We start from the raw sequence: 45,600 nt of genomic DNA on the forward strand, positions 1-45,600 counted from the left end.
TTTTTAGGTTTTATCCAGTTTCTTTCTTTTCCCCAGGAAAACAATTCCAAACTAATATATCCGTTGGGATTTTGTGTGACTGAACCACTCCAGACAATCCAGTGTGTAGGTAAAGTTGTTTTATTTGTACTATTTACAAGAAGCCCATCGTTTATTAATGTCACAACTTTATAGCCTTGCTCTACATACTTATTTAAATCTCTGATCCCCTGGACACCTGCCTGAGTGATCCCTACATTACTGAACACTTTTTCGTAACCGGCCTTTTCAAACCATTCAGTCAGTGTTTGCCACATCGTTATACCAGCCACTGGCGAATCAAGAGCATCAAAGTTCAGTACGGTATTCTCTGAGTCCCTCAGCCCAGCCAGTGTCATCCAGTCAGTACCCCGGCTATCTTCGGCCTGCCGTCATCAAAGTAAAATGTACCTGTTGGGTGTAGGCAACCTTCACTAGGTGAGATGATTAAGTCACCTATTTTAGTTTTCCCGTCCCGCCAAAGTTCACGGACAGCTTGCGCATACACATCAGGGCGATCCTTTTGCAGACAGTAAAAAAATGCAGCAGGTCCACATACACTTGCTGCTATTTGATTAGGGAAATCAAATCCGTTAAATCTTTCATCTATCTGACGTTCTATTAAATTTTTATCAAAAGGGTCTCTGGGATTGCCAATGGGGTATTCTTTTGCAATAAATGGACGTTCCGGGATGGTGATTTTAATCTGCTTTGTTTCGCCACCCTGACTCTCAGGTTTCATTGTCCCTTTTGACTCAAAATAACAGGGGTTCTCCCGCTTCACCGGAGACCAGGCTTTGCCTGACGCAAATTCTTCCAGCGTGTACATCTTAGTGAACGGAGCAGGCGTTACACAGTGCGTATGCAACATGGTTTTTCGATAAAGTTTTATTTCCATAATATAAATTGTCGGGAGTGACTCGTTTATATTCCCGGTCATGTGACTCTGTGTTTCATAATTCCCCTGAAGCGGCTGTTGCTTCACATCCACCAGGGGGGATTTATTCCTGCTGGAGTCCATGCGATAAATACACAGGTCATACAGCAAAGAATCAGCCGGGACATTAGAGTTAATACGGGTACTGAGATGGTAAACAGCCATAATTAATCCATTAATATATGCAGGTTAATATTTTCAGCGGATTCAGCATGATGCCACACTGTCATCCCTTGGTTATCCGTATTCCCCATTTCCGTATGCCCGTCCGGGAACATCAGAACATACCGGCAATCCACCATCAGCCGGCCATCATCATCGGCACACTGGAAGCGAATACAGTTCCGGGCACCGGAATCCTGTGTCTGCTGCACCGGGACAGGCGACTGACTGGTATTGCGGGAGGTCAGAGAGCCGGTGCCTGTGCTGGTAGACTGCGTGGCTGAACCGTACACATAGTGATCGGGGCAACGGCACAGCACTCTGTCACCTGTGGCCGCATACGCTTTGCCTTCTTCTGCCCAGTCCTGCGCGGAGGCAAGGATTTCAAAGTACCCGTTGCATTTGCTGCATGATGCCTTGTCGCCTGTCCGGGCTATTGCTTTACTTCCTTCGAACCAGGACGCGGTGGCAGAAATAATCTCACCGTAACTCGTTTTGTCGCCAAGGCAGGCCAGTGCTCTTGCCATCATTAATCCCTCAATATATAAGCGGTTATACTCACCGGCATCATACAATAATCACAACTTAACCAAAATCACTCGCTTCTGATTGCCGGTACAGCGCCTGGATGCGGCATATCTGGGAGGGGCTGTATCCTGTTGCATCCGCTGTTTCCCTGATACTCAGTTTCTTGACCTGCCGGTAGTAAAGGACTTTCTGATGCCGTTCCTGATCGGCCTGTTTTCCCCGGTATTTACCCAGCGAATGGGCCCGTTCAATTCCCTGCTTCTGGCGCTGGCGGCGGCTCAGCCAGTCTTTATGTGACATCGCGGCCATCAGATCGATAAGCATATTATTGATGGCGGTTATCACGGCGCGGGTGATTGGGTCAGCCTGCGAAGTGTCTTTATCTGACAACGCCTGCTTGGCCTGACCAAAATGGCAGAAGCCTGCCCCGGGAGCACCAAATCATCACTCGAAGATATTCAGGCATGGTCCGTGATGTAACTTATTCAGCCGCCCTTGCAGAGCTGGTAAACGCACAGGGGAAAAGGCCGCTGGTGGCATTCTGGAGAGACGGGACAACATCATCATCAGATGGACAGAATTTCAGAACAGGCAGCGCAGGCCGCTACGCAGGTCAGGTTAACCCGAAATACGGGCAGGAGCCCGAACGTCAGTTTTATACCCATATTTCGGACCAATACAGCCCGTTTTACACCTGCATAATCAGTCGGGTCAGGGATTCAACACATGTGCTCGATGGCTTGCTGTACCACGAAAGCGACCTGGAAATCAGGGAGCATTACACCGATACAGCGGGTTTCACCGATCATGTCTTTGCCCTGATGCATCTGCTGGGATTTGCGTTCTGTCCACGAATTCGGGATCTCCACGACAAGAAGCTATTTATCAAAGGGAAAGCGGACCAATATCCGGCGCTTCAGTCACTGATATCAACAACCAGCCTGAATCTGAAAGAAATTGAAATTCACTGGCGTGAAGTGCTACGTCTGGCGACCTCTATAAAGCAGGGAACCGTGACGGCATCCCTGATGCTGAAAAAGCTTGCCAGCTACCCTAAGCAAAACGGACTTGCCAAAGCACTGAGAGAAATTGGCCGTATTGAACGAACTCTGTTTATGCTCGACTGGTTCCGCGATCCGGCACTTCGTCGGCGGGTACAGGCGGGACTGAATAAAGGAGAAGCCCGTAACGCGCTGGCGCGTGCGGTATTCCTACACCGGCTGGGTGAAATCAGGGACCGAAAACCGGAAAATCAGAGCTACCGCGCCAGTGGACTGACGCTGCTGACGGCAGCTATCTCGCTGTGGAATATCGTCTATATGGAAAGAGCTGTCGAGGCCTTGAAGCGTAAGGGGCTGAAGATCAACGAGCAACTGCTATCACATTTGTCCCCGCCAGGCTGGGAACACATCAATCTGACAGGCGATTATATCTGGAAGAGTAACCGGATACCGGCTTCCGGTAAGTTTCGTCGGCTGAGGCCAGCTAAAGTAGAAAGGTCGAAAAATAACCTTAACGTACAATAATTTTCGATATCCAAACTGACCCCGATAAGGTGTGAACACCGCCATCCGGCACGGAAATATCAAAGAATAGAGCCGCCTTTGGTCAACTGCTCACGACGCGCTTCCATATCTTCTTTATGCTGCCGCCCATGATGTGCGATTGCTGTACGCAAACGTTGTTGCTGGGTGTAACGATCTTCCCGGCTCAGCGCAACATCATCGCTCAGTTCAATCAGCAATTCATTCATATGCGTAATGACGCTCTCTTCAATGGCGGCATCAACACGTGCGCTGACCTCATCCAGATGCGACATACTCCCTCCTTAACGTATTAATTTAATTTCGCTTTTGAAAAATCACTGCCCATCAGGCTAACGCTGTATCCGCTGACGTTACTGCGTGTGGCATAGAAAGTTTTGCCATTCGCCAGCGCAATCCACGGAGCCTGCTGATAGAAAATTTCCTGCGACTGCTGGTAAAGCGCGGCGCGCTCTTGCGGTTTGCTCACCAGTTTCGCCTTTTGAACCAGCGAATTATACTCTTTATCACACCAGCGCGCGGCGTTTGATCCGGTTTTAATGCTGTCGCAACCCAGCAGAACATCAGCAAAGTTATCCGGGTCACCGTTATCTGACATCCAGCCAAACAACGCAGTATCGTGCTCGCCTTTACGCATCCCGGAGAGATATTCCCCCCATTCCCAGGAGACGATTTTCGCTTTCACACCGACTTTTGCCCAGTCGCTTTGAATCATCTCAGCAATACGACGAGAGTTCGGGTTATAGGGGCGCTGTACTGGCATAGACCACAAGGTCGCTTCAAAACCGTTTTCCAGCCCCGCTTTCTTCAGCAGTTCTTTCGCTTTCTGTGGGTCGTAATCATAATCTTTCAGGTCTTTATTGAAGCCCATCATATTCGGCGGGATTGGCGATTTCGCCACCGTTCCGGAACCTAAAAAGACCGCGTTAATAATGGCTTTTTTATCTGTCGCATAGTTCAGCGCCTGGCGCACCAGTACGTTATCAAACGGTTTTTTCTCCGTATTAAACGCCAGATAACCGACATTCAACGCTTCGACCGAATGCAGCGTCAGATCCTTGTTCTTTTTGATTTCATCAAACTGCACCGGTGCTGGCGCGGGAATAATCTGGCATTCGTTGGTTTGCAGTTTCGCCAGTCGCGTCTGTACGTTTGGTGTGATGGAGAAAATCAGATGTTTCGTTGGCACCGCACCATCCCAGTAGTTCGGGTTTGCCAGATAGCGGATTTGTGAATCCTGCTTGTACTGTTGCAAGACATAAGGCCCGGTACCAATCGGCCAGTTATCGACGTTTTCCGGCGTGCCTTTTTTCAGCATCTCATCGGCATATTCTGCCGAAAGAATAGAGGCAAAATCCATCCCCCAGTCAGCAAGAAATGCGGCGTTGGGCTCGTTCAGGACAAACTGAACATGATAATCATCAACCTTCTTAACCTCTTTAATCAGTTTGTCCAGGCCAACATCGTTGAAATATTCATAGCTACCCTGTGAAACCTTATGGTACGGATGATCAGCATCTTTCTGGCGTAATACCGAGAAAACGACGTCATCGGCATTGAAAGCACGGGTAGGTTTAAAGAACTTATTACTATTGAACTTCACGCCCTGACGCAGGGTAAATGTGTAGGTCTTGCCGTCGGGGGAAATTGTCCACTCCGTTGCCAGAGACGGGACCGGGGTATTTTTGACCGGATCGAAGTTGATCAATCGGTTGTACAACACCTGTGAACTGGCGACAAACGACGGACCTGAACTGGCAATTTGGGGGTTAAATGATTCCGGCGATGCTTCAGAACAGTAAACAATGGTATCAGTACTGGCGGCATAGGCAGCGCCTGTTGGTAAGACGGCGCTGAGTGCCAGCGCGAGCAGCGTTTTCCTTGCAATCATGGTTATAAGCCTTCTTCTTTTATTATTTACTCGTCTATCAGAGCATAGCTGGCAAAGACGCACTAATAACAAATCTCTATCAGGTTATTCTAATCTGGTGGTTTTCGCTGATTAATTCATCATCGCAGGCGAAATAATTTACCTTAAGTCTTTTTCAAAACGTCAAGATTTTTCCCGATACTCTATGCCATGAAAATTCGCCCCTTTTTGCCTCTCTTCCGACGTTTGCTTACTTTTATTCCCCGTAAAGTAGATGTGTGAAGAAGTCTAAGGGGCAATTACGTGGCAAAAACTCTCTTGCGCAGCGGCAATTTGGATGACTATCAGGCCGTGGGTGGCGGTGGTCAGGCCGTGTTTGATTCAGCACTACAAATTCGTGAAACGCTTCGTCTGCGTAAACAACAGGCGATGGCGGATTGTCTGGCAATCCCACAAGTTAACGACAGTGGCGATCGGGTGGACTGGTACTCCCCGATTGAAGGAAAGGCTGTCGCGTGGAAAGCCGCTGATGAAGATGCGCGTTTTCGGGCTCTGCGCTATCTGTCCAGTACGCTGGAGAATGCCGCGGCCCTGAGTCGAAAAAGCCTGCAATCAGGTAAAACTTCCCTGCAACTGTTTGGTTCACTACTCGACAAAGCCATCCAGTTTCCAGGTGAGAACCACGTGTTCCTGGTTGATGGCAAACCCGTCATTACGTTCTGGGGCTTCGTCAATCTAAATGAAAACACCCGTGACGATGTACTCGATTGCCTGCGTCATACCGATGTTCCACCCGTTGTAGTGGCACCTGAACCGGAGCCGGAAGCCGAAGAAATCCCGGCGGAAATCACTTTCGCCGAGGCCGATACCCCGCTGCTGACAACGGCTATTGAGCTACCGAAACCCGCTGATCCCGAACCATCCCCCCCGGTCATCGTGAGTGAGCCAGAGATCGCGCCACCGCCAGTTCAGCGTAAGCCCACGCGTCGCCTGCCGCTGTGGAGCCTGCCCGTTGCTGCGGCAGTGATTGCCGCCATTGCAGGGCCGCTATTGTGGAAACAGTACGCAGAATCTCCCGCACCTGCGGTTGCCCCCATTGACGTGGCAAAGGTAGACAGTACCCCCCTGCCTGAACTAACACCTTCACTGCCGCTGCATCGGGCTGAAGTCATTCCACCGGTGAAAAAAGAGAAGCCCGTAGAAGGACCGGTGGTCATTGCCGCTATCCCGAAAGATGCGTTGGTAATGGATGCCAACCAGATGAAGGCTGGTACAACACGTTTTCTTAACGGCAACTGGCGTGTGCTGGTCGATATAAAAGATCCGGTCAGTGGTAAGGCCCCGTCGCTGCGTTATCAAATTCAGGCCAATAAAGGCACTGCGCGCGTGGTGCATGGCGACAATATCGTTTGTCGCGCCGAGATTTTCTCTGGTTTGCATCAATCGGGCGAATTAATGATTAAGAGTCGCGGGAATGCCCGTTGCACGGACGGTTCGCGATACCCCATGCCTGAGATCACCTGTAAAGCAGGGACAAACGACGTCGCAGCTTGTACCGCGCGTTATGACGAACACGCGGAAATCCCTTTGACGATCAAAAAGATAGGTGCCTGATTTTATGTTGGTGAATCTGTGTGATTACAAGCAGAGCGTAACGCTCATCGCCAATAGCGGTGTGCAATTTCTGGATTTTGGGCTGACACCACAGGAATCTGCGCACCACGGCCGTTTTGTTCGCAAAACGGCAAACGGTCCCCTACTGCGTCTGGATTTCGATCTGGCGTCGGGACGCTATACCCTGCCGGGCAATACCGGTGGTCAACCCGAAGTGGTGAAACCGGAAAGCACGCAGACGCTGCATTATTCTCTGGACGTACTTGACGGTGTCTGGTTGCCGCTGCCGTTCCTGCGTTTTAACCCGCCCCGCACATTTGTTGAAGGCCCGGATAACTGGGCGCGCGTACAGGTGCGAAAACTCGCACAACCGGACAGTGCCGGCAATACTCACCGTGTCACGGTGGCGCTGGACAGTCAGTTGACTGAAGCACCGGCAGCATTGACGCCAAATGAGAACGATCTGCTGAATGGCACGCGATTTGCGCTGGCCTGGCACGATAATGAAATCGCAGATTTCCTCGACCAGACGTGGATTGATGGCTGGCTACGCGAGTCCTTTTTGCAGCACGTCACGCAGCAAGAAAACCGTTCAGAGCAGGAGATCCAACAAGCGCTACGAAACTTTGAATACCAGGCGCACTGGCTGAATTTGTTGACCCTGCTAGGCGAACAACTTTCCGTCCCGGAAGTGAAGCTGGTGACCCATACGCTCAGCACACCCGCGATTCCTGTCGATCTGATTCTGGATATTGGCAATACCCATACCTGCGGCGTGTTGATTGAAGATCATGGCGATGCCAATGACGGTTTGCGTCAGACGGCCGAATTACAGGTGCGTTCATTAAGCGAACCACAGTTCCTCAACGATCCCCTGTTCACCAGCCGACTGGAGTTTTCCGAGGCGCGCTTTGGAAAGCAACATTTCTCCGTTGAGAGCGGTCGCGATGATGCATTTATCTGGCCGTCGATTGTCCGCGTTGGGGATGAAGCCCGTAAGCTGGCGATGCAGCGTATGGGAACGGAAGGCAGCAGTGGGATCTCCAGCCCACGTCGGTATTTATGGGATGAAACTCCCGTTTTACACGACTGGCGCTTTAGCCAGATGAACAGTAAAACGCAGCGCGAGCCGCTGGCTACCGCCTTCCCGCTGATGAATCTGATGAACGATGACGGTCAGCCGCTGTTCAGCCTGCCGCAAGATGACCGGCTGCCAGTGTTCTCACCACAATACAGCCGCAGCACGCTGATGACACATATGTTGTGCGAGATTCTGGCCCAGGCGCTGGGACAAATTAACAGCGTAGCGACACGCCTGCGTCTCGGGTTCCCGGCCTCTCCACGCCAATTGCGTACGCTGATACTCACTCTGCCGTCAGCCATGCCAAAACAGGAACGTGAGATCTTCCGTCTGCGTATGTTTGAAGCCATTGCGCTGGTCTGGAAAGCAATGGGCTGGCACCCGCAGGACGAAGACTTTACCACCCGCAAACAGCAAGAAAAAAGCATCGTTCCCGTACCTGAGATCCAGATGGAGTGGGATGAGGCCAGCTGCGGGCAGTTGGTTTGGCTGTATAACGAAGCGATTTCACACTATGACGGGCACACAGAATCGTTCTTCAACGCCCTCGCCCGTCCGGACCGTCAGCCAGAACCCGGTGAAGTTAAAGGTCGTGCGCTGCGCGTCGCCTCCATCGATATTGGCGGCGGCACGACGGATATGGCCGTGGTCCATTATCAACTGGATGACGGCGTTGGGGCGAATGTCAAAATCACCCCGCATTTGCTGTTTCGTGAAGGCTTCAAAGTCGCTGGGGATGACATGTTGTTGGATGTCATACAACGCTGCATACTGCCCGCCCTGCAAACCCGCTTACAACAGGCTGGCGTGACCGATGCCGCCGCCCTGCTGGCCACACTGTTTGGTGATTCCGGGAGAATCGATACTCAGGCTATTTTGCGACAACAAACCGCATTGCAACTCTTTATGCCACTGGGTCATGCGGTGCTAAGTGCCTGGGAGCAAAGCGATATTAACGATCCCGTAGCGGGGTTGCACGCCACCTTTGGCGAACTGCTTTCACAGCGTCCAACGCGCAATGTGATGAACTATATCCAACAGGCTATCGATCATGCATTACCGTCTGGTTCACCGTCTTTTGATGTGCTGAGCGTTCCGTTGCAGGTGCAGTTCAGACAGTTGCAAGAAGCGCTGCTGGCAGGGCAATTTACCCTGACATCCCCTCTGCACGCCGTTTGTGAAGCGATTTCCCACTATCGTTGCGATATTTTATTAGTCACTGGCAGACCCGCCTGTTTGCCGGGGGTTCAGGCGCTAATCCGCCATCTGCAACCCGTTCCGGTCAACCGCATGATCTGGATGGACAGCTATCGCGTACATGAGTGGTATCCGTTCAGCCAGCAAGGGCGTATCGGCAATCCAAAATCTACCGCTGCCGTTGGCGCGATGCTGTGTAGCCTGGCGCTGGATTTACGCCTGCCGCGCTTTAACTTTAAAGCTGCGGATATCGGCGCGTACTCGACGGTCCGCTACCTCGGTGTACTGGATAATACGGTCAATACATTGCGCGATGAAAATATCTGGTATCACGACATCGATCTGGATAAACCTGGAGCAAAACTGGATACCCGTTTGCACTTCCCGCTGCGCGGTAACGTGACACTGGGCTTTCGCCAGTTAGCAAACAGCCGCTGGCCAGCCACTCCGCTGTATACGCTGAGCATCAATTCTGCTGAGCTGGCAAAAACAATTGCCGGTGACGGTGTACTAAATGTACGGCTGCAACTGCGCGGCGGCAGCAAAGAGACGGGACCGGAATTTTTCGTTCTCAGTGATGCCTGGCTACAGGATGGCACGCCCGTTGCCGCCAATGCCCTAACGTTAAAACTGAATACACTGGCAGATCGTCGCCATAGCGGCAGCCATTACTGGATTGATAGCGGGAGTGTGTACCTGAAATGAGTAAGATGTTTAACACAGCACAAGCCGCCATCGAATGGGTGAATGACACACGCCAGCGTGCAGCGCGTCTTGATGATGAAGCGGATTCTCTGCTCGCTCAGCTCACCATCGCCGCGGTTACTGAGTCTGCGCTGCATACGGCGTTTTCATCGCGTGGCTGTGTGGGGCTGTACGGTCATTCGCAGCCAGCAAAAGCACATCTGTTGTCCGCACTGTGCAGCGACACCAGTGGGAAATTGAATATTGCTACACCGGATCGCAGCTTTGATTACTTTTCGCATATCAATCCGGGCCATGCGCCGACCAATATGGCGATCCGCTTTACGCTTGAAGATAATCCCGTTGATAGCGAGTGGCCTCTGCGTCTGCGCTTACTGAGTGAAGCGGAACTGGTGCAGCTGTTTATCACGCAGTTTTGCGCAATGCCTGACAGCCGCCAGGTTGAAAAATCAATTATTGAAGCCCGGTTAGAAAAATGGCAAACGCTGCGTCAGCGTCATCCGGTTCAGGGCGTCACGGCACATGACGTAGCCGCCATAGGCCGTTTCTGGCGCTCTTGTGTTCCTGCGAACCAGCAGCAAATTGATGATGCGCTATGGCATCAGTTTGCTACGTTGCTGCCGGCACTGGATCTGACCACCCGCGCTCACGCCTGGGCGCTGTTGTGGGGAGAACAACCAGAGTTAACGCAGCAATGGCTGGCATTAGCGCACACTTTGCAACAAACCGGACAGGCACACGAGCTAGCCGCACCGCTGAGTTTGCTGGTCGATCATTTTGGCTTGCCTGCCGAAAGCTTCCTGACCCAGGTCGCATTAACCGGGAACGACGCGCAAAGCGATGTGGTGGTTCATCCTGTTGAAAACCATCAGTTGCTTAACGCGGTCAGTCTGTCGCTGGAATCGCTGGCACTGCTGACGCGTGAACTGGTGCTGACTGTTGAAGACTCCGTTTTGGAAAACGTCGACCTGCTCGATATACCCCTCGCACCTGATGCTCACCCCAACCCACTGTGGCGGGCCAAATTAGGCTGGATGCTGGAACATTACCGCCAGCATCTGCAACCCGATGTCCTGCTGATCTGCAACGCAGTGTCTTCACGCTCGCAGACACCGGCCATCACGCGCAAATTAATGAGCTGGGCCAACGATACCCAACCCGTACATGATGCGGCATTACCGGGGGTTGTGTGGGCCATTACGCCACAAGATGCTCGTTTTAGCACACAGCAAAACCTTGATGAGGCCGTGCAGCAATTAATGGGCAAGCCCGGGTTGCGCTGGGGGACATTGCAGGCACTGGATAAACACAGCTTGTTGCGCCTTGCTGAATGGTTGTCGCAGGCGACATCAGCGCAACAACGCCAGTCTCGGCTAACGTCCCTGCATGAACAGCATCAACAGCATGTTCGGGAAACGCTGATGAGTTGGCTTAACGACAGCGAAAGCGTGCCAGAAGCCAGCGAGACAGTGATCCGCCAGCTTCAGGCCCAGGCAGCAAAGCATGGTGAACTTCTGGAGGGGTTACTACCACCGATGCGCTGCTTTGAGTCGTTGCTGCGTATCCAGCAGCCACGCGAAGAACAAGTCAGTGGACTCTTTAATGAAGAGATTGACCTGTTTGCCGATATCCGGGAGCCATTGCACTCATCCGAAAGCAAAGAGACCGGGTATCAAGCGCACAAAATGTGGATCAACCATGTGCGTCAGTGGTGTCGTGATGACAATAATGCGCGCCGATTGCGGCTTGATCCGCGAACGCTTAGGCAGGTAGCCGATATTCTTATCACTACCAGCTATCGGCTCGAGATGCCTCAGCGGCTTCAGCAGATTATGCAGCGAGAGAACGTCTGCGGGGCGCAGTTACACGCCGATATCGGTGATTTTATTACCTGGCTTGGCTACGCCAACGTTGCAGAGGATCAACGCCCTGCCAGCAGAGTCCTCAAGGGCGCGGCTATTTTCAGTGCGCCAGTACAACAACCGATGTCGCGCCTGACTCAGTTGGATGAGCAGCCGCAGCACGGTGCAAGCCGACACGTTTACGACTGGCTGGTTGCTTTGTACACTCGTGCAAATGAAAACGTGGGATACCAGCATCCTCTGGACGTAACCAAAGACGACAGACTGCGCTTAGTCGCTCTGCTAACCCCCTGATACGGCATTGGCAGCGACATCAGAAAAGAGAAAACAGGAGTGCGACAGGAAAGCTCATCGGCCATGTCGCCCCGACTAATACCGCGCTCAGAAAGCGAATACGTTTTTTATCACGCGACAGAAACCAGGTGATGATTGCCGCAATAGCGGCCATCACCGCATAAAAAATCAACATTTTTTGGTACAGAGACATTTAGGGCATCCAGGCCAGAAGGGAAAATCGCGCGCAATATGCTCTCTTTCATGACTCACATCAAGTTTTATTCATTTTCTTAAGAAAAACGCCTGAAAAACAACCCACTTTCAATATGTTCAGATTTCGTACTATTGCGGATAGTTATAAGCCGTACTATACCCAAAGGGGTTAAAACGAAAGGTGGCAAAAATGAATGTTTCCAGTAAGACTGTGGTGCTGATAAATATATTTGCTGCTGTAGGACTTTTCAGCCTGATATCCGTAAGGTTCGGCTGGTTTGCTTGATGTGACTCTTTTTGATGAATTGCAGCGCCTGCTGGCAGAGAGAAAATCTTCTCTCTGCCATTAGTAAACGATCTTCCCACTCCGCCACTGCCCGGTAAATTATCCTTAATATGTAATACCCCTAATCCTTCTGCGGCATTATTCCCCCGTGATAGCGGGTCGGTGTTGTACCTGTTAGCTGCCGAAAAAACACGATGAAAGCACTGTCGCTAACAAATTCCAGCTGTTGCGCCACCTGGCTTATTGAGTCCCCCTCCGCCAACATCTCCATCGCTTTTAACAACCTGAATTGCTGCCGCCAGGTCTGATAGTTCATCCCTGTATCTCTGATAAAAATGCGGCTGATTGTTCGTTCGCAAGCACCGACCTGGCGGGACAGCTGATTCAGTCGGGGCGGTAACGCCCCCATTCGAACCCCTTCCAGCCACCGCTCCAGGCGAACATCTGAGGGAAACTGCAACGTCCAGTTTTCACGACGTGCAGCCCTGATTTCTTCACAAAAAACAGTGATGAGGCTGGCCTGCTGCGTTTCTGTCATCTGCCAGGGCCAGAATGCCATCCGTTCTATGACTTCAAAAAAGAGCGGGTTAACTTCGACAACCTGTAGTGGCAAGGCGGATAACGTCGGCAGAATGGTTGAAAAATATAATGACCGATAAGCCATCACCCCTCGCATGATGGCCCGGTGAACCGTACCCGCGGGGATCCAGACCGCACGGCGAGGCGGAAGAAGACACAGGGTATTTTCCAGTTCAATGGTGATGCACCCCGCCGCCGAAAAGAGTAACTGATGGCGAAGATGACTGTGCCGACCTGAATCATGTACGCCCATATCAGAGGCAATACCGACGACTGTTTCCTTAAAACCATCCGGGTCGAAGACATCATCAGGCGCAATTTTCATCATCTGTCCGATATTTGATATATAAAGTCCTGATAATGGTAATTAGACATTTTCTATTCAGCAATAATCCCCCCAAGTTTTTTGTTTCTCTGGATATTGCTATGAATATGACTCATCGACCGCCTTTATGGCTTCTCACATTACTGATTATGTTTCCACAACTGGTGGAAACCATTTACAGCCCGGCATTGCCAAATATCGCCACGTTTTTTCAAATAAGCAGTGAACGTGCTGCTCAAACACTTTCCGTTTATTTTGTCGCCTTTGCCGTGGGGGTTGCACTGTGGGGCTGGCTTAGCGACTGCATTGGACGGCGCAGGGCAATGATGGCTGGACTCCTCTGTTACGGGACGGGTTCCGTAATGGCGGTTATTGCCACTGATTTCAGCATCTTGCTGCTGGCCCGTATGGTATCAGCCATTGGCGCGGCCGCCGGGTCTGTGGTGGTGCAGACTATGTTGAGGGACAGTTATGAATCAACAACACTGTCCCGCATTTTTTCCATTATGGGCGCAGCACTGGCAATCAGCCCGGTTTTTGGTCTGGTGAGCGGAGGTTGGTTAGTCAGTCTATACGGTCATACAGGCGTTTTTACTGCGTTGGTATTGCTGGCGATACTGTTGCTAATGCTAACCGCAGCCTTATTGCCGGAAACACGGCCGGAGACGACGCGCCGACCACAATTAACGGGACTGATCTCCCGCATGTTGAGGGACAGTACACTGTGGAAAAATGCCATGCTGGTTGCACTGCTGAATACCATGCTATTCAGCTATTACAGCCTGGCCCCGTTTCTTTTCGGACAGTTAGGATGGAGTTCCAGAGCATTTGGATGGACGGGATTCTTGCTTGCCCTCGCGTCACTCTCAGGCAGCCTGCTGAATCGCAAGCTGTTAATGATCGGTTTGTCATCGGAATATCTGGTGCGCCATGCCTGTGCTTTAGCGCTGCTGTCTGGTCTCGCAGCATGGTGGCTACAGCATTCAGTCTGGATTCTGCTGCCTGTGGTCGGGGTTGTTGTTGCCTATGGCATCGCGATCCCCAATGTGCTGAGTCAGGCTCTGCATCACTATCGTGAACAGGCCGGGGCCGCGGGGGCTCTGTTCGGATTATGCTACTACCTGTTATTGGGAATGATGTTAGGGTTAGCGGGTATCGTGCAGCAACTGGGACTGGTTCTGACTGTCTGTGCGTTCATCGCCTGGCTATGTAGCCTGTGCCGTCGTTAGAACACTCACCTAAATATTCAGGCCCCGACATTGTGCCGGGGCCTGATTATGTGCAAATTAGCCTGACCTCGCGGATATTTCCAACTTACCGCCGTCCGATGGCGACGAGGCCAGTGGCGCGCATAGTATAGAGACACGTTTGACGATATTTAGCTATCCGTGCCCCTTTTACCGTCAGCGGTTTAAGATATTACTCATGCTTGATCATGACATGGCGAATCACCGTGTAATCTTCCAGTCCGTAGACCGACATATCCTTGCCATAGCCTGATTGTTTTTGTCCCCCATGCGGCATTTCACTCACCAGCGTGAAGTGGGTGTTGACCCAGGTACAGCCATACTGCAGGCGGGCGCTCAGTCGGTGCGCGCGACCAATATCCCGCGTCCAGACTGACGATGCCAGTCCATACTTCGAATCATTGGCCCACGCCAGGACCTGATCTTCATCATCAAAGACGGTAACACTGACCACCGGACCAAAGACCTCACGCTGCACAATAGCATCTTCCTGTTTCGCGCCCGCCAGCAACGTTGGCGCAAAATAGTAGCCAGAACCCTCCACTTTTTTGCCGCCGGTGATGACCTTGATGTGTCCGAGCGCTTTCGCGTCATCGACCGCTTTAGCCACCCTGTCAAGATGCGCCTGTGAGCTTAACGGTCCCAGTTCTGTCGTTTCATCATTCGGTGCGCCAATTTTCAGGCTGGCAACGGCGGCGCCGAGTTTTTCGACCAACGCATCATAGATGCCTTTTTGCGCGTAGATTCGACACGCCGCAGTGCAATCCTGTCCGGCGTTGTAGTACCCAAAGGTCCGTACACCACTGACCACCGCATCAAGATCGGCATCATCAAAAATAATCACCGGGGCTTTTCCGCCCAGTTCCATATGCGTACGTTTAATCGAAGGCGCAGTATGCTGGATAATATGTTCCCCGGTCACAATTGAGCCGGTCAGTGAAACCATACGGACTTTTTCATGGCCGGTCAGCGGATCGCCCACCGTTTTACCACGGCCAAACAGGACGTTAATCACGCCTGCCGGGTAAATATCTTTCGCATATTCCGCCAGTTTAAGCGCCGTCAGCGGGGTAATTTCTGAAGGTTTAATCACCACACAGTTGCCGGCGGCCAGCGCAGGAGCCAGCTTCCATGCCGCCATCATGAGCGGATAGTTCCAGGGCGCGATGGAAGCCACCACACCCAGCGGATCGCGACGAATCATGGAAGTATGCCCTTCCAGATACTCCCCGGCGGCCTGTCCTTGCAGGGTGCGCGCTGCCCCCGCAAAGAAACGGAAAACATCCACGATGGCCGGAATTTCATCATTAAGCACACAATGAAGTGGTTTACCGCAGTTGAGCGATTCCAGCTCCGCGAAGGTCTGTGCGTTATCTGCAATGGCATCCGCCAGCTTTAACAACAGCTCCGAACGCACTTTCGGCGTGGTTTGTCCCCAGGCGGCAAACGCGTTGTCTGCCGCGCGCACTGCGGCATCAACCTGCATGGCTGACGCCTCAGCAATCTCCAGAATAAGTTCACCAGTGGCAGGGTTATAAACTGGTTGCTTTTCACCTTCACCGCTGACCAGCTCACCGTTAATCAGTAATTGATGTTGCATAGCAATTTCCCATATCGTCGTTTATTTACCGTTTCCGGCGACGGTGTCGCCTTCACGCGTTAGCCACCAGGCCCCTAAAATTGGCAGTGTTGTTACCAGCATTACCAGCAATGCCACAACGTTGGTAACAGGCACATCCCGTGGACGGCCCAGTTGATTGAGCAGCCACAGAGGAAGTGTTCTTTCATGTCCGGCGGTGAACGTTGTCACGATGATTTCATCAAACGACAAGGCAAACGCCAGCATACCTCCTGCCAGCAGTGCTGATGCCAGATTGGGCAGCACGACATAACGAAAGGTTTGCCAGCCGTTGGCGCCAAGATCCATAGACGCTTCAACCAGACTCCATGAGGTGCGGCGAAAACGCGCCACGACGTTGTTAAAGACAACCACCACGCAAAACGTCGCATGACCCACCACGATCGTGAGAAAACCCGGCTCCAGGTTGATGGTCTTAAATGCCGTCAGCAGTGCCAGGCCGGTAATAATGCCCGGCAGCGCAATCGGCAACAGCAGCAACAGCGATATTGCGCTTTTACCGAAAAAATCCCTGCGCCACAGCGCAGCCGCCGCCAGCGTACCCAGTACCAGAGCGATTGCTGTCGACAACGCAGCGATTTTAAGTGACAACGTCACTGATTCAAGAATATCGCTACGCTGCGCCGCCACGCTAAACCAACGCAGTGTCAGTCCCTGCGGCGGAAAACTAAAAGCAGCCTCCTCTGTATTAAAAGCATAGGTGCCAATGATGAGGATGGGAAAGTGCAGAAAAAGAACCCCTCCCCATGCTGCCAGTTTGAGTAACCAGGGTGCGCGTTCAGAGTGCATCGAAAGCTCCCAGACGCTTCACGAACGCCAGATACAGTGCAATTAAGACAATGGGCACCAGAGTGAATGCCGCCGCCATTGGCATATTGCCGATAGCCCCTTGTTGCGAATACACCATGTTGCCGATGAAATATCCCGGCGGTCCCACCAGTTGCGGCACAATAAAGTCGCCCAGCGTCAGTGAGAACGTAAAGATAGAACCAGCGGCTATACCGGGTATTGCCAGTGGGAAAACCACATAGCGGAAGGTTTGACGAGGGCGCGCGCCCAAATCAGCCGATGCCTGCAAAAGCGAGGGTGGAAGCCGTTCCAGAGCAGCCTGAACCGGCAGGATCATAAAGGGAAGCCAGATGTAGACAAAAACCAAAAAGCGCCCTAATCCCGATGTTGACAGCGTATTACCGCCGACAGCAGGCAAAGTGAGGAAAGCGGTCAACAGTGGCTCCAGCCCGAGATGGGTTAAAAACCACTGCGCCACGCCGTCTTTCGCTAACAGCAGCGTCCACGCATAGGCTTTGACGATATAGCTCGCCCACATCGGCAGCATGACGGCAATGTAAAAAAAGGCTTTCATTTTGCCACTGGTATAGCGCGCCATATACCATGCCATCGGGAACGCCAGAATGGCGCTGGCAATCGTCACCGCCACTGCCATTGTCAACGTTCGTACAATGATGTCGTAATTGGCCGGATTAAACAGCGCCTGCAGATTCGCCAGCGTCAGGTCTGGCGTCACCGACATGGTGAAATCGTCGAAGGTGTAAAAACCTTGCCACAACAGCGTCAGCAACGATCCAAAGTAGACGATGCCAAACCACATCAACGGCCCGAGCAGCAGCAAAAACAGCCCAAGCCCTGGATTACGCCAGAAGAACCCCGAGATACGGTTCAGCTTTGTCGGCTGTGCGGGCGAATGTATGACGTTCATAGCCATTCACCTCTCCTCTATCAGCGGAACCATGACATCGCGTGACCACGATGCCATCACCTGCTGACCCGGCGACAGCGTCGACGGCAGCATTTCTCCCGTCAGGTTCGCCTGGCTCACCAGCAATTTTTCACCGCCCGCAAGTTTCAGCTCAAAACGCGTCGCCGCCCCCTGGTACTGCACCGCCTGAATGACCCCCCGAGCCTGAACCTCGCCTCCCATATCATTTAACCGAATATGTTCCGGGCGCAGCGAGAACATCCCCTGCAACCCGCAGACGTTTGCCGACATCGCTTCGTCAAAGACATTTGACGTCCCCACAAAACTCGCCACAAACGGCGTGCGCGGACGCATGTAGAGTTCGCGGGGTGAATCCACCTGCTCGATACGACCATTGTTAAATACCGCTACACGATCGGACATCGACAGCGCCTCACCCTGATCGTGGGTGACAAAGATAAAGGTGATGCCGAGTGACTGCTGGAGTTTTTTCAGCTCCAGTTGCATCTGTTCGCGTAGCTTGAGATCCAACGCACCGAGTGGCTCATCCAACAGTAAAACGCGAGGCTCATTGACCAACGCACGGGCAATCGCTACACGCTGACGCTGTCCACCAGAGAGTTGTGATGGCTTGCGCTCATAGACAAAGCCGAGCGCAACCTTATCTAACGCTTCTCGCGCCCTGGCATGCCGCTGCTTTTTATCAATGCCTTTCACCATCAGCCCATAAGCCACGTTGTCGAGAATCGACATATGCGGGAATAGTGCATAATCCTGAAATACCGTGTTGACGTCCCGTTCCCAGGGCGGTAATTCACTGGCTTGCTTGCCAAAAATTTTAATTGAACCGCCAGAAAGCTGCTCAAACCCTGCAATCATGCGCAGACAGGTCGTTTTGCCGGAGCCGGATGGCCCCAGCATAGAGAAAAACTCACCATCATTAATTGCAATACTTACCCCATCAACTGCACGAACATCCCCGTACAGACGCGAGACATTATGAAACTCCACTGCGTACGTCATAAAACCCCCAGCGGAATTAACGACCGCCCATAATGGCGATGTAATCCTGCGTCCAGCGACTGTAAGGAACGAATTTTCCACCTTCTGCGATTGGCGTTTTCCAGAAAGCAATCTTGTCAAAATAGCTATAGCCGTTGGTTTCACAGCCTTTTTCGCCCAGCAGCGGGCTGGCTTTACAACCTTCAGGGACTACCGGCAGAGATCCAAACCAGGCAGCGACGTCGCCCTGAACTTTCGGGGTTAATGACCAGTTCATCCATTTGTAAGCACAAACAGGATGTTTTGCTTCGCTATGCAGCATGGTGGTGTCAGCCCAACCGGTAACGCCCTCTTTCGGGAAAACCGTGGCGATTGGCTGGCCTTCAGCTTTCAGGGCGTTAGCCTGATAAGGCCAGGCGCTTGATGCCACTACACCTTCGTTTTTGAAGTCACTCATTTGCACAGTGGTGTCATGCCAGTAGCGATGGATCAGTGCGTGCTGATCGCTCAGGACTTTGATGACCGCCTGATACTGTTTCTCGGTGAGCTGATAAGGATCGGTGATACCCAACTGCGGTTGAGTGGCTTTGACGAACAGCGCCGCATCGGCGATATAGATCGGGCCATCGTACGCCTGGACTCGCCCTTTATTGCTTTTTCCGTCCTCAAGTTTTTGCTCGACGAACACCACGTTCCAACTATCTGGCGGTGTTGGGAAAATTTTGGTGTTATACATCAGCAAGTTGGGGCCCCATTGATACGGAGTGCCGTAAACTTTCCCCCCGACGTTAAACCATTCTCCTTTGACCACACGCGGATCGATAATTTTCCAGTTTGGGATAAGCGCAGGATTTATAGGCTGGACACGTTTGCCCATAATCAGGCGCAGTGAAGCATCGCCAGACGCCGTCACCAGGTCATAGCCGCCTTTCGCCATCAGGCTCACCATTTCGTCTGATGTGGCCGCTGTTTTAACATTGACGGCACAACCGGTTTCCTTCTCAAACTGCGAAACCCAGTCATATTGTTTATCGGTTTGTCCGCGTTCGATATAACCCGGCCAGGCAATAATATCCAGGCGCCCTTCCGGTTTATCTAATGATGTTGGGGGTTCGGCTGCCTGGGCTGTCATCAGCGTCATACTGAGTGCACACAAGCTACTGAGGGCAAATTGCTTGCTCATAACGTCTTACTCCTGTCGAAAAAATATTGAGCGGCAGCCTTGCCGTAAATATATGTCCTTTCCTAAAAATAGTCGGGGTGTTGAAAGCGTTCCTGCTGGCGCAAGGAAATTTAATCAGGTTGTGAGCTAACGCTCATTACGCCACGGGTTATAGCAAGGTGATTTAATCTTCTGGAGTATAGACAATGAGTTAGGTGCCAGGGTGGCACCTGGAAGAACTATTGATATTTCGTATGGTGGCACCTGATATAAATAACATCAGGGTTTAACATTCACTATTTCTAAAATAAGAATGCGCTATTCTTTTATATTGAATAGCACATTCCGTTTTATTTCATCATCTCGCGAATTAATTTTCCAAGCTGCTTAACCGCCTGTTCTTCGCGTTCACCCCAGTGCCATGCGGTATTAAAACGAAAGAAACGTGACCATGTCCCTGAGGTTGAAAACATCTTACCTGGCGCAATGCTGATGTGGTGTGCCAGTGCCTGGGTGCTGAGCTCTCCCGCATCCAGCGGTTCTGGCAGTTCGAGCCACAGAAAATAACCGCTGTCGTTATGGTGTATTTTGACCTCTGCCGGAAGATGACGCAGCAACGTTTGCCAGGCCTGCTGTTTGCGTTCCGCCAGCTGACGACGCAGCCGTCGCAAATGCGCGTCATAACGCCGGGTCGACAGGTAGTCCACCAGCGCAAGCTGCATGGGGGAACTGGTGGATAAGGTGCTCATCAACTGGAGCCGCTGAATTCGACGGGCATGTTTCCCGGCAGCAACCCAACCAATGCGAAAGCCGGGGACCAGACATTTCGAGAACGATGAACAGTGCAACACCCTGTCCCCTCGATCCCAGGCTTTAGCCGGCAGCGGTTTCTCCCGGCCAAAATAGAGTTCGCTGTAAACATCATCCTCAATCAGCATCACATTGTATTTTTCCAGTAATGCGACCAGATGGGCTTTTTTCTCTGCGCTGAGCGTAAAACCCAGTGGGTTTTGGCTGTTGGTCATCAGCCAGCAGGCTTTGACCGGGTACTCCTGTAGCGTCTGCTCCAGTGCGACAAGGTCGATTCCTTCCTTCACGTCGGTGGCAACGGACAACGCCTTCAGGCGCAATCGCTCCAGAGCCTGCAATGCGCCGTAAAAACACGGGTTTTCGACAATCACCCAGTCCCCCGGCTCAGTGACAGCCTGCAGGCTCAGGTTAAGCGCTTCAAGTGCGCCGGTGGTGATTACAATTTCATCCGGAGAAAGGGTCATTCCCTGTTGTGCATATCGACGGGCAATCGCATGACGCAGTTCATCATTTCCGGGCGGCAGGTTTTCGATAACACTCATGGCGGTAGCCGTTTTACTCACCTGAGCCAGCGAACGATTAAGCTGCTGAAGCGGAAATAAGCGCGGATCGGGGAAAGCGGATGCAAACGGCATCACTGATGCATCACGACTGGCCTGCAGCATGTCAAAGATGTAGGTGTTGATATCCACGGCTTCATCGCGCATGACCTGTACCTGCGGCACGGCGGCTTCGCGCTCGGGACGCGCAGCAACATAATAACCCGACTGTGGCCGGGCAATGATCCGCCCCTGACTTTCCAGCAGTTGGTAGGCATGCCCCACGGTCATAAAACTCATCCCACTGCTCGCCACCTGCTCACGCAAAGAGGGTAACCGATCGCCTGGTTGCCATACGCCAGACGCGATTTGATCGCGAATTTGCTCCGCCAGTCGCTGGTACTTCTTCATTTTTCATCCTGATATTCGGTATCGGTGACAACCTCTGTATATATCAGTCTACATAAATAACGATTTTTTCAGAACTGTTATAGTTAACAGTTTTACAACATTGTTGGCAAAAGATCTTTGCCTGAGGCCCGGGCAGCTATCTGTACAGAATCAATTTTCGGGGTGTGCTTTAAGGCGAATAAACAGGTGATGTTCACATAGTCATCAGCACCGTCAATCACCGCAGGCCACGGGATAAACTCATTATCGTCGAAGTAAAATTCAAATGCGGTGACCAGATTACATATCAGATCGTGCGACCTATAACAGCAGCACAACTGTTATGGTTAAAAAGAACTGTTCTGTTTCTGCCCCACATTCCGCCAGGGGCTTAGAATTGCGCCAAATCAATTTTGCCTGCGGAGTTAAGCATGTTCGGTCTTGACGCGTTTCACCTGGCGAGGATCCAGTTCGCGTTTACGGTATCCTTTCACATCATTTTTCCGGCCATTACTATCGGTCTTGCCAGCTATCTGGCGGTGCTGGAAGGTCTCTGGTTGAAAACCAAAAATCCAACCTGGCGTTCGCTGTATCATTTCTGGTCCAAAATCTTCGCCGTAAACTTTGGTATGGGCGTCGTGTCCGGGCTGGTGATGGCTTATCAGTTCGGTACTAACTGGAGCGGTTTTTCCGAGTTTGCCGGGAGCATCACCGGGCCACTACTGACCTATGAAGTGTTAACTGCTTTCTTCCTCGAAGCAGGCTTCCTCGGGGTAATGCTGTTTGGTTGGAACCGTGTGGGGCCAGGCCTGCACTTCTTCGCGACTTGCATGGTTGCGCTGGGGACAATTATATCGACCTTCTGGATACTGGCCTCCAACAGTTGGATGCAGACCCCACAGGGCTATGAAATCGTCAATGGACAGGTCGTTCCTGTGGACTGGTTTGCCGTTATTTTCAACCCGTCATTCCCTTATCGCCTGCTGCATATGTCGGTCGCCGCCTTCCTGAGCAGCGCGCTGTTTGTCGCAGCGTCAGGGGCATGGCATTTATTACGCGGGAATAACACCCCGGCTATTCGCGCCATGTTTTCTATGGCGCTGTGGATGACGTTAATCGTCGCCCCGTTGCAGGCGTTGATTGGCGATATGCACGGGTTGAATACGCTTAAGCATCAGCCTGCCAAAATTGCCGCCATCGAGGGGCACTGGGAAAACCCGCCCGGCGAACCCACTCCGTTGCTACTGTTCGGTTGGCCAGATATGGAGCAAGAGCGTACCCACTATGGGCTGGAAATTCCGGCGCTGGGAAGCCTAATCCTGACCCACAGTCTGGATAAACAGGTCCCGGCGCTAAAAGAGTTTCCTAAAGAAGACCGACCCAATTCCACCATGGTGTTTTGGTCGTTCCGCATCATGGCGGGGCTTGGCATGCTGATGATCCTGTTGGGCACATTCGCCTTGTGGTTACGTTACAAGCAACGCCTGTATACCTCACGTCCCTTCCTGCGTTTCGCGCTGTGGATGGGACCGTCTGGTCTGATCGCTATTCTGGCCGGTTGGGTCACCACTGAAGTTGGTCGTCAGCCGTGGGTAGTTTACGGTTTGCAACGCACAGCGGACGCGGTTTCCGCACATGGTGATTTGCATATGAGCATCAGTCTGCTGGCCTTCTTTGTGGTTTACAGTTCGGTCTTCGGTGTGGGCTATAGCTACATGATTCGCCTGATCCGTAAAGGGCCACAGGAAGATGATCCGACCCTTCCGCCAACCGGCACACCTGCACGGCCGCTTTCCGCTGCGGTCCTCGATTCTCAAGCTGAGGCTCATCGCTAATGGGTATTGATTTATCAGTTATCTGGTTCGTTATTATCGTGTTCGCCACGCTGATGTATATCGTGATGGACGGCTTTGATCTTGGGATCGGCATCTTATTCCCCGCCATTCAGGATGCTGATGACCGCGACGTGATGGTCAACAGCGTCGCACCGGTATGGGATGGGAATGAAACCTGGCTGGTACTGGGCGGCGCAGGATTATTTGGCGCATTTCCTCTGGCCTATGCGGTCATTGTCGATGCACTGACGATCCCACTCACCCTGATGCTGATCGGCCTGATTTTTCGCGGCGTTGCCTTTGAGTTTCGTTTCAAAGCCACGCCTGCACACCGACCGTTCTGGGATAAAGCCTTTCTGGGCGGTTCAATTCTTGCCACGTTTACCCAGGGTGTGGTCGTGGGTGCGGTCCTCAATGGATTTTCCGTTACTGGCCGCAGCTACAGCGGTGGACCGTTTGACTGGCTAACGCCTTTCACGCTGTTTTGCGGGCTGGGGCTGGTCGTGGCCTACGCGCTGCTTGGCGCAACATGGCTGGTAATGAAAAGCGAAAACCCGCTACAGGATAAAATGCGCAATGTGGCAAAAAAACTGCTGCTGGCGCTGCTGGTCGTCATTGCCATTATCAGTTTGTGGACACCACTGGCACACAGTGCGATTGCCGATCGTTGGTTTAGCCTGCCAAATCTGTGGTTCCTGATGCCGGTTCCGCTGCTGGTCGCACTCATCAGCCTGTGGCTGTGGCGTTCTCTGGGTCAGCAACATAGTCATGCCCTGCCATTTATATTGACGCTGGGTTTAATTTTCCTCGGTTTCAGCGGTCTGGGGATCAGTATCTGGCCACATATTATTCCGCCGTCTATTACCCTTTGGCAGGCCGCGGCGCCGACGCAAAGCCAGGGCTTTATGTTGGTGGGAGCGCTACTGATTATCCCAATCATTCTGGTGTACACCTTCTGGAGCTACTACGTCTTTCGCGGCAAAGTTCAACATGGTGAGGGGTATCATTGATGGAACAATCAATCTGGAAACGTCTGATGTGGTTGGTGATCCTGTGGGGGGGAAGCGTATTAGCGCTGGCCGCCGTCGGTATGTTCTTTCGCCTGCTGATGACCGCGGCAGGCTTTAAATCCTGATAAACATGAATAAAAGCCGGGCGGTGCCTGCACTTCCCGGCGAACTCACTGCCCACGTTAATTAAACAAACGCGCAATAGCTCTCGATTTTATGCAACGGACGATTGCCTTTACAGCGATTAAATTATTGAATAGTCACCCGGCGAAATTATCGCCACGTCCACAGCTAACGTGCCAGAGGGTGCATGATGTTTAAGAAAGGGTTAACGGTGTTATTGCTTGCCAGCGCGCTTTTCTCCGGCCAGCTTTTCGCTACTCATCAGGGACATGAATATCTTCAGGTACAGGATGCCGATCATTTATTACGCCACACGGCAGACAGCGATGAGCTAAGAGTGACGGCGGAAGAATCCGCCGCCGATCTACGCGAACACCATCACTGGCAAAAATCACGCAAGCCAGATACACACCTGAGTTAGCCTTTCCGCTTCGGCAGTGTTTTCATCAGCTCATCAGGGCTGACAGAAGCCACTACGCTGCCCGGCAACGGCATTTTCAGAATGTGGTGTTTCATCTTGCCGATAACGTGCATTTCGCACGGTCGGCAATCAAATTTCAGCGTCAGCACTTCATCACCATTCACCAATTGCATCGGTGTGGCTTTCCAGCTTTTGATATTCCCTTTTGCCTGTTTCGGACACAGATTGAATGCAAAACGCAGGCAATGCTTGGTAATCATCACCGGAACATCGCCCTTTTCTTCATGCGCTTCATATGCTGCATCAATCAACTGGACACCATAACGGTGGTAAAACTCACGCGCTTTATGGTTATAGACGTTTGCCAGAAAACTCAAATGCGTCTGCGGATAGACCGGTGCCGGCTGGGCAACGGGCTTACGACTGCCACGCTGGTAGTTTTCCAGACGTGCGGTATCCAGCATGTCGATGGCTTCGCGGCGCAGTTGGTTGAGTTGACCATTCGGCACAAACAGCGCCCCCGGCAGATTCACCTGAATATCACGGGCGTAGTACAGCGTCTGTCCAAGTTTTGCCAGACCATCCTGCAAATTACTCAACGCTTTTTCGGCATGGTTCGCTTCTTCAAACTGGCCATCCAGCGTATGGGTGATACTCACGCCGTCTTCACTGGTCAACGTCAGGATCAACTGTTCCTGCCAGCCACCTAATTCAATATCAACCGCGACACGACGTTCGCTGGATGTCTTGGTTAACGCCTGCTGCCAGTTATGATCGAGATTGCGATTGAGCGGATGGTGCGGCCGCACTTTGTGCAGGTCCGTTGGCATTTCATTCGGCCATACCCGATAACGATTATTCCCCGTTTTTTCTACAGTATTGGCACGGAATCCAACCACATCACGCTTAATCAATACGTTCAGGCCATCCCCGTTTGCCAGTGGCTCCGTCACCTCGACATCAAGATAATCCTTCGCCACCTTCAGTACCTCACCCACTGGCAAGCCAATGAATTTAGGTGAGTCGAATGCGCCGATGTCGCCCTTACGGGCATTGACAAAATAGTCAGTGCTGCCGCGGTGGAAAGTTTTCTCTGTAGATGGTGTGAAGAAATGCTCAGTGCGACCTGCTGATGAACGTGCCAGATCGCCGCGTTCTTCGATGATGGCATCCAGCATCTGCCGATAATGTGCAGTGATGTTCTTCACATAGCTCATGTCTTTGTAGCGCCCTTCAATTTTGAAGGAACGTACTCCGGCATCAATCAACGCACCGAGGTTGGCGGTCTGATCATTATCTTTCATCGACAGCAGGTGTTTTTCATACGACACCACACGGCCCTGATCGTCTTTCAGGGTATACGGTAGTCGGCAGGCTTGTGAACAGTCGCCGCGGTTAGCGCTGCGCCCGGTTTGCGCATGAGAGATATAACACTGGCCTGAATAAGCAACGCATAACGCACCGTGGATGAAAAACTCGATCGTCGCGTCCGTCGCCTGATGAATCGCGTGAATCTGCTCAAGACTCAGTTCGCGCGCCAGTACAATCTGCGTGAATCCGACGTCAGAAAGAAACTTCGCCTTCTCGACGCTGCGAATATCACACTGGGTACTGGCATGCAGTTCAATCGGCGGGATATCCAGTTCCATAATCCCCATATCCTGCACAATCAGCGCATCAACACCCGTCTGATACAAATCGGTAATTAACCGCTGAGCAGGTTCCAGCTCATCATCATGCAAGATCGTGTTTAACGTCACAAAGATCTTCGCCCCATATCGATGAGCGAATGGCACCAGTTCAGCGATGTCTTTCAGGCTGTTACTGGCGTTGTGACGCGCACCAAAACCGGGGCCGCCAATGTATACGGCATCCGCGCCGTGCAAAATGGCTTCGCGCGCAATGGCGGTATCACGAGCCGGGCTTAACAATTCAAGGTGATGAGGTTGCTGGCGCATACAGTTGTTACCATCCACAAGCGGTAAAAATGGCGGCTATTGTAGTCAGAAGCGCGGCATTTCGGAATAGTTTTCCCGATTAACCGCGTGGGTAATGGATCAGGGAATGAAAGTGAACCGTCTGTTCGCCACTGTTACGGTAACTATGTGCAGTATCACCCGCAAAACGGACCCCCTCACCTGATTTGATGGTTCGCCATTGCCCATCAATGCACATATCCAGCAGGCCACTAATCACCACTACGTGCTCAATCACACCGGTTTCATGCGGTGTAGATTCACTCAGCGCCCCCGGTGCCAGCAATATTGAAAAATGGTCAAAGCAGAGTTGTGGGTCCCATGGAAACAGCGGTGTCACTATCATTGCCTGCTGTTGGGGATCAAACGTCGCTGTGCCTGCTGACTCTGGTGGTGAAATAAACGTCGAAAACGGCACGTTCAGTCCGGTGGCAATTTTCCATAGCGTCGCCACTGTTGGACTGGATTCATTGCGTTCGATCTGTCCCAACATGGCCTTAGATACACCCGTTTCTTCTGCCAGACGCGACAGACTCCATTCCCGCTGGTGACGTAATGTCCGGAGCGTGGTAGCCAGATAGTGGGTTAAATTGTCCATTGTCACCTTCCTCTATCTCCTGTTTCTGTCCATCAGCTTATCACTTGTACGCTATAACGCACAGTGCTACAGTGAATGACCGTTATAACGCACGCGGAGTCGCTATGCGCACATTATCAATCCCTTTGCCCACCGTTTTATCCGGTTTTGTTGCCGTGCTGGTCGGCTACGCAAGCTCAGCAGCCATCATCTGGCAAGCGGCGATAGCCGCAGGCGCAACGACCGGGCAGATTGCTGGCTGGATGACAGCACTGGGAATCGCGATGGGCGCGAGTACGCTGGCATTGTCAGTGTGGTACCGTGCTCCCATCCTGACCGCCTGGTCTACGCCTGGTGCTGCGCTGCTGGTTACGGGTCTGCAAGGCGTGACCATTCAGGATGCTATCGGCGTTTTTATTGTTGCTAACGCGTTGATAGTCCTGTGTGGTGTGACGGGGTTGTTTGCACGTCTGATGCAGATAATCCCACACTCACTGGCATCGGCAATGCTGGCCGGGATCCTACTGCGTTTTGGTTTGCAGGCATTCAATAGCCTTAATAATGAGCTTCTCCTGTGCGGCAGCATGCTGCTGGCGTGGCTGGTGCTTAAAGTTGTCGCCCCCAGATACGCCGTCATTGCTGCCATGCTGGTGGGTATTGCCATCGCACTGCTAAAAGGTGACATTGTCACTAATGACATTGATTTATCTCCGGTGATGCCTGAATTCATCGCCCCCCACTTCTCTCTTGCACACAGTATAAGCATCGCTTTGCCGTTCTTCCTGGTCACCATGGCTTCACAAAATGCCCCAGGCATTGCCACCATGAAAGCGTCAGGTTACTCCTTGCCTGTTTCACCGCTGATTATTTTCACGGGGCTGCTGGCGTTACTGTTTTCTCCCTTTGGCGTCTACTCCATCTGTATTGCCGCCATCACCGCCGCAATTTGCCAAAGTCCGGATGCGCATCCGGATGCCCGGCGACGCTGGTTAGCCGCTGCCGCTGCCGGGATGTTCTACCTTCTGGCCGGCGTGTTTGGTGGGTCGGTAACCGGATTGATGGCCGCTCTGCCGGCAAGCTGGATCCAGATGCTGGCTGGCCTCGCCTTGCTCGGTACGATTAGCGGTAGTCTGTATCAGGCATTGCTCCATGAAGCGGAGCGAGATGCTGCTATCGTCACCTTTCTGGTTACTGCCAGTGGTTTGACTTTAGTGGGGATCGGTTCTGCGTTCTGGGGACTAATCGCCGGAGGGATATGTTATGCCGTGCTGAGGTTATCGCGACGCACGTAATTGCGTTGGCGTCTTGCCCGTCACCTGCTTAAACCGGTTGCTAAAATGGCTTGCTGAACTGAATCCGCAAGCCATTGCGATATCTGACAAACTACGTGAAGAATAACAGACCAGTTGCTGCGCCAGCGCCATACGACGCTGCATAACATACTGATGCGGGGCCATATTCATCGACTGGCGAAACATTCTGGCAAAGTGGAAATCACTCAGTGCCGCTTCAGCTGCCAAATCGCTGAGGGTCATTGGGTAGGCCAGATGCGCGTCAATATAGGCCAGCACGTTGCGCAATGTGGCTGGCGCAAGCCCACCGGTTACCGCCGGCGGCCGCCATTGAACATTGCTGTAATGTTGAATCAGATGCGTCAGTAACAGCGAAGATGCCGCGCTAAGCGTCAGGTGATTAGCCGGTTGCTGCCAGTCATTACCCAGTAAAAACTGACGATAAACCGCCGTGATCCCCGGATCGCTGCCGAACGTGTGTTCGTCCAGCGTGAAGCTATAAGGGCTTTTGTCCCACACTTTCTCACCCACTTCCCGTAGATGCGCGTCGGTACAATAAAGATGTACAAAGGAGAGATCGTCACGAATGTCCCAACTGGATTCGCTGTCTTTCGGCATCAGGCAGAAGCGATCCGGGCCGCCGCCGTTTTTCCAGCCCCCAGCCGTCTTGTGATAGCTCTCGTAGCCATCCGCGACATATAAGCTGAGTGTGTGGTGATCGCAATATTGGGTAATGGTGTCGCGTTTGTTTGACCACGCCGCCAGTTGGATACCTGAATGTAACGCAACCGATTCATGCAGCACGGCATTATGTTTGCGTAAGTTTTCAAAGGCGCCATAGGGCTGAGACATACCATCACATTCAGAATAAGTTAGCAGGCTTTCAGTCTATAACAGCCACATGTTGTTAACAGCCTCCTTTTCATGTTTGCGAGAAAAAAGCGCAAGATTTTGCAAGTCGACCGCAATCAGATGAAAGCCAACCCCAGACAGTCATGCCACTCTGTGCGCTTAAATACAAAAATGAGAGAGATGTATGAACGCATTGTTGTACTGCCTGGTGGTCGTGATATGGGGAACGACATGGATTGCCATTTACCTGCAGCAAGGGCCCGTTGCTGCTCCGGTCTCTATCTTTTGGCGCTTTGCGGTCGCTAGCTCGGTGATGATCCTTCTCCTGCTGTTCAGCGGCAAATTGCGTAAACTCTCCGGACGCGACCATCTGTTTTGTCTGTTACAGGGCGGCTGTGTTTTTTGCTTCAATTTCTGGTGTTTTTACACGGCAGCGGCCTGGATTAACACCGGTCTGGAGTCAGTAATTTTCTCGATGGCCGTGTTGTTCAATGCGGTGAATAGTTTTGTATTTTTTGGTCAAAAACCACCGCTACGCTTTTATTTCGCCGCGGCGCTGGGGTTGACGGGTATCATCACTCTGTTCTGGCAGGATTTGGTCAATAGCGGCCTGAATCACTCGCTTCTGCTGGGTATTGGTTTAAGCGCTCTGGGAACGTTTGGTTTTTCCCTGGGCAATATGATAAGCCTGCGTCATCAGAAAAAAGGGCTGGAGGTGATGACCACCAACAGCTGGGCCATGCTGTACGGTACCTTACTGATTGCCACCATTGCACTGGTTCGCGGGGATGACTTCACACCGCAGTGGACGTTTAGCTACCTTAGCGCACTGTTGTATCTGGCTATTTTTGGCTCTGTGATTGCCTTCGGCGCTTATTTCACACTGGTAGGACGCATCGGCCCGAGTAAGGCCGCTTACAGTACATTGCTTTTCCCTCTGGTGGCACTCACGCTGTCAACGCTGTATGAAGGGTATGTCTGGCAGGCTAACGCGATTGCCGGTTTAGTGCTGATTTTGCTGGGAAATCTGGTGATGTTTGCACGCCCGGAAGCCTTGATGGGAAAACTGTTGTACCGTCGGCGAGTGGCATAAAAAAACGCACCATCCGCAGATGGTGCGTTCTTCATTATTATTTTTTGTTCACATCAAACATGGAGGCATCTGTCGCCATGTCATCAACAACTTTCTTCAACGTTTCGAACGCCATTGGCGTGCTTTCGTTGTTCAGGTCTTTACCTTCACCCTGACGCACAACTTTAATCACAGGTTTATTGGTTGCCGGATCGATCAGCTCACCCTCGAAATAAAGGTGGGTATCCATGGTACGGTGACCCGTCGCCATTTGTGTTCCTGCAACGAGCAGCGCAACCGGGATCACTTCATAGAATTGCAGACCTTCTTTGCTGGTCGCAACACCGGTGATTGCCCCGCGGAAAATCAGACTGCGTGGCCCTGGCGTTGCCACCAGAGGTTTGCGCTTGCTGATGGCCGTTTTCATCTGCGTGTTGGTGTAGTTCAACAGTTGGTCAAGAACCTTCTGTCCTACCTGCGTAGTAGGTTTAGGAACCGGGTAATACGTTATCGGGTTATACACGATACTGTCATATTTGGATTCATTATAGTTCGGGTCAACCCAACGAAGTACTGGTTGTCCCGTTGCTGATTTTGTTTCCTTCAGGTCAGAATAATTTTTTAAAAACCCAGAATATTTATCCGGCTGCGTCACTTTTGACGCACAGCCCGATAATGCCAACAGACCAGTAAGCACTGCAACTTTAAATAAAGTTTGAGTACGCATGAAACGATCCCTTTAGTTTTCGCAATGATGCATAAAAAGGATAGCAAAACAGTTTCATTTTGGATGTACTAAAAATGGTAACGACCGCACAATTTTTTCTCTGCGCTCAGCACAAAAAAATGCTGAACGCAGAAAGAGTTAAGCCAGACGGGATGTTCAGGCAGTTTTACGCGCCAGCATGGTGGCAAAGCGCAGTTTAATGCGGTTGCCATTTTCATCTGTACGATGGAGTTCACCCACGTCTTCATTGTATTTCAGCAGATCCCATCCACTGTAATAGTGACGTAATTCACCTGCTTTAAATGCAAACGGGAAACCAACGGTGCACGGGAAATCCTCGGTATCCATTGCCGCTACGATTAAATTATATCCACCCGGTTTCGTACAACGTTGCATATTTTCGATAAGCCCCGGGATCGTTTTCGCTTCCAGGAACATCAGCACCACGGTAGAAAGAATAAAATCATATTCGCCATCAAAGCTGAGTGCATTCAGGTCTGCGACGTTCGTGTGCAAATTGCTCAACCCTTCAGCCGCTTTGATGCGCTCAAGATTAGCGATGCTCATGGGATTTTTATCCCATGCAGTGACGTCATAGCCGTTTGCCGCCAGATACAGACTGTTCCGGCCATTGCCACAACCCAGATCCAGTGTTTTACCTGGCGGGACAATATTAGCCGCTTCAACAACTTCGGAATGGGTCCGGGTGAGATCGTATTTTTCAGTAAAGTAGTTTTCGTCGCAAAGGGTCATTATTTATCCTCAGATTTCAGTAATGCAGCACGCTCCGTGCGGATGAGCAGTTTCCCCTGCATCAGCAATGCAAACGTACGTACCAGTAATAACGCAATGATAAAATTGGTAAAAATAAACAGTGGAATCGACAGCGTATGGAAAAATCCCGATTCACTGGCATGTCCCAAATGTAGCCCTGTGGTTGCCAGCGCCGACACGCCGAACGAGAAGCTCCAGAAAGACGCATTAAACGGCTGGGACAGATACCACGGCATCAGCCGAAGCATAAACAGCAGCTGCAGCAGGCCATAGCCGAACAGCATTTTCGCCAGCGTATCGCCCTCTCCGCCGTTGACGCTAAGCCATGCGCTACAGGCCACTAACGCGGGTGCCAGTTGAATACCCAGCGACGTACGTAATACCGCGGGCAACTCACCAGAACTGCGTAAACGCTGCAGGATCACCGGTTCAAGGCTAAGCCAGGAGAAAACCCCTGCCCCTAAAAATACCAGTCCGGCATCGTTATAGCCGAGCGCACCGCAGGCCATCGCGCTGATAAAGTTATTGGCGACGGTTGGCAGATACAACCCCGGCGTGGTTGCCTCCTCGGGATGCGAACCTCGCCACAGGCCTGCCGTTTGCCAGGCCGCGTACGATAGCTGTATCACCACGCCAATGCTAAATAACCCGACGGCTAACGGGCGGTACCAGGGAACAAAACCAATCGCGACCAGCATGGTTGTTGCCGGAAAAAGGCTGACAAAACTGCTCATCACCGGATGGCGGATTTCTGCCAGCACACTCTGGGGAAAACGGACTAAACGGGTCAGAAAAGCCAACGTTAACAGACCCCAAATAACCATCGCCAGGATGACTAACCCATCGCCAATCCAGTGGCTCACCGACCATACCTGACTGGCATATCGCCAGGCGAATCCCATGCCTATGGTGCCCAGTACCATGCCAAAATAACCGGCCGGAAGATTAAGGACCCGATCACTATGCTTGTTATTACTCATTTTGTTTATTTTTTAAAGTATATTTGAAATGCATTTTATGGAAATTATGGCGATTTAGCCAGTACGGAAAACTTTGCTACGTTTAACTAAGGTGCGCAACACGGAAATGAGCTATGACCAAATACCGTCTGAGCGACGAGCCTCGCTCCTTCAGTTATCAGGATAATGGCAACAAAAGAAGCGTATTACTACGCCAGATAATTGCACTGATTGATTTTAATGATGTTCCGGCTGGCACGCCTGGAGGCTGGATTGATGATGAAGCCGTACTGGCGCAGTGCGGTAATTGCTGGATTTACGATGTGAATGCGATGGCATTTGCGGGGGCAACCATTTCAGGAAATGCCCGTATTACGCAGGCCAGCGTGGTCAGAGAAGGCGCACAGATTGGCGGTGCCGTATGGATAGATCGGGCTGAAATTAGCCATGGCGCACAAATACGTGACAACGTCACCATTCAGGACTCTGTTGTACGTGGCGAGTGTCTTCTGTCGGGTGATGCACGTGTTCTGGGAGGCTCCGAAGTCATCGCCGCCAAAGGGTTAACCCGTGAAAGTGACCAGCCCCTACAAATATATGATCGCGCAACCGTAAACCACTCACGCATTGTGCATCAGGTGCAGATCTATGGCGATGCGACCATTGACTACGCCTTTATTGAACACCGCGCCGAGGTTTTTGATTATGCTCGCATCGAGGGTAATGAGGAAAATAACGTTTGGATCTGCGATTGTGCGAAGGTATACGGTAACGCCCGCATCATCGCTGGCACCGATGAAGATGCGATACCGACCCTGCGCTATAGCTCACAAGTGGCTGAGCATGCGGTGGTTGAAGGTAACTGTGTCCTGAAACACCATGTGCTGGTCGGGGGGCATGCAAAATTACGCGGCGGGCCACTCTTGCTGGATGGTCACATCCTGATTGAAGGTCACTCCTGTATTCTGGGGGAAGTGCTGATCGAGCATCATATTGAGATAACCGGTCAGGCCCACGTTGAAGCCTTTGATGGCGATGCAATCCATCTGCGCGGGCCAAAAGTTATCAACGGCGAACAGCGTATTACGCGCACCCCCCTCGCCGGTTTATTCTGAAACGCTATCAATGATACGGGCATAGAGATTCACATCGTGATAGCCATCATTGAGAAACTCCGCCTGCTTTAAACATCCTTCCAGCTGAAAACCGTTGCGCATCGCCACCTGGTTGCTTTCCAGGTTATCCACGCGGCATTTAATAATGAACCGACGGATCTCGCCACGCTGAGCATAATGATGAATCAATGCCTGTAGCGACCGGGACATCATGCCCTGTCCCTGATGAACTTCATCCAACCAGTAGCCGATGTAAGCCGCTTTGTTCAACGGTTCTATTTGGTTAAACGAGATAACACCAACCACTTCACCTTGTTTGAAGATAAGGAACATTTTGGCGTAGCCACGCTGGTGCAACATCATATTCCCCTGCACATTCTTACGCGTATCGTCCTCAGATTCGACAAACTGCGGCCAGTTCAGCGACCGCTGGAGCCAAACTTTATTTTTGAGCACCAACTGATGCAAAGGCGTGACGTGTTGTTCTTCCACTGCCCGCAGTTCCAGCGTGTCACTGACGGTAATAATTTCTGACATGTTTATCTCCTTTGCGATTGTAAACGGGGAATTTCTGACTGGCAGTAGCCGATATTAATCTGTTTATCGCCGGGGAGGTCATATTTTTATGCTGTCACAGCAATCACTTAGAAACAATCTCTGGTGCGGAAGCCGTTACTCTGGATGTCCGGTTATCCGATACATGGATAGGCCGTAATGATGACAACAACACTTTCATTCTATTGCTAAGGAGCAAGCATGGCAGCACCTTTGGGTCGTTTATCACTTATTCCGCTTTTACTGATTACCGCCTGTCACCAACCCGTCCCCACCACGCAAGCGGGTCCTGTCCCCTTTGCCGTAAACAAACAGCAGGTTGTGGATAATACCACGCTGGAAATTTCTCGTAGCGCGCTGGAATATAACATTCATAAAGTTCAGCAACTGCTGGGAGACAAAACCCGGATGTGCGCCATTCTTAAAGGCGATGCGTATGGCCACGATCTCTCACTGGTTACGCCGGTGATGATGCAAAACGGTGTGCAGTGTATTGGCATCGCCAGCAACGAGGAAATTAGCATTGTTCGTCAGTCAGGTTATACATCGCAGCTAATGCGCGTTCGCAACGCGACGGAAAAAGAGATGCGCCAGGCGGCGGATTTTGATACCGAAGAGCTGATTGGTAATCTGGATATGGCTAAACGTCTGAGTGCAATTGCCCAGGAGAAAGGGAAAACAATTCGTATCCATCTGGCACTGAACTCTGGCGGTATGTCACGAAACGGTCTGGAAGTCAGCACCGCGTCAGGTCTGGAAGAGGCCCGCGCTATTTCCGCGTTACCCGGTCTGAAAATTGTTGGCATCATGTCGCATTTCCCGGAAGAAGATGCGGCGGTGGTGAAACGCGATCTGGCCCGTTTCAATACGCAATCGGCCCAGGTACTCAATATTACCGGGCTTAAGCGCGAAGATGTCATCCTACATGTCGCGAATACGTTCGCCACCCTGACCGTTCCTGAATCCTGGCTCGACATGGTGCGTGTTGGCGGTATTTTTTATGGCGATACCATTGCCAGCACCGAATACAAACGCGTCATGACGTTTAAATCCGCAATCGCGTCGGTAAACCATTACCCCAAAGGAAATACCGTCGGGTATGACAGAACCTATACCCTTAAACGTAATTCCGTTCTTGCCAATATTCCGACGGGTTATGCTGATGGATATCGTCGTGTGTTCAGTAACGCGGGGCACGTACTGATCCACGGCCAGCGGGTTCCTGTGCTGGGTAAAACATCCATGAATACCGTGATTGTTGATGTGACCGATCTACCGCAGGTTACATCCGGCGATGAAGTGGTGTTATTCGGAAAACAGGGAAATGCGCAGGTGAGCGCAGAAGAAGTCGAAGAAATTAGCGGCGCGCTGTTCACTGAAATGTCGATCCTCTGGGGGGCGACAAACAAACGCGTGATGGTCGATTAACGTCTGAAACAGGAAGGGCTTCCTTTTCTCGCTGGAAGCCCTTGTACACAGTGAGCACAGTACTATTTAGCTCTCACTGACACTCTCTCTTTGCAAAATTTTGAGCAAATCTTCCTTCAGGTGGAGTTTCTGTTTCTTAAGACGAACAATGTCCAAACTGTATCCCCGACCATCCGAACCTTCCAGTCTGGAAATCTCATGATCAAGGCTGTTGTGTTTTTCGAATAAGGACAGAAAACGAGGATTCTCGGATTTCAGTCGGGAAATAAGGTCTCTGTATTCTGGAAACATACTTTCTCCCTGTTAGTGGTAAAGAATGTGTATAAGAAATACACATGATCAGCTTACCCGGTTAGGTCAGGGAAAAATGCGAACAGGATCGAGTAAATAGTGTACAGATTGTTACGGAAGAGGTTTCAGCAATGGCTCCCCGGAAGGAGAGCCATCAGAAGAGCAATTAACGCATTTCCCGGTCGTCAACGTACTGACGTTTATCCGGTGCAGGCGGGAAGTACTGATACAGCCAGGTTTCACTGATAGCATCGCCCTGGCAGCGCAGGAACATGCGCATATCGACCGGGTCGGTTGAATCAGACGTTGGATACCAGTCAAACTGGATTCGGTAGCCGTCGATAGGCTCCACGTAGAGAATTTCAATCTGCTTCGCTTCGCCGCTGGAGAGCGTAATGACCGGTTCAATTCCCTTCGGCGCTGCCGCTTTCAGGTCACCACCCACGAAATCAACGGCAAAACGACGTGCCCATTTTTCTGGATAATGTTCGCCCGGAGCCCATCCTTCCGGGAAGCCACCCATACCGGTGCGGGTTGCCATCACACGGGCCAGCGGCGAACGTACCGGTGGTTGTGCGCTCCAGTACAGGCGATATTTGAATTCCAGATCGTCACCGGCTTTGATTGCTTTATCCGGCTGCCAGAAGCAGACGACGTTATCCAGTGTTTCACCGGTAGTCGGGATCTCCATTAAACCAATGGTCCCCTTACCCCACTGGTTTCGTGGTTCAACCCACAGGCTTGGCCGCTTGTTGTACCAGCCCATGATGTCCTGGTAATGAGAGAAGTCACGATCGAGCTGCAGTAAGCCGAACCCTCGCGGGTTGTTATCGGTGTAGGCATTGAACTGCAGTTTTTGCGGGTTATTCAGCGGACGGCAGATCCACTCACCATTGCCTCGCCACATAGCCAGACGGTCGGAGTCATGAATTTGCGGGTGAATGGTGTCACACATCCGGCGTTCATTGTTACCACAGCTGAACATGCTGGTCATCGGCGCAATGCCGAGTTGCTTGATGTCTTTACGCGCATAGACATGATTTTGCACATCCATGATCACCTGCGTTTTCTCACAGTGGATCACAAACTTAAACGCGCCAGTCACACTTGGGCTATCGAGCAGTGCATAAACAGTAAATGAAGTGGCGCCCGGTTTAACCGTTTCGAACCAGAATGCGGTGAAGTCAGGAAACTCTTCTTTGCTGTCGGTATACGTATCGACCGCCAGACCACGCGCCGACAAACCGTACTGATAGGTGTCATCTACGGCGCGAAAATAGCTGGCTCCCAGGAAGGACACGACATCACGACGAGCCAGTTCAGGCGCTTTGAACACGCGGAAACCGGCAAAACCGAGGTCAGTTTGCCCTTCCAGTTGTTTGGTATCCACACCGGCATCGTTGTACTTGAAAAGCTCCGGACGGAAATGGATCTCACGCGCCATATGCGTACTGTCATCAACCGAGAACATGCGTACGCGGCGACGGAAGCCCATTCCCACATGGAAGAACTGTGCGTCAAGCTGACGATTTTCAACGTTGTTCCACAGTGACTGTTCTGCGTCGTACTGAATACTGTTGTAAGCCTGCGGCGTCAGTTTCGCCAGCGTATCCGGCAATGCGCGCGGCGCACCGCCCCACGGCTTCTGTGCTAAATCATGGGCCATTGATTGCAGAACGGAAAAATCAAAACGTACGGTTTTTCCGTCTGCAATGTCAGACTCTGCCGCATAGGCGGCGCGGGAAAAGAGTGATGCAATACCACTGGTTCCGCACACGGCGGCCACTGCCATTGAACCTTTAATAAATCGTCTGCGATTCATGCCTGAAAGTGAGTCCTTCTGGTCGTGTAAATGGTCCCGCGCCGGTCAAAATCTGCGGCAAGAGAGTGCACATTTCTGACCGCTCACTCTAGACAAAATTCATTAATAATCCAATTGTTGGTCGCCGATTATCTGTACAAAATCGAAAATATTTTATGTCGATGAGAACAGACCGAATCCCGTGTAAATTCAGTTAAAGTAAACCACACCGCCGTTTACTGCGCTCTTCTGCCTCCTGATACAACGCAAACTCATCATATACCGCGCAGCCCAGCGCCTGTTCAAAGGCATCGCGGCTGGAATTACCGTGGCTGCGCGCCTGTGTTTCATTACCCAGATTAGACTGGAAAATCCCTGCGGCGCTCACCGGCAAGAAATCTTCGTAGGTGATAGGCTGAGCAACCATCCAGCCCCGCTCAATGAGCGGTTGTGGATCGTCATCCGGGCGAATAGCCTGGCGATGCGCTTCGCCCGACGGCGTCAGGCGATAACGGAACCAGGCCAGTCCCTGTTGGCGCAGCAGAAACTCGCTGTCCGGGAACGCCTTAAACACGTCCTGAAGATGCAGTTGGTGCGTCAGGTTATCTTTCCCCGTCCCCGCTTTACTCAACAGTTCGTCGTACAACGCCCGGCCCTTTGGCGTCAGCGCCACACCACGTTGCTCGATTTCACCAAAACGCGCTGTGTGTGTTCCACGCATTTCGCCGGCAAACAACACCGGTTCTTCCAGCGCCTTAAAGCTGGTCTGGCGAAGCAAGATGGGCACCTCACGCCGTGGTGGGCCTTCAATGAGAATTTTCGGTGTAATCCCGCACTCCGGCATCATCGACTGTACCCGATCAATATCCAGCGTACGCGGCGTCAGGTGGTTGATATGGCACCCAGGAAAACAGACCACATCTGCAATCAGTCGATGTTCGTTATGCAAGGCATGATACGTTTGCTCATCTACGGTGGCGTGTTGATGCCAACGGAACGTTTCCAGTGCTTCATGCACAAACTCCTGGGCTTGTGCGGGTGTGAAACTGCCCTGTGCATCAAACTCATCCAGCAATTCGTGACAACGACGCGTGAAAATATCACGCTTTGCGAGGATGTCCGCTGCCTGCTGGCGCAATACCACGTTCTCGATTAATTCGAGGCGTAATAGTGACGTAAATACCCGAAACGGGTTGCGCGAAAGCGAGGCATCGTCGATGGGACGAAACGCCGTGGAATGGACGGGGACGCCCGCCTGGGAAAGATCATAATAGCTGACCGGATACATGCCCATAATGGCAAACATCCGCCGCAGTGTAGACAACTCCTGCGCAGTACCGACCCGGATAGCCCCATGGCGTTCAACATTGAGCCGTGCCAGTTCATCCGCATTGGCCAGTTTTTCATGCAGCGTCGGATTATTTTCCAGTACCGCCAGATTCACATCAGCGACAAGTTCCAGCAACGTGCCATACTGCGGGACTTCCTGCTGGTACATTGCTGACATTGCCTGCGAAAATTGTTCCCGAATCTCATCTGCCGTGATGGTGTTCGCCATAATGTCATGCCTCCAGTGAATATTACCTGGAGTGTAGAAAACACCGCTGAGTCCGGTGGGAAGAATTTACAAACTGTGATCCCGCATAAATTCCCCCTCCCACCAGGACAGTGAACCAAAACTTACTGACGTGCTTTTAAATGGCTTTCCAGCCATGGCAGCATCTGTTTTTTACGACTGAGCATGCCTTCGACCTTGCAGGGTTGCGGTAACTCTGACAACTCAGAGCCAGCGAACCACAGACTGGTATCGCCAAGATTGATGTCCGTCAACATCAGTACCACCAGAGCAGCTTGATTTTCCTCAGCATAACGGGTCATCTCCTCGCGGAGATCGTCCAGCACACCGTCAACCTGGCGCAGTGCATACAGCTCGAGTTGCGCCACGCAGACTTTATGCCCATGAATGGTGAACGTTTTAATGTCTTTATGCAGCAGTTCACGGGCACTCATGCCTTCGACGCTGGTTTTGGCCGACAGAAGATCACGGCTGAAAGCGTCCAGATCCACACCCGTTTTTTGGGCCAGAGCCCCCACCGCCTGGCTGTCATCCGGCGTGGTAGTAGGCGAACGAAGCGTGACAGTGTCACTTAAAATAGCCCCCAGTAGCAAAGCAGCCTCCGCAGACGACACCTGGCTGCGCTCGTCATCCGTCATCAGTTGCCACAACAGCGTCGCACTGCTGCCAACAGGCTTAACCCAAACCTCCGGAGGAAGACGTGTCACTAATCCGCCGAGTCGATGATGGTCGATGATACCGACGACATTGCTCTCAGACAGCGATTCTGGTCCTTGTGTCGGTTCGGTGAAATCTACCACCCAAACATCCAGATCGGTCAGCGGAAACGTGAGTCGTTCGGGCATGTCCAATCCTGCATGCGCAAAGATAAATTGCGTTTCACGGTTAGGTTCCCCCGCACGCCATGCCGTCGCCTGCTGGCCTCGTAACGTAAGCCAGCGAGCTGTCATTGCCGCGGTGCAAATGGCATCGCTATCGGGGTTAAGGTGCCCTATTACATGGATCATTGGTCAGTGCCCTGTGATGATGAATGATGAAAAAGCGAACAATTGTCAGAGTATAACGACTGGCTACATTCCCTTCCATGATCCCACCACGCGGTCACGCTGTACAAAACATAAGCAAAATAAATCAGTTGTAAGTAAAAGGCGTTAAATGTTAATAATATTTTGCTATCAAGTTATCAAAAACAAACAACTTCACTTGTCACCGATACGGCTCTGTTTTTAACATCGCTTATGGAAAAAAATGTTCTGTTCAATCAGCGCATTCGCTTGCGCCATCTTCATACTTTTGTCGCCGTTGCCCAACAGGGAACTTTGGGGCGCGCGGCCGAAACCCTTAACCTGAGTCAACCAGCCCTCTCCAAAACGCTGAACGAACTGGAGCAACTGACCGGAACCCGACTCTTTGAACGCGGTCGTCTTGGTGCACAGTTAACCTTGCCCGGCGAACAGTTTCTTACCCATGCGGTAAGAGTGCTTGATGCACTCAACACTGCCGGCCAGGCATTAAATCATCGTGAAGAGTCGCAGACTGATGTTGTTCGTATTGGTGCCTTGCCAACAGCTGCATTGGGTATTTTGCCTGCAGTAATTGGTCAGTATCACAAGCAGCAAATGGAAACAACGTTGCAGGTTGCCACCATGAGTAATCCCATGATTCTGGCTGGCTTAAAATCCGGGGAGATCGACCTCGGTATTGGCCGTATGGCCGATCCGGAATTGATGGTTGGTCTAAACTACGAACTGTTATTTCTCGAATCGCTCAAGCTGGTTGTGCGACCTAATCATCCGTTATTGCAAGAGACCATCACACTGAGTCGGGTAATGGAATGGCCTGTCGTGGTGTCCCCCAAAGGGACAGCCCCACGACAGCACGCGGAAGCCTTGCTGCAAAGCCAGGGCTGTAAAATGCCCTCTGGATGTATCGAAACGCTGTCAGCATCGCTTTCCCGGCAACTGACGGTGGATTACGACTATGTTTGGTTTGTGCCTTCAGGCGCAGTGCGGGAAGATTTACGCCAGGCAACGCTAGTGTCATTACCGGTACCTACGCATGGTGCGGGAGAGCCCATTGGGATACTTACCCGCGTGGACGTGCAATTACCCTCCGCAGCGCAAGTCCTCATTGCCGCAATACGCAAAACCGTACCATTCTGAGGTAAAAAATAAGGGACCATTCGGTCCCCTATTTCATTAAAATGTTTCCCAGTTATCACCGCTGGTTCCCGCAGTCTGCGGCAGCGCATGTCCCGAGTTTTTGGCAAATGGCACGCGCTTTACAGCACTTGCACCCTGTAAGCGGAATATACCGACCGCCTCCGTTAAACGCGCAGCCTGTTCTTCCAGGGATGCCGCTGCAGCCGAGGCTTCTTCGACCAGTGAGGCGTTCTGCTGCGTCACTTTATCCATCTCTGAAATCGCCTGGCTTACCTGCACGATACCCCGGCTCTGTTCATCAGACGCCGCTGCAATTTCCAGCATAATATCGGTGACACGTTTTACCGCATCGACAATATCCGTCATGGTATTACCCGCAGCCACAACCTCACCGGACCCCTGGTCAATCAACCGCACTGACTCACTGATCAATCCTTCAATCTCTTTCGCTGCCTGGGCGCTGCGGCTTGCCAACGTGCGAACTTCACTGGCGACGACGGCAAATCCACGCCCTTGCTCTCCTGCTCGCGCCGCTTCCACCGCCGCATTCAGCGCCAGAATATTGGTCTGAAAGGCAATGCTGTTGATGACAGCGGTAATTTCAGAGATTTTTTTCGAGCTGGTCGAGATATTCCCCATGGTTTTCACCACGCCAGAGACCATCTGCCCACCGCGACTGGCTTTGCCGGAGGCATCTTCCGCCAGTTTACTGGCATGGTGTGCGTTGTCCGCGTTTTGTTTCACCGTAGCAGTCAGTTCTTCCATACTGGCCGCCGTTTGTTCAATCGCCGCGGCCTGTTCTTCGGTACGTGATGACAGATCCGTATTACCCGCCGAGATTTCACTGGTGCCGCGATAGATTTCTTCCGCCCCCTGACGTACCGTGCCTACGGTTTTCTCCAGTGAATGTTGCATCGTCTGAAGATGGCGACTCAGACGACCAATCTCACTGCGCCCGGTTGGTTCATCCCGCATGGTCAGATCGCCCACAGAAATTTGCTCAATACGCTGGGCCGCGCGCAACAGTGGATGAATCACGGTACGACGCAGGACAACAAACGTCATCACGGTTAGCACCAGTGCCAGAATAAATGCACCCAGCATAAAGGCCATGCCGATTTGGGTACGATGGTGGGCCTGCTCGCTGAGCTGGTTGGCTCTTGCAGTACGAATTTCTATGGCCTTCAGCAGCACCTTGTTGTAAGCCGTATCCAGCGGCCTGGCGTGCTCATTTTCATGGTTGATAATCGCTTCAAACATCCCGTTTCTGGCATATTTCAGCATCGGCTGCAGACCGTCGATGTATGCTTTGAAACTGGCGCTCAGTTCAGCGTCTAAGGCTTCGTCCTCCGACGTTTTCACTACGCGAGACATATAGACAGTAAAACCATCCTGAGATTGCTTAATGCGTTTTTCCGCCTCGGCGATATTGGCCTTCATGTCATCCATTTCGGCAATACGACTCGCTGCGCCGGCGTGGATCATATTGATACGGGCTGTGCGTAGGTGATTGGAACTGTTAGATAACCCCATCCTGACCTGAATCTCATCGGTCACATCGCGCTGATCGCGATCGGCCTGCATAAGAAAATAGCTTGCCAGCCCGGAACTCAAAGCAAACAGCAGAAGGATGCCACCGAGAATGGAGGAAAACAGCGGAACCAGTCTGATTTGATGCAGAAAGCCCAGTTTATTCTGGGCTTGCATCGATATTGTATTGTCCATGACCGTCGACTCTCTTGTAGGGTTTATGCGTGAAAACACGCCCATTAGATAGTCATCGGCAATTCATAAAGTTTGCTTACCGTGAAAAGCGCAAGATTCGTCACACTTTCACAACATCATTCAAAGAAATTCAGGAAAGTGCCAGCGGTAAATTCCGCTGGCCAATGAATCAGTTATCGCCAAAGTGGATAACGGTACGAATGGACTTACCCTGATGCATTAAATCAAAAGCTTCGTTGATCTGCTCCAGCGGTAAGCGATGGGTAATAAACGGGTCCAACTGGATTTTCCCGCTCATCGCATCTTCAACCATTCCAGGCAGCTGCGTACGCCCTTTCACACCACCAAACGCCGACCCGCGCCACACGCGTCCGGTTACCAGTTGGAACGGACGGGTTTTTATTTCCTGTCCCGCACCGGCCACACCAATGATGATGCTTTCACCCCATCCTTTATGACAGCATTCCAGCGCCGCACGCATCACATTTACGTTACCAATGCATTCAAAGCTGAAGTCCACACCGCCGTCGGTAAGCTCGACAATCACATCCTGAATCGGTTTATCATAATCGGTCGGGTTGATGAAGTCGGTCGCGCCCATTTCACCCGCCAGCTTGAATTTTTCCGGGTTAGTATCAACCGCCAGAATACGCCCAGCTTTCGCCTGTACTGCCCCCTGGATCACTGCCAGACCAATGCCGCCCAGGCCAAATACGGCCACAGTATCGCCTTCTTTCACTTTCGCCGTGTTATGTACTGCCCCGATCCCGGTGGTTACGCCACAGCCCAGCAGACACACTTTATCCAGCGGCGCTTGCGGGTTAACCTTCGCCAGCGAGATCTCTGCGCAAACGGTGTATTCACTGAAGGTACTGGTCCCCATATAGTGATAGATAGGTTCGCCATTATATGAGAAACGCGTAGTGCCATCCGGCATCAGGCCTTTGCCCTGGGTAGCACGTACGGCCTGACACAAGTTAGTTTTGCCAGACTTACAGAACTTACACTCACCACATTCTGCCGTGTACAGCGGGATGACATGGTCACCCGGTTTCAGACTGGTGACGCCCTCACCCACTTCAACCACGATACCCCCGCCTTCATGGCCGAGTACCGCCGGAAACACACCTTCCGGATCGTCGCCAGAGAGCGTAAAAGCGTCAGTATGGCACACGCCTGTGTGGGTAATTTTAACCAGCACTTCACCTTTCTTTGGCGGTGCGACGTCGATTTCGACAATTTTTAACGGCTGACCGGGGCCGAATGCAACTGCTGCACGTGATTTCATTTGTCTCTTCCCATTATTGCGAGGTGATGGTGTTATTTTAGATAAGCGCGCAGAAGATGGCCGATTTCAGCCATGCGCACAGCACGCTGGTCTGGGGTTGTATCCCCGCTGACCAGTTCATCTTTCAGGTGGATCTCAACCATTTCGCCCATCAGGCCATTGGATGCACCGCGCACGGCGGCAATTTGTTGCAGGATTGCCAGACACGGCTCACCGGACTCCAGCGCGCGCTCAAGCGCATCAACCTGGCCGCGGATACGGCGTACACGGGTGAGAATGCGTTTCTTATCTTCAGGTGAATGCGGCATACGCCCTCCAGATACTATAGGGGGGTATAC

The 45,600-nt window shown here is 51.9% G+C and carries 40 protein-coding genes and 3 pseudogenes; 15 read left to right on the forward strand and 28 right to left on the reverse strand.

Translation table 11 applies throughout. From position 1 onward, the window contains the following. The 4 genes and pseudogenes from NNO02_RS10000 to NNO02_RS10015 all read right to left on the reverse strand — a co-directional run. A pseudogene (locus NNO02_RS10000) lies at positions 1–296 on the reverse strand (hypothetical protein); the annotation flags it as partial. Between the two features lie 77 nt (positions 297–373). Then, a complete protein-coding gene (locus tag NNO02_RS10005) occupies positions 374–1,120 on the reverse strand; it encodes a hypothetical protein (RefSeq protein ID WP_271454698.1) in 747 nt (248 codons plus the stop codon). 2 nt (positions 1,121–1,122) lie between these two features. Beyond that, complete coding sequence (locus tag NNO02_RS10010; RefSeq protein ID WP_271454699.1) at positions 1,123–1,647, reverse strand: PAAR domain-containing protein; 525 nt, start codon at positions 1,645–1,647, stop codon at positions 1,123–1,125. Positions 1,648–1,702: 55 nt separating this feature from the next. After that, positions 1,703–2,041, reverse strand: a pseudogene (locus tag NNO02_RS10015) (helix-turn-helix domain-containing protein); the annotation flags it as partial. Here NNO02_RS10015 and NNO02_RS10020 point away from each other — a divergent pair. Next, positions 2,042–3,171 (forward strand): annotated as a pseudogene (locus NNO02_RS10020) (Tn3 family transposase); the annotation flags it as partial. A 59-nt stretch (positions 3,172–3,230) separates the two neighbouring features. On the opposite strand, the gene NNO02_RS10025 reads toward NNO02_RS10020, so the two are convergent. Next, positions 3,231–3,464 carry a YdcY family protein gene (locus tag NNO02_RS10025; protein ID WP_048211611.1) on the reverse strand — a complete coding sequence of 78 codons (234 nt, stop codon included), beginning with the start codon at positions 3,462–3,464 and terminating at the stop codon, positions 3,231–3,233. A 17-nt stretch (positions 3,465–3,481) separates the two neighbouring features. Next, complete coding sequence (locus NNO02_RS10030) at positions 3,482–5,080, reverse strand: ABC transporter substrate-binding protein (RefSeq protein ID WP_271454700.1); 1,599 nt, start codon at positions 5,078–5,080, stop codon at positions 3,482–3,484. 282 nt (positions 5,081–5,362) lie between these two features. On the opposite strand from NNO02_RS10030, the gene NNO02_RS10035 reads away from it, so the two are divergent. From NNO02_RS10035 to NNO02_RS10045, 3 genes are read left to right on the forward strand one after another with little or no spacing between them, the layout of a single operon-like run. Further along, positions 5,363–6,673: an SrfA family protein gene (locus tag NNO02_RS10035; protein WP_271454701.1), complete on the forward strand. Its 1,311-nt coding sequence runs from the start codon at positions 5,363–5,365 to the stop codon at positions 6,671–6,673. 4 nt (positions 6,674–6,677) lie between these two features. Beyond that, entirely contained in the window at positions 6,678–9,656 is a 2,979-nt protein-coding gene (locus NNO02_RS10040; protein WP_271454702.1) for a virulence factor SrfB, read from the forward strand. Continuing rightward, on the forward strand, positions 9,653–11,812 hold the full coding sequence (locus NNO02_RS10045; protein WP_271454703.1) for a virulence factor SrfC family protein: 2,160 nt from the start codon (positions 9,653–9,655) through the stop codon (positions 11,810–11,812). The genes NNO02_RS10040 and NNO02_RS10045 overlap by 4 nt, the downstream gene beginning before the upstream one ends. A gap of 19 nt (positions 11,813–11,831) precedes the next feature. On the opposite strand, the gene NNO02_RS10050 is transcribed toward NNO02_RS10045, so the two are convergent. Continuing rightward, positions 11,832–12,005 carry a GhoT/OrtT family toxin gene (locus tag NNO02_RS10050; RefSeq protein ID WP_137381813.1) on the reverse strand — a complete coding sequence of 58 codons (174 nt, stop codon included), beginning with the start codon at positions 12,003–12,005 and terminating at the stop codon, positions 11,832–11,834. A 192-nt stretch (positions 12,006–12,197) separates the two neighbouring features. Between NNO02_RS10050 and yncL the strand changes: the two genes are divergently transcribed. Then, a complete protein-coding gene (gene yncL / locus NNO02_RS10055) occupies positions 12,198–12,293 on the forward strand; it encodes a stress response membrane protein YncL (protein ID WP_071828932.1) in 96 nt (31 codons plus the stop codon). A gap of 121 nt (positions 12,294–12,414) precedes the next feature. Here yncL and NNO02_RS10060 read toward each other — a convergent pair whose 3' ends face one another. After that, positions 12,415–13,197 (reverse strand): AraC family transcriptional regulator, encoded by a 783-nt coding sequence (locus NNO02_RS10060; RefSeq protein WP_271454720.1) that lies wholly within the window; start codon positions 13,195–13,197, stop codon positions 12,415–12,417. Between the two features lie 101 nt (positions 13,198–13,298). On the opposite strand from NNO02_RS10060, the gene NNO02_RS10065 reads away from it, so the two are divergent. After that, complete coding sequence (locus tag NNO02_RS10065; RefSeq protein WP_271454704.1) at positions 13,299–14,426, forward strand: multidrug effflux MFS transporter; 1,128 nt, start codon at positions 13,299–13,301, stop codon at positions 14,424–14,426. A gap of 190 nt (positions 14,427–14,616) precedes the next feature. Here NNO02_RS10065 and patD read toward each other — a convergent pair whose 3' ends face one another. From patD to NNO02_RS10095, 6 genes are all read right to left on the reverse strand, one after another. After that, a complete protein-coding gene (patD, locus tag NNO02_RS10070) occupies positions 14,617–16,044 on the reverse strand; it encodes an aminobutyraldehyde dehydrogenase (RefSeq protein ID WP_271454705.1) in 1,428 nt (475 codons plus the stop codon). Between the two features lie 21 nt (positions 16,045–16,065). Further along, positions 16,066–16,872, reverse strand: a complete 807-nt coding sequence (locus NNO02_RS10075; RefSeq protein WP_005126751.1) for an ABC transporter permease — start codon at positions 16,870–16,872, stop codon at positions 16,066–16,068. Then, positions 16,862–17,806, reverse strand: coding sequence for an ABC transporter permease (locus NNO02_RS10080; RefSeq protein WP_005126750.1), 945 nt, complete (start codon positions 17,804–17,806; stop codon positions 16,862–16,864). The genes NNO02_RS10075 and NNO02_RS10080 overlap by 11 nt, the downstream gene beginning before the upstream one ends. Then, a complete protein-coding gene (locus tag NNO02_RS10085; RefSeq protein ID WP_271454706.1) occupies positions 17,807–18,823 on the reverse strand; it encodes an ABC transporter ATP-binding protein in 1,017 nt (338 codons plus the stop codon). Positions 18,824–18,839: 16 nt separating this feature from the next. Then, the gene (gene ydcS / locus NNO02_RS10090) at positions 18,840–19,985 is read right to left on the reverse strand and encodes a putative ABC transporter substrate-binding protein YdcS (protein WP_271441634.1); all 1,146 of its coding nucleotides are present in this window, start codon (positions 19,983–19,985) and stop codon (positions 18,840–18,842) included. 329 nt (positions 19,986–20,314) lie between these two features. After that, positions 20,315–21,724: an aminotransferase-like domain-containing protein gene (locus tag NNO02_RS10095; RefSeq protein WP_271448811.1), complete on the reverse strand. Its 1,410-nt coding sequence runs from the start codon at positions 21,722–21,724 to the stop codon at positions 20,315–20,317. 410 nt (positions 21,725–22,134) lie between these two features. Here NNO02_RS10095 and NNO02_RS10100 point away from each other — a divergent pair, with 410 nt between their 5' ends. From NNO02_RS10100 to NNO02_RS10115, 4 genes are all read left to right on the forward strand, one after another. Next, complete coding sequence (locus NNO02_RS10100; protein ID WP_271448810.1) at positions 22,135–23,538, forward strand: cytochrome ubiquinol oxidase subunit I; 1,404 nt, start codon at positions 22,135–22,137, stop codon at positions 23,536–23,538. Further along, positions 23,538–24,548 carry a cytochrome d ubiquinol oxidase subunit II gene (gene cydB, locus NNO02_RS10105; protein WP_271441644.1) on the forward strand — a complete coding sequence of 337 codons (1,011 nt, stop codon included), beginning with the start codon at positions 23,538–23,540 and terminating at the stop codon, positions 24,546–24,548. Before NNO02_RS10100 ends, cydB begins: the two co-directional genes overlap by 1 nt. Further along, on the forward strand, positions 24,548–24,673 hold the full coding sequence (locus tag NNO02_RS10110; protein ID WP_124021191.1) for a DUF2474 domain-containing protein: 126 nt from the start codon (positions 24,548–24,550) through the stop codon (positions 24,671–24,673). Before cydB ends, NNO02_RS10110 begins: the two co-directional genes overlap by 1 nt. Positions 24,674–24,861: 188 nt before the next feature. Beyond that, entirely contained in the window at positions 24,862–25,092 is a 231-nt protein-coding gene (locus NNO02_RS10115; RefSeq protein WP_005126741.1) for a DUF2554 family protein, read from the forward strand. On the opposite strand, the gene NNO02_RS10120 is transcribed toward NNO02_RS10115, so the two are convergent. Together NNO02_RS10120 and NNO02_RS10125 are read right to left on the reverse strand one after the other, a co-directional pair. Continuing rightward, positions 25,089–27,050: a peptidase U32 family protein gene (locus tag NNO02_RS10120; RefSeq protein WP_271454707.1), complete on the reverse strand. Its 1,962-nt coding sequence runs from the start codon at positions 27,048–27,050 to the stop codon at positions 25,089–25,091. The genes NNO02_RS10115 and NNO02_RS10120 overlap by 4 nt on opposite strands. Positions 27,051–27,129: 79 nt before the next feature. Next, the gene (locus NNO02_RS10125; protein ID WP_271454708.1) at positions 27,130–27,666 is read right to left on the reverse strand and encodes a helix-turn-helix domain-containing protein; all 537 of its coding nucleotides are present in this window, start codon (positions 27,664–27,666) and stop codon (positions 27,130–27,132) included. Positions 27,667–27,770: 104 nt separating this feature from the next. Here NNO02_RS10125 and NNO02_RS10130 point away from each other — a divergent pair, with 104 nt between their 5' ends. Beyond that, on the forward strand, positions 27,771–28,937 hold the full coding sequence (locus NNO02_RS10130; protein WP_271454709.1) for a benzoate/H(+) symporter BenE family transporter: 1,167 nt from the start codon (positions 27,771–27,773) through the stop codon (positions 28,935–28,937). Here the strand turns inward: NNO02_RS10130 and NNO02_RS10135 are convergent. Then, entirely contained in the window at positions 28,920–29,789 is an 870-nt protein-coding gene (locus NNO02_RS10135; RefSeq protein WP_271454710.1) for a helix-turn-helix domain-containing protein, read from the reverse strand. The two genes, NNO02_RS10130 and NNO02_RS10135, sit on opposite strands and share 18 nt — an antisense overlap. A gap of 184 nt (positions 29,790–29,973) precedes the next feature. On the opposite strand from NNO02_RS10135, the gene NNO02_RS10140 reads away from it, so the two are divergent. After that, the gene (locus NNO02_RS10140) at positions 29,974–30,882 is read left to right on the forward strand and encodes a DMT family transporter (RefSeq protein ID WP_137381801.1); all 909 of its coding nucleotides are present in this window, start codon (positions 29,974–29,976) and stop codon (positions 30,880–30,882) included. A gap of 37 nt (positions 30,883–30,919) precedes the next feature. Here the strand turns inward: NNO02_RS10140 and NNO02_RS10145 are convergent, their stop codons facing one another. From NNO02_RS10145 to tehA, 3 genes are all read right to left on the reverse strand, one after another. Beyond that, on the reverse strand, positions 30,920–31,588 hold the full coding sequence (locus NNO02_RS10145) for a DUF3313 domain-containing protein (RefSeq protein WP_137381800.1): 669 nt from the start codon (positions 31,586–31,588) through the stop codon (positions 30,920–30,922). A gap of 156 nt (positions 31,589–31,744) precedes the next feature. After that, entirely contained in the window at positions 31,745–32,341 is a 597-nt protein-coding gene (gene tehB / locus NNO02_RS10150) for a tellurite resistance methyltransferase TehB (protein ID WP_271454711.1), read from the reverse strand. After that, positions 32,341–33,342: a dicarboxylate transporter/tellurite-resistance protein TehA gene (gene tehA, locus NNO02_RS10155; RefSeq protein WP_271454712.1), complete on the reverse strand. Its 1,002-nt coding sequence runs from the start codon at positions 33,340–33,342 to the stop codon at positions 32,341–32,343. The genes tehB and tehA overlap by 1 nt, the downstream gene beginning before the upstream one ends. A 113-nt stretch (positions 33,343–33,455) precedes the next feature. On the opposite strand from tehA, the gene ydcK reads away from it, so the two are divergent. Continuing rightward, positions 33,456–34,436, forward strand: coding sequence for a YdcK family protein (ydcK, locus tag NNO02_RS10160; protein ID WP_271454713.1), 981 nt, complete (start codon positions 33,456–33,458; stop codon positions 34,434–34,436). On the opposite strand, the gene rimL is transcribed toward ydcK, so the two are convergent. Next, positions 34,428–34,973 (reverse strand): 50S ribosomal protein L7/L12-serine acetyltransferase, encoded by a 546-nt coding sequence (gene rimL, locus NNO02_RS10165; protein ID WP_271454714.1) that lies wholly within the window; start codon positions 34,971–34,973, stop codon positions 34,428–34,430. The two genes, ydcK and rimL, sit on opposite strands and share 9 nt — an antisense overlap. Positions 34,974–35,192: 219 nt before the next feature. Between rimL and alr the strand changes: the two genes are divergently transcribed. Continuing rightward, a complete protein-coding gene (gene alr, locus NNO02_RS10170) occupies positions 35,193–36,419 on the forward strand; it encodes an alanine racemase (protein WP_271454715.1) in 1,227 nt (408 codons plus the stop codon). Positions 36,420–36,485: 66 nt separating this feature from the next. Here the strand turns inward: alr and NNO02_RS10175 are convergent, their stop codons facing one another. From NNO02_RS10175 to NNO02_RS10190, 4 genes are all read right to left on the reverse strand, one after another. Next, positions 36,486–36,710, reverse strand: coding sequence for a YdcH family protein (locus NNO02_RS10175; RefSeq protein ID WP_003020276.1), 225 nt, complete (start codon positions 36,708–36,710; stop codon positions 36,486–36,488). A 166-nt stretch (positions 36,711–36,876) separates the two neighbouring features. After that, positions 36,877–38,532 carry a glucan biosynthesis protein D gene (locus NNO02_RS10180; RefSeq protein ID WP_137381794.1) on the reverse strand — a complete coding sequence of 552 codons (1,656 nt, stop codon included), beginning with the start codon at positions 38,530–38,532 and terminating at the stop codon, positions 36,877–36,879. 193 nt (positions 38,533–38,725) lie between these two features. Then, complete coding sequence (gene hglS, locus NNO02_RS10185) at positions 38,726–40,069, reverse strand: 2-oxoadipate dioxygenase/decarboxylase HglS (RefSeq protein WP_271454716.1); 1,344 nt, start codon at positions 40,067–40,069, stop codon at positions 38,726–38,728. 122 nt (positions 40,070–40,191) lie between these two features. Next, entirely contained in the window at positions 40,192–41,094 is a 903-nt protein-coding gene (locus NNO02_RS10190) for a manganese-dependent inorganic pyrophosphatase (RefSeq protein WP_271454717.1), read from the reverse strand. A gap of 231 nt (positions 41,095–41,325) precedes the next feature. On the opposite strand from NNO02_RS10190, the gene NNO02_RS10195 reads away from it, so the two are divergent. Beyond that, complete coding sequence (locus NNO02_RS10195) at positions 41,326–42,249, forward strand: LysR substrate-binding domain-containing protein (protein ID WP_271441658.1); 924 nt, start codon at positions 41,326–41,328, stop codon at positions 42,247–42,249. A 36-nt stretch (positions 42,250–42,285) separates the two neighbouring features. Here NNO02_RS10195 and NNO02_RS10200 read toward each other — a convergent pair whose 3' ends face one another. The 3 genes from NNO02_RS10200 to NNO02_RS10210 all read right to left on the reverse strand — a co-directional run bounded on the left by NNO02_RS10200 (position 42,286) and on the right by NNO02_RS10210 (position 45,570). Continuing rightward, complete coding sequence (locus NNO02_RS10200) at positions 42,286–43,974, reverse strand: methyl-accepting chemotaxis protein (RefSeq protein WP_271454718.1); 1,689 nt, start codon at positions 43,972–43,974, stop codon at positions 42,286–42,288. A gap of 169 nt (positions 43,975–44,143) precedes the next feature. Continuing rightward, positions 44,144–45,262 (reverse strand): S-(hydroxymethyl)glutathione dehydrogenase/class III alcohol dehydrogenase, encoded by a 1,119-nt coding sequence (locus NNO02_RS10205; RefSeq protein WP_271454719.1) that lies wholly within the window; start codon positions 45,260–45,262, stop codon positions 44,144–44,146. A 32-nt stretch (positions 45,263–45,294) separates the two neighbouring features. Next, positions 45,295–45,570: a metal/formaldehyde-sensitive transcriptional repressor gene (locus NNO02_RS10210; RefSeq protein WP_012132328.1), complete on the reverse strand. Its 276-nt coding sequence runs from the start codon at positions 45,568–45,570 to the stop codon at positions 45,295–45,297. Positions 45,571–45,600: the final 30 nt, after the last annotated feature.

Source organism: Citrobacter sp. Awk 2 (genome assembly GCF_028069815.1).
Lineage (GTDB): Bacteria > Pseudomonadota > Gammaproteobacteria > Enterobacterales > Enterobacteriaceae > Citrobacter.

What these genes read in the sequence shown, in the direction of transcription:
- NNO02_RS10130 (WP_271454709.1), top strand. Translation starts at nt 27,771, where the DNA reads ATGCGCACATTATCAATCCCTTTGCCCACCGTTTTATCCGGTTTTGTT.
- ydcS (WP_271441634.1), bottom strand. Translation starts at nt 19,985, where the DNA reads ATGAGCAAGCAATTTGCCCTCAGTAGCTTGTGTGCACTCAGTATGACG.
- ydcK (WP_271454713.1), top strand. Translation starts at nt 33,456, where the DNA reads ATGACCAAATACCGTCTGAGCGACGAGCCTCGCTCCTTCAGTTATCAG.
- tehA (WP_271454712.1), bottom strand. Translation starts at nt 33,342, where the DNA reads ATGAGTAATAACAAGCATAGTGATCGGGTCCTTAATCTTCCGGCCGGT.
- NNO02_RS10080 (WP_005126750.1), bottom strand. Translation starts at nt 17,806, where the DNA reads ATGGCTATGAACGTCATACATTCGCCCGCACAGCCGACAAAGCTGAAC.
- NNO02_RS10205 (WP_271454719.1), bottom strand. Translation starts at nt 45,262, where the DNA reads ATGAAATCACGTGCAGCAGTTGCATTCGGCCCCGGTCAGCCGTTAAAA.
- NNO02_RS10120 (WP_271454707.1), bottom strand. Translation starts at nt 27,050, where the DNA reads ATGCGCCAGCAACCTCATCACCTTGAATTGTTAAGCCCGGCTCGTGAT.
- NNO02_RS10060 (WP_271454720.1), bottom strand. Translation starts at nt 13,197, where the DNA reads ATGAAAATTGCGCCTGATGATGTCTTCGACCCGGATGGTTTTAAGGAA.
- NNO02_RS10085 (WP_271454706.1), bottom strand. Translation starts at nt 18,823, where the DNA reads ATGACGTACGCAGTGGAGTTTCATAATGTCTCGCGTCTGTACGGGGAT.
- NNO02_RS10210 (WP_012132328.1), bottom strand. Translation starts at nt 45,570, where the DNA reads ATGCCGCATTCACCTGAAGATAAGAAACGCATTCTCACCCGTGTACGC.
- NNO02_RS10075 (WP_005126751.1), bottom strand. Translation starts at nt 16,872, where the DNA reads ATGCACTCTGAACGCGCACCCTGGTTACTCAAACTGGCAGCATGGGGA.
- NNO02_RS10100 (WP_271448810.1), top strand. Translation starts at nt 22,135, where the DNA reads ATGTTCGGTCTTGACGCGTTTCACCTGGCGAGGATCCAGTTCGCGTTT.
- yncL (WP_071828932.1), top strand. Translation starts at nt 12,198, where the DNA reads ATGAATGTTTCCAGTAAGACTGTGGTGCTGATAAATATATTTGCTGCT.
- NNO02_RS10065 (WP_271454704.1), top strand. Translation starts at nt 13,299, where the DNA reads ATGAATATGACTCATCGACCGCCTTTATGGCTTCTCACATTACTGATT.
- NNO02_RS10045 (WP_271454703.1), top strand. Translation starts at nt 9,653, where the DNA reads ATGAGTAAGATGTTTAACACAGCACAAGCCGCCATCGAATGGGTGAAT.
- NNO02_RS10175 (WP_003020276.1), bottom strand. Translation starts at nt 36,710, where the DNA reads ATGTTTCCAGAATACAGAGACCTTATTTCCCGACTGAAATCCGAGAAT.
- NNO02_RS10140 (WP_137381801.1), top strand. Translation starts at nt 29,974, where the DNA reads ATGAACGCATTGTTGTACTGCCTGGTGGTCGTGATATGGGGAACGACA.
- NNO02_RS10025 (WP_048211611.1), bottom strand. Translation starts at nt 3,464, where the DNA reads ATGTCGCATCTGGATGAGGTCAGCGCACGTGTTGATGCCGCCATTGAA.
- tehB (WP_271454711.1), bottom strand. Translation starts at nt 32,341, where the DNA reads ATGACCCTTTGCGACGAAAACTACTTTACTGAAAAATACGATCTCACC.
- rimL (WP_271454714.1), bottom strand. Translation starts at nt 34,973, where the DNA reads ATGTCAGAAATTATTACCGTCAGTGACACGCTGGAACTGCGGGCAGTG.
- NNO02_RS10125 (WP_271454708.1), bottom strand. Translation starts at nt 27,666, where the DNA reads ATGGACAATTTAACCCACTATCTGGCTACCACGCTCCGGACATTACGT.
- NNO02_RS10180 (WP_137381794.1), bottom strand. Translation starts at nt 38,532, where the DNA reads ATGAATCGCAGACGATTTATTAAAGGTTCAATGGCAGTGGCCGCCGTG.
- NNO02_RS10010 (WP_271454699.1), bottom strand. Translation starts at nt 1,647, where the DNA reads ATGATGGCAAGAGCACTGGCCTGCCTTGGCGACAAAACGAGTTACGGT.
- cydB (WP_271441644.1), top strand. Translation starts at nt 23,538, where the DNA reads ATGGGTATTGATTTATCAGTTATCTGGTTCGTTATTATCGTGTTCGCC.
- NNO02_RS10135 (WP_271454710.1), bottom strand. Translation starts at nt 29,789, where the DNA reads ATGTCTCAGCCCTATGGCGCCTTTGAAAACTTACGCAAACATAATGCC.
- NNO02_RS10190 (WP_271454717.1), bottom strand. Translation starts at nt 41,094, where the DNA reads ATGATCCATGTAATAGGGCACCTTAACCCCGATAGCGATGCCATTTGC.
- alr (WP_271454715.1), top strand. Translation starts at nt 35,193, where the DNA reads ATGGCAGCACCTTTGGGTCGTTTATCACTTATTCCGCTTTTACTGATT.
- NNO02_RS10115 (WP_005126741.1), top strand. Translation starts at nt 24,862, where the DNA reads ATGTTTAAGAAAGGGTTAACGGTGTTATTGCTTGCCAGCGCGCTTTTC.
- NNO02_RS10030 (WP_271454700.1), bottom strand. Translation starts at nt 5,080, where the DNA reads ATGATTGCAAGGAAAACGCTGCTCGCGCTGGCACTCAGCGCCGTCTTA.
- patD (WP_271454705.1), bottom strand. Translation starts at nt 16,044, where the DNA reads ATGCAACATCAATTACTGATTAACGGTGAGCTGGTCAGCGGTGAAGGT.
- NNO02_RS10040 (WP_271454702.1), top strand. Translation starts at nt 6,678, where the DNA reads ATGTTGGTGAATCTGTGTGATTACAAGCAGAGCGTAACGCTCATCGCC.
- NNO02_RS10195 (WP_271441658.1), top strand. Translation starts at nt 41,326, where the DNA reads ATGGAAAAAAATGTTCTGTTCAATCAGCGCATTCGCTTGCGCCATCTT.
- NNO02_RS10005 (WP_271454698.1), bottom strand. Translation starts at nt 1,120, where the DNA reads ATGGCTGTTTACCATCTCAGTACCCGTATTAACTCTAATGTCCCGGCT.
- NNO02_RS10110 (WP_124021191.1), top strand. Translation starts at nt 24,548, where the DNA reads ATGGAACAATCAATCTGGAAACGTCTGATGTGGTTGGTGATCCTGTGG.
- NNO02_RS10145 (WP_137381800.1), bottom strand. Translation starts at nt 31,588, where the DNA reads ATGCGTACTCAAACTTTATTTAAAGTTGCAGTGCTTACTGGTCTGTTG.
- NNO02_RS10050 (WP_137381813.1), bottom strand. Translation starts at nt 12,005, where the DNA reads ATGTCTCTGTACCAAAAAATGTTGATTTTTTATGCGGTGATGGCCGCT.
- hglS (WP_271454716.1), bottom strand. Translation starts at nt 40,069, where the DNA reads ATGGCGAACACCATCACGGCAGATGAGATTCGGGAACAATTTTCGCAG.
- NNO02_RS10095 (WP_271448811.1), bottom strand. Translation starts at nt 21,724, where the DNA reads ATGAAGAAGTACCAGCGACTGGCGGAGCAAATTCGCGATCAAATCGCG.
- NNO02_RS10200 (WP_271454718.1), bottom strand. Translation starts at nt 43,974, where the DNA reads ATGGACAATACAATATCGATGCAAGCCCAGAATAAACTGGGCTTTCTG.